Below are 41,854 nucleotides of genomic sequence, written 5' to 3'. Positions count from 1 at the left end.
CATGCCAACACATTGCGGGTGTGGTGGAACTGGCAGACACGCTAGACTTAGGATCTAGTGCCTTCGGGCGTGGGGGTTCGACTCCCTTCACCCGCATCATTTGCGGAAGTAGTTCAGTGGTAGAATACGACCTTGCCAAGGTCGGGGTCGCGGGTTCGAATCCCGTCTTCCGCTTTTCACTCTTGCCGGGGTGGCGGAACTGGCAGACGCACAGGACTTAAAATCCTGCGGTAGGTGACTACCGTACCGGTTCGATTCCGGTTCTCGGCACCATGATCAAGTACTATGCGCCCGTAGCTCAATTGGATAGAGCGTCTGACTACGGATCAGAAGGTTGTGGGTTCGACTCCTGCCGGGCGCGCCATACTTTATCATAACTTATACATAATACAGACGGGAAGTAGCTCAGCTTGGTAGAGCACTTGGTTTGGGACCAAGGGGTCGCAGGTTCGAATCCTGTCTTCCCGACCACTTTATACGGGGCCTTAGCTCAGCTGGGAGAGCGCCTGCCTTGCACGCAGGAGGTCAGCGGTTCGATCCCGCTAGGCTCCACCAATCATATAATTTCAAGACTGACTAATTGTGGCGGCGTAGCTCAGATGGCTAGAGCGTTCGGTTCATACCCGAAAGGTCGTGGGTTCGACCCCCTCCGCCGCTATCTATGGACCTTTAGCTCAGTTGGTTAGAGCAGACGGCTCATAACCGTCCGGTCGCAGGTTCGAGTCCTGCAAGGTCCACCAGTTTAATTTGAATACGGAGGAATACCCAAGCCCGGCTGAAGGGATCGGTCTTGAAAACCGACAGGGGTGTTAAAGCCCGCGGGGGTTCGAATCCCTCTTCCTCCGCCATATTTATTTAAACAAAGCTTTACTTATTGATCTTGTTATGGTAAGATAATAAAGTCGGATTTAAAAGAACAGCAAATTTAATAACATTATCGCGGGGTGGAGCAGTGGTAGCTCGTTGGGCTCATAACCCAAAGGTCGCAGGTTCAAATCCTGCCCCCGCAACCAAGGTCCCGTGGTGTAGCGGTTAACATGCCTGCCTGTCACGCAGGAGATCGCGGGTTCGATTCCCGTCGGGACCGCCATTTTTATAAGCAGTACATTGTGGCTCAGTAGCTCAGTCGGTAGAGCAAAGGACTGAAAATCCTTGTGTCGGCGGTTCGATTCCGTCCTGAGCCACCATTCATGCGGGTGTAGTTTAGTGGTAAAACCTCAGCCTTCCAAGCTGATGATGAGGGTTCGATTCCCTTCACCCGCTCCATTAGGGGCCTATAGCTCAGCTGGTTAGAGCGCACGCCTGATAAGCGTGAGGTCGGTGGTTCGAGTCCACTTAGGCCCACCATTCCGCAGTAGCTCAGTGGTAGAGCAATCGGCTGTTAACCGATCGGTCGTAAGTTCGAATCTTACCTGCGGAGCCATTTTTTACGGGGAAGTACTCAAGTGGCTCAAGAGGCGCCCCTGCTAAGGGTGTAGGTCGCGAAAGCGGCGCGAGGGTTCGAATCCCTCCTTCTCCGCCATAATTTTTGGCCCCTTGGTCAAGCGGTTAAGACACCGCCCTTTCACGGCGGTATCACGGGTTCGAATCCCGTAGGGGTCATTCTGAAAAAGAGACAGTATACATTTAAATGTATACTGTCTCTTTTTCTATTAAATTTTTATAATAATAAAAAACACTGAAGTATCGAGTGCTCTGCAGCTGCTCTGTACTCCAGTGTTTTTATATTATTTATCTTCAATATAACTGTCGCCCTTATGATAGGGGATATCTCCAAGAGGTGATTCAATATTTTCTTCGTCCAGTTCTTCCATATATTTTTCTGCATCTTCATTTCGAACAAAGCCGGCAGGCTCTCCTGTAATATCAGAGGCAGCAAACTCTTCATATTCTTCAGCTTCTTCATCATCTTCTGTAGCATACAAATCATTGTAATCCCTGTTTTCATTGCCGGCAAAGTCTGAAGGAGTTTCGGATGTTCCTGACTTCGCGATTTCCTGGAAGCTGTCTTCATAATCCCGGGCCGCCCCGGATCTGCGTTCAGCAAAGGAGTTAGGCTCTGCCATAAGTAAGATGTCATTTTCAACAGGGCGATCGTCAGGTACGGATTTTTCGGCATCTTCAATACATACGGTCGTGTATGGGATAGCTTCTAAACGCTCGAATTGGATCTCCTTGCCGCACATTTCACATGTTCCGTACGTACCTTCCTTGATCGCTTGGAGAGCGTGCTGCACTTTATTCAGTTCATCTTCAGCATGTGTATTCAAAGCCATATCTTTCTCCCGTTCATATAGCTCGGTCCCCATATCTGCTGGATGATTATCATACATCGATAACTCGCCGACTTCTTCTGGTGCTGATTCAGTTATTTTCGTTTCTTCTTCTGTTTCAGTTAAACGTTTTTCCATAGCTTGTAATTCTTTTTCCAAATCCTTTATCTGTTCTTTAGTTAACAAGTCACTCACGACCCTTTCTGTATGGCTTTCTCGATATACAGTGAAATCAAAAAAGCTCTGTTACTTCAGTCATTCCCTGTTTATCAGGAAACATAAACCTTTCCAAAGAAAAAACGCCTACCTTTTTTTAGTGTAGACGTTTCCGCGGTAATTTATTCAGATGAAATGAGCGATCAAAATGCCGATGCCTAAAAGAAGTCCAAAAAGAGTATTGGTTACTCCGGTGTCTTTCATTGCGGGCATTACCTGGATTGGCTGCTCGTACTGCCGGAATGTTTTCACCGCATGCAGCGGCTTGGGAATGCTTACAAGTACAAGCAGTGCCCAGGCAGAGACATGGCCGGTCAGGACAAGTACGATAATCCAGAGATAAGAAACGACAAAGAATGACGCAAGAATTTTTACGGCATTTGGACGGCCGGTTAAAATGGCAAGCGTTTTACGTCCGCCTTTTGTATCGCCGGCGATATCACGGATGTTGTTTGCCAACATGATTGCTGCCACTAAAAGCATGCTCGGTACAGACAGCAGAATGGCATCGCCTGTAACAGTGCCTGTCTGAATGAAGAAGGCTATAAGAATTAACAGCATGCCCATTACGAAACCTGAAACTAGTTCTCCGAATGGCGTATAGGCAATCGGATAGGGGCCTCCGGTATAAAGATAGCCGATCAGCATTGCGACTGAACCTACGGCCGCCAGAACCCATGAGGATTCCATACAGATATAGATACCAAGTATTACGGACAGACCGTACAAAAGCAACGCGAGATTCAAGACAGTATTCGGTTTGACGCCATTGCGTACGATCGTACCGCCGATCCCGATGGAATGCTCATCATCGAGCCCTCGTTTGAAGTCATAGTATTCATTGAACATATTCGTTGCCATCTGCAAGAACAGGCTTGCAGTCAGCATAGCTAAAAATAGCGGAAAATGAAGCGGACCGTATTGCAGCGCGATCATAGTTCCTAAAAAGACAGGAGCAAAGGCGGCTGTTAATGTATGCGGACGAGTCAATTGCCACCAGACCCGCCACCCGGTTGTGGATTCTATTGTTTGTTGCACGTGTAATCTCTCCTTCTATAGTCATCAAATGCTATTATACCGCAAAAACAACTGGTTGGGTAAGACGAATGTTGTTTGTCGAAGGTCGTATTCAAATGGAAGACCTTATCATATTACGTCATGTGTTCAATGTGATAGAATGAAGATACTTATTGTTCAGTGTCTGCACATCTGGACGAAATTTATCGTATAACTTAATGATTGTTGATAAGGAGAGAGAAGGATGAACCGGAAATTGACCGATCGAGTAAAAAAAACGCTGCCTATAAATGCTAACGCTCGATTTTTTACGGAAACAGTAGAAGTGGAAACACTTAGTCCACTGGCCTTTTTTGAAGCGGGTCGCTCGGATTATGGGGATCACCGCTTTTTTTGGCAAAATGCAGATAACACGGTCAAGCTTGTCGGTATTGGACGGGCTGCTGTACTGACTGCGGACACAGAGCGTTTCCAATCGATATCTGCACAATGGAAAGCGCTGTGCGGAGGGCTGATCAAAGAAGAAAAAGACATGGATCCTGTTTTATTCGGAGGTTTTTCATTCGATCCAGAGACCAGGCAGGATGAAGAGTGGCTGGCTTTCCCGGCAGCTTATTTCACGGTGCCTTTATTTCAGCTGAAAATAGAGAACGGCAAGACGTATGTTTCCATAAACTATGTAACAGAAGAAGCAGAAGCCGCTGCTGAATTTGAGGCGCTTCGCCAGGAACGTGATCGCCTAACTCATATCGCTGAAGTAGAAGATTTCACAATACAAAGCAAGCCTGCTCTTATTTCCCAGACAGAGATTGATACGGATCGATATATGGATGCTGTCGGGAAAGTGACATCGCAGATTAATAAACAAATAGCAGAAAAAGTGGTTATTGCCCGAAAAATTAAATTGACATTTGAAGAAGATTTTCAGCAAACAGCTGCACTGAATGCGATTACCAATGAACAGCAGTCGAGCTATCATTTTGGGCTGCAAATAGGTGCCGACATGTTTTTTGGCGCTACACCGGAAAGGCTGGTCGAGATCAAGAATGGACAAGCCTATTCAGCATGCGTGGCCGGATCCATTCATCGGGGGAAATCGGCGAAGGAAGATCAGCAGTTAGGCGAGCAGTTGCTGCGTGATAAGAAGAATCGTGAAGAACATCAGTATGTAGTGGATATGATCACAGAGGTCTTTACGGAATTCTGTACTTCATTGCGAGTGAATAAAACGCCTAAATTGCTGAAGGTTCGTGACATTCAGCATCTGTTTACACCGGTAGAAGGAACACTGGCGGAAGATATGGATATTTTTCGTTTAGTCGAAGCTCTTCATCCAACGCCTGCGCTCGGCGGTGTGCCGCGTAAGACTGCTCTTGAAATCATTCGGGAAGAGGAACAGATGGACAGAGGATTTTATGCAGGTCCGATTGGCTGGACGGATGCTGCGGGTAACGGCGAATTTGCAGTGGCAATACGATCAGGTCTTCTGAAGGGAAACGAAGCCTATTTGTTTGCAGGCGGCGGCATTGTGGCGGATTCGAAACCGGATGAAGAATACGCGGAAACATGGGTGAAATTCCGTCCAGTTCTGCGTGCCCTTGGAGGAAGTTTACATGAATAATCACAAAGCAGCTTTAACAAACTATGTACTTCGTTTAACAGAAACACTTATACGGCAGGGAGCTAATCGGGCAGTCATCAGTCCTGGATCCCGTTCCACGCCTTTAGCTTATGCTTTTTCTAAATCAAAGGATATGAAAACGTATGTTCATACGGATGAGCGGTCTGCAGCCTTTTATGCGCTGGGTCTGGTGAAAGCGACAGGGCGGCCTGCTGTCCTATTATGTACGTCAGGTACGGCGGCTTCGAATTATCATCCTGCGATTACCGAGGCTTATTATGCACGTCTTCCGTTGATAGTCATCACAGCAGACCGTCCGCATGAACTGCGTGAAGTAGGAGCACCCCAAGCGATCGATCAAATCCGTATGTTTGGAGAACACGTAAAAGAAAGTGTAGACTTTCCAGTGCCGGAAGATCGTCCGGAAATCTTGGATTATATGGAACAGCGTGCGGTTCGCCTGCTTTCAACAGCAAAGACTGCGCCGCAGGGTCCTGTTCATTTTAATGTGCCATTCAGAGAACCTTTGCTGATCGATTTCGACGAACAGCAGCCGGCCGGCAGATTTCAGCAGCAATTACTTGCCGAAGTTCAGTTGTCTCAGCCAATGAAAGACGTGCTCTTGAAGATGCTTAAGGATGCGAAGCGAGGAATCATCATAGTAGGAGAGCAGCCGCCTGCTTTGCCTAAGGATCAATTCTGGCAATTTGCAAAGAAAATGCAGTGGCCGGTGTTATGCGATCCGTTATCAAATCTGCGTGCAGAGATACCTGCTGACTGCACCGATTTATGTGTTGATCAATATGATGCATTGCTGAAAAGCGGGTCATTCAGCGATCGTGTACAATCTGACTGTGTGATTCGGTTCGGTCCGCAGCCTATCTCAAAACCATTAACATTGTTTTTAAAGAAAACCCGTCCAGAGACGTATATTGTTGTGGACGAATCACCGAATTTCCGTGATCCTCTGGCATTGGCTACACATCATCTGCAAACTTCTGCAGCGAGTGTCTGGAATGCATGGGATCTACAGTTCGAGAAATCCGAATATACTGCTCTCTGGATGAAAGCGAATAAAATTTCCAGTGATGTACTCAGCGAAGATGAACACTTCAAAGGTGATGAAGGACATATCGTCCGTCAATTTATAGAAAATCTGCCGAATAAATCGGATGTTGTGTGCAGCAGCAGTATGCCAATCCGGGATCTTGATACGTTTTTCCAGAAAACAGAGAAAGATATCGCGCTGTTTTGCAATCGGGGTACGAATGGTATCGACGGTGTCGTCTCGACAGCACTTGGTGTACAGCAGGGCCGCAACAGAAATACTTATTTATTGATCGGTGATTTGGCATTCTTGCATGATATGAATGGTTTGATCATTTCACGCCTGCAGCAGACAGATCTAACGATTGTTGTTATTAACAATAATGGCGGCGGGATCTTTTCCTATTTACCGCAAGCATCTGTAGAGGATCACTATGAAGAATTATTCGGCACGCCGACGAACCTGACATTTAACCATATTGCAGCTATGTACGAAGCGCAGTATGATGCAGTATCTACAGTAGAAGCATTTGAAGAGGCACTGCGGAAGGATAAGTCGGCAGATCTTCGGGTTATTGAAGTCTTTACAGAGCGCTCGGAAAATGTGGAAGCACATAGAGCGGTCTGGAATGAAATTGCGAAAAGAGTTGAAGCCATTGAAAGCTGAGCTGATGGATATTCGGGGTTTATCAACTTATGTGGAATGCCACGGCAATAAGCAGTCACAAGCAGTTGTTCTGCTGCATGGATTTACAGGCTCGGCGAATACGTGGACAGAAATAACTCAGCAGCTATCAGCGGATTACTATGTAATTGCCGTTGATTTGGTCGGTCATGGCAGGACGGCGTCTCCGGAAGATCCAAGCCGCTGCCGTATCGAAGAGCAGACAGCTGATCTGCATAATCTGCTGAGAAAATTGCAGGTCACACAGCCCGTGCTGCTTGGATATTCCATGGGGGGCCGTGTTGCTGCGGGATATGCTTATGCATATTCTGAAGAAATCTCAGGCTTGATACTTGAAAGCAGTTCGCCTGGACTGCGTACAGCAGAAGAACGGACTGCTCGCAGAGAGTCTGATGCCATCCTCGCGAATCGGATAGAGAATGAAGGTATCGAGAAATTTGTCGAATTTTGGGAAGCTATTCCGCTGTTTGATTCGCAGAAGAAACTCTCACAAGAGCAGCAGCTTGCAGTGCGAAATGAACGTCTAAACCAGGATTCCGGCGGTTTAGCCAACAGCTTAAGAGGGATGGGCACAGGCAGTCAGCCGTCTTACTGGGGAGATCTTTCTTACTTTAATTTTCCCGTACTGCTGCTGACAGGCAGTGAGGACGCGAAATTTCAAAATATTGCCCGGGAAATGAGCCGTTTATTGCCAAATGTACTGCATGAAACGATTATAGATGCGGGGCATGCACTTCACGTGGAAAAACCCCGGCAATTTGCTACAATGATAAAGAGCTTTTTAAAACAGTTTGATAATTGAGGAGGAGTTTGAATGACGCGTCAATGGGAAACACTTCGTACATATGATGATATTAAATATGAAATGTACAATGGTATTGCAAAAATCACCATCAACCGACCGGAAGTACGCAATGCGTTCCGTCCGAAAACAGTAATGGAAATGATTGATGCTTTTTCACGTGCACGTGACGATCAGCGTATTGGAGTTATCGTCTTAACTGGTGAAGGAGAAAAAGCTTTCTGTTCAGGAGGCGACCAATCGGTGCGCGGTCACGGCGGATATGTCGGGGACGATGATATTCCTCGTTTGAACGTGCTGGATCTTCAGCGCTTAATCCGTGTGATTCCAAAACCGGTTGTTGCGATGGTTGCAGGTTATGCAATTGGCGGCGGACACGTACTTCACGTAGTTTGTGATTTGACGATTGCTGCAGATAATGCACGTTTTGGTCAGACCGGACCGACTGTCGGTTCATTCGATGCAGGTTACGGTTCAGGCTATCTGGCACGGATTGTAGGACATAAAAAAGCCCGTGAAATCTGGTATTTATGCCGTCAATACGATGCACAGGAAGCATTGGACATGGGTCTCGTGAATACGGTTGTTCCTTATGATCAGCTGGAAGATGAAACCGTTCAATGGTGTGAAGAAATGCTGAGCAAGAGCCCGACAGCACTGCGTTTCCTAAAAGCTGCAATGAATGCAGACACAGACGGACTGGCGGGACTTCAGCAAATGGCCGGAGACGCAACACTTCTTTATTACACAACGGATGAAGCAAAAGAAGGCCGCGATGCATTTAAGGAAAAGCGCAAGCCGGACTTCGATCAGTTCCCGCGTTTCCCGTAAAGAATTTGAAAGCTGCCTATAATGGGCAGCTTTTTCATTTTCTACATATGAGTTGAAAGGAGTACTAATTGATGATGATTCCAAATTGGCTGATGCAGCGGGCAAAGTTGACGCCTGAACAGTCAGCGCTTCCCGGCAAATCGTTTCATGAATTGTATCAAGCATCACTCAAAATTGCACAGCAGCTTCATCATAAAGGAGTAAAAGCAGGTGACCGTATCGCATTGCTGAGTCTTTCCAATGAAGAAACGGTACTGTTTATCCATGCATCATGGCTTCTGAGCGCAGAAGTCGTCTTCCTCAACAATCGTTTAACAGAGTATGAGCTGGCATGGCAGGTGAGTGACGCAGAGCCGGGTATTATTCTAGTCGATGATCGAATCACAGAAGCTTTCCATTTTGAAGGAATCGAATGTATATCGTATTCTGCCGTTCGTAAAAAACCTGCAAAAGAATTCACTATGCTTACGCAATGGGATGAGGATCGCACACTATCCATTATGTATACGTCAGGCACGACAGGCCTGCCGAAAGGGGTTCGGCAGACAGTAGGAAATCATACATCGAGTGCGCTCGCGTCCGTATTAAATTTAGGGCTGACAGATCGGGATTCTTGGCTTTGCATGATGCCGTTATTTCATATTAGTGGACTTTCCATCGTAATACGCTCCGTTATTTACGGAATGGAAATGCGCCTTTATGAAAAATTCGATGCACAGGAAGCAGCAAAACAAATTATGGCAGGGACCGTTACTTCGATGTCGGTGGTGGCGCTGACTTTGGATCAAATTGTACGTGTCATGGAAGAAGAAAACAATAAAGCGCATCCTTCATTTCGGACTATGCTTGTGGGCGGCGGTCCGGTACCACTTGATTATCTGCAGCGGGCAGGGGCTTGCGGGCTGCCGATATTGCAGACATATGGCATGACGGAAACCTGTTCACAAACCGCGACACTCGGAAAAGCAGATGCCATGCGTAAACTTGGCTCTGCCGGAAAGCCATTGTTTTTTAATCAAATCACCATTAAAGGCACTGACCAGGCAGGAGAAGTGGGAGAAGTACTCATCAAAGGGCCGCATGTGACTCCGGGCTATATTGGTAGTCATAGCAGCCGTTCTCCGCTTACGGAAGACGGCTGGCTTGCCACGGGGGATGCCGGCTATCTGGATGAAGAAGGCTACTTATTTATCGTTGACCGCCGGGCTGATTTGATTATTTCAGGCGGGGAAAATATCTATCCCGCAGAAATCGAAAATATCCTGCTCGCGCATCCTGCTGTCCGGGAAGCAGGAGTCTGTGCAAATGAAGACGAGCGCTGGGGGCAAGTACCGGTTGCTTTTGTTATAGCGAAAGAAGTGTCGGAAGAAGAACTGCTGGCATACTGTGAACAGCACCTGGCACGCTATAAAATGCCAAAAGAAATCAGGTTCACTGAACAGCTGCCGCGGAATGCTTCCAATAAATTAATGCGGTTTGAATTGAAAAAATGGCTATAAAAAAACGGGTCTGTGCCCAAATAGATTCTTGACAACTTTTCATGTATGTATTTCGAAAGTGCTGCTGCAGTTTGGCAGTGTGTGGATTTAGTATGTGCGGATTTCGTTGCTCGACTTTGCAGGAAATCTGAATGATATGTAAGTTTGCAGTTTGAATCCGCTTAGGCGCTGGGGGATTGCCTTACGCGATAAGCCTACTGGCGAAGGGCATGCCAGCAGTCTCATCGCCACGGCCGACCCCGCAGTTGCGCCTTCGCTGGTGTAAGGAACGTATAACATACGATTGTTTGCAGGGGATAGATTTAGTTGATGTGGTTTTTGTTTCTCGACTTTGTAAACGTATTGATTACAAGAATCTTTGCATTTGCAGAATATAAGTATTGCATGAAACGCATACATATTGTAATGAACTCCAATAGCATGCTCATACTGCAACTCGCATAAAAAGTATTGAAACATAAGCTAGTGTACCGTAGTGGAACGCGTCCGCCTGGAACGCAGGGAAACGGTCGCTTTCCACTTATCCTATATTACGCAATCACAGTTAAATCTCAAACTGTGACTGAAATAAACTGTCAAGCACATGTTTTGGTGAAGAACTAAAAAAACAGCAGATTAAGTTCCGCTGTTAGTTTTGTAGAGCTTTTTCCAATACTTGAAGATTACGCTCCATCAGGGAGAAGTAGTCTTCTTTATTTTTTATATCTTCATCTGTCAGCACGCTCAAATTATGAAGTGTCAGCGTCTCGGCATTCAGCTCTTTCTGAATGACTTCAGCTAATTTAGAGCTGACATTCTGTTCGAATAAAATATAATGAATATCTTTCTCTTTCGCTTCTTTAACAAGTCCGGCCAGCTGTTTTTGAGACGGCTCGTTTTGTGAGTCCAAACCTGAAACGGCAAGCTGCTGCAGACCGTACGTATTCGCTAAGTATCCGAATGCTGCATGCGAAACGAAAAAGGTTTTGTTCGGCGATTCGTCTGCCATCGTTTTGTACTGTCTATCGAGCGCTTCCAGCTCGTCATACAGTACGCTGAAGTTTTCTTCAAACTGTGCTGCATGTTCAGGCAGTTCATCGGAAAGCTCATCCTTGATTTTCTCGGCAAGCAGCGTACTGAGAAAAGGGGAAATCCATACATGCGGGTCAACTGCAGACTCCTCTTCTTCAGAATGTGCTTCTTCCTCTTCGCTGTGTCCTTCATGCCCGTGTTCATGGGAATGACCAGCTTCCAGCTCTTCGGGATCAATGGCATCTGCTACAGGCACAAAATGTACTGGTTCATTTTGCAGTGTTTTTTCGGTTTTCTGCACGAAGCCTTCAAGGCCGAGTCCGATATAGAAGAAAAGATCTGCTTTTGACAGACTCATCATATCTTTTTGCGTCGGTTCGAATACATGCTCATCGGTTCCCGGGGGATAGATGGATTGGACATCCACCAGGTCACCGCCGATCCGCTCTGTAAAGTATTGCAGAGGGTATACGGTCGTATACACACGTAGTTTTTCTGAAGAAGCAGATTCAGTTTCATTGGTTGCTTTGTTGCTGCATCCACTTAATGCCAAAAGTATCGCAGCTGCTAAAAAAAGATAACGAATTTTCATTTATGAAAGCCTCCAGGACCGTAATCGGAATGATTACTATTTAGATAACTTCCTCATCATACAAGATTCTTTTTCTGAATGCAACAATGTTTATTAGTATTCAGCAGAAATAAGAATTATGTCTAAGTTCGAGTGTCAGTCAATCAGATGCAATCACGCCGGGGCATGACCGGAATTACTTTTCCTGCATTTTTTTAGGAGGTACCGGATCAAATCCGCCTTCATGGAAGGGATGACATTTCAATATTCTTTTAACAGCGAGCCAGCTCCCTTTAATGGCGCCGTGTGTTTCAATTGCCTCGACGCCATAATGCGAGCAGGTTGGATAAAAGCGGCAAGAAGGCGGAGTTAATGGCGATATAAATCTCTGATAAAACCGAATGATAGATACAAATATTTTTTTTAGCATAATCGCTTCACCTTCCATTGTAGATAGGTTTAGTTTACCGACTTAAGTGGTAAATTAACAGAGAGAAGCTTAAAACCATCAGAAGGAGTGTTTTTTTATGTCTAAGGAATTAATTCAGGAATTGAACAAGCAGGTATCTACCTGGTCGGTCATGTACGCTAAGCTGCATAATTATCATTGGTTCGTGAAGGGACCTCAGTTCTTTACTCTGCACGCAAAATTTGAAGAGCTTTACAACGAAGCGACAGAGCATATGGATGAGATCGCTGAACGTGTGCTGACGCTGGGCGGAGAGCCGACTGCTACATTAACGCAGCATTTAGAAGGTTCAGTTGTCAGTGAAGCAAAAGGAACGGAAAAAGCGAATGAAATGGTACAGGCATTGGTCGATGATTTTGATAAAATCATGAAATCATTGAAAAAAGGCATGGATTTGGCTGCGAAAGATAGCGATGATATGACAGAGGACATGCTGAATGCCATTTATCAAAGCATCGAGAAACACCAATGGATGCTGAATGCGTTTCTCGGCGAAACAAATGAGTGACAAACCTTCATTCAGCAGGAAAACAGCCGATACTAAGAAGTGAATAGCAGGAAGGAGTGAACGATATGGATATCAATTCAATCATGTCCAGTCAGTTGAGAAGCTTGCAATCAACCGTTCAAATGAGTGTAATGACAAAAGCTCTTTCAATGGAAACTTCTGCGGTTGCGGAAATGTTGAATAATCTGGACAGTCAGCCTGTCGCTGTACACCCTCATAAAGGCGCGTCAGTCGATATCAAGGCTTGATTGCAAAAGACACATCTCGTATGATTAGAGATGTGTCTTTTTTCGATGGGACAGCACGAGGGTCAAATAGTACATATAAGAGTAGGAGGGTATCGATTATGGCACAAGGTCAATTTTTGAGAAATATAATTATTGAAACACCATCTAAACCAGGTAATTTAGGGAAAGTGACGATGGCAATCGGTCAGTTGAATGGTGATATTGGTGACATCCAGACGATTAAAGTCGGCACGGTCTCTACAATTCGGGAAATCGCACTGCTGTGCAACGATAAAGAACATTTGAATGAAATTGTTGCTGCGGTTGAAGATTTGAAAAATGGCATTAGAGTGCATGCTGTGACAGATGATGTTCTCCAGGCGCATGAGGGCGGAAAGATTCATATGAAGGCCAGCCATCCGATTCGTTCCCTGGCTGATTTGCGCAGAGTATATACACCGGGCGTTGCGAGCGTCTGCAAAACGATCCAAGAAGATCCAGAACAGGCGAATTATTTTACAGGAATTTCGAATACTGTCGCTATCGTAACAGATGGAACAGCAATTTTAGGACTGGGCAATATTGGCCCTGTGGCTGGAATGCCTGTTATGGAGGGGAAGGCGGTACTGTTTGACCAGTTCGTCGGTATCAGTGGAATTCCGATTTTATTGGATACAAGTAATCCTGATGAAGTGGTTGAAACAATCAAGCACATCCATCAGGGATTTGGCGCGATTTTATTGGAAGATATCGGAGCACCGCATTGTTTTGAAATTGAGGAACGGCTGAAAAAGGAGTTGTCGATTCCCGTCATGCACGATGACCAGCATGGTACAGCTGTCGTTGCGCTGGCTGCCGCATTGACCGCCTGTAAGCATGTCGGTGTTGAGCTGGCGGACTCAAAAGTCGGTCAGATCGGACTGGGTGCGGCAGGTCTCGCGATCAGCAGAATGTTCATGGCTTACGGTGTTAAAGAGATGAAAGGCACAGACTTAAATCCTAAAGCGACAGCAATGATGGAAGAGTTTGGCGGCACTGTCGCAGAATCGATGGAAGAAGTTATGGCAACATGCGATTTGATCATTGCGACAACAGGTGTAGCAAATTTGATTAAGCCGGAAATGGTACGTAAAGGACAGATCATTCTGGCCTTATCGAACCCAAATGCGGAAATCATGCCGGATGTTGCGCTTGAAGCAGGTGCAGCGTACGCAGCCGACGGTCGTTTAGTAAATAATGTTCTTGGATTCCCCGGAATTTTCCGCGGTGCTTTGAACGCAAATGCTAAAGAGATTACGTACCCGATGCTTATTGCCGCAGCACTTGCGATTGTCGAAAGTACGAAGCGCGATGATCTCGTGCCGCATCCGCTTGATCCAAATGTACATGTCAATGTGGCATTGGCGGTTGAGCGAGTCGTTTATGAAGAACAAGTAAAATGAGTTGGATCCGCCTATTAATCTTTATTGGTTAGTAGGTTTTTACCTATTGATTTACCGAATATTTTCATCAGTAATGTCCATGCTACGTAAAAAAGAAAGTAGGATGGTTATGCCTGATCAAAAATATACGATGTATGTATCAATGAGTCACAAACAAGTTCTGCTGGATCCGTACTCTTCACCCTGGGAATATAAAGTAGAGGTCACAGAAGAAGCATATCCTGTTTTCGAGCGATTATTTGCACAGATGGAACGTCTGGAATTTCGAAACTTTCTGCGCGCACACTTACCCTATATTCCTTATCACTATGACAGGGATAATGACGATATCGATCTGAGAATGAAGAAAGTCTACGCACTTATTCATGAATATACAGATGAAGACTCCAAACGTTTTATCGAAAAACTGCCCTTCTTTCGTTGATTCGGCATACGTCTTTCCGCTACACTAAGGGAAAGGATGTGAGCCAGATGCTGAAGTTTGAAGACTTGCAAGGTGCCGATGTTGAACTGACATTCGGTCCGAATCAACACCAAATAGAATCGCGTCATGTGCTGGTCGTCATAAAACATGAGGGACGCTGGCTGCTGACGAAACATCGGATACGCGGAATTGAGTTTCCTGGAGGGAAAGCGGAACCCGGCGAAACAATAGAACAGGCTGCTATCCGCGAAACTTTTGAAGAAACAGGTGTTACGATTGAAAAAGTCCGGCCTTTTGCCGAATACGTGGTATTTACGGAGCCGCCTTTCAGTAAAGCAGTATTCACAGGTATTGTCACCGAAATCGATCACCATCACACATTACTTGAAACCGAAGGCCTCGTCTGGATGACAGACGATGAATTGGATATGTGTACAGATCTCAGTTTTCATATGAAAGATCGAGGGATGAATGAACTGCGGAAGTGGGTGGAAGCCGATGCGTGAGCGAACTGACGGAAGTATTGGTAAACGTAAAGAATATCCCTCACCGAATCCGAAAGTTCGCTTAGAGGAAGTAACATACTGGTCTGACCGGTTGCAGGTGAAGGGAATGCTGGCAACGCCCAAAGCGGAAGGGCATTATGATGGACTGCTTTATTTACGCGGCGGTATCCAGCATGTCGGTATGGTTCGCCCGGCGCGGATTGCACAATTTGCTTCTCACGGTTTGGTAGTGTTCGCTCCTTATTACCGCGGAAATCGTGGAGGGGAAGGGAAGGATGAATTCGCAGGTGACGACCGGAATGATGCAGTGGCTGGAGTGGAGGTGCTGAAACAGCAGCAGTTTGCCGACTCAGAGAGAATTCATCTGTTCTCTTTCTCGCGCGGCGGTATTATGGCACTGTGGACTGCGATTCTCAGGGAAGATCTGACATCGATGGTAACATGGGCAGGTGTATCTGACGTAGTATTCACGTATAAAGAACGTGAGGATATGCGCAGGATGATGAAAAGGGTAATTGGCGGGACACCGAATAATCAACCTGACGCGTACCGTGAACGGACTGCATTATTCCGTGTGGAAGAGATCACTATTCCTGCGCTGATCATTCACGGGACGATGGACATAAATGTTTCTTTTGAACAGGCATTGTTGCTGGAGAATGCTCTGCGTGATGCCAATAAAGTATATGAAACGTGGTATTTAGAAGGCTATACGCATTATATTCCGCCCGAGATGAACCGGCGGCTTGTAAAAGATGCGGTTGACTGGATGAAACGCCAGGGCTATTAACGAAAAAATCCTTGCAGAGTAATTCTGCAAGGATTTTCTCATTCTATTACAAGGCAGGTGGTCCGCCCTTGATCGCGATATCTTCTGAAAGATGATCGAACTTCTTGAAGTTCTCGCGGAAAGCGGCAGCCAGACGATTTGCTTCTTTATCATATTCTTCAGGATCTTCCCAAGCATAGCGCGGGTGAAGTACATTGCTTGGCACGCCTTCAATTTCAAGAGGCATTTCCAATCCAAAGATTTCGTTCTTTTTAGTTTCTACATTATCCAACTTGCCGGCAATGGCTGCACGAACCATTGTACGGGTATAGCCCAAGTTCATACGGGAGCCCACTCCGAAAATTCCGCCGGTCCATCCTGTGTTGACCAAGAACACCTTCGATCCGTGCTCGTCGATTTTCTTTCCGAGCATTTCTGCATATGTTGCAGCAGGAAGCGGTAAAAAAGGTGAGCCGAAACATGTAGAGAATGTCGGTTCCGGAGCTGTAATACCACGCTCAGTACCTGCAAGCTTGGAAGTGAATCCGCTCAAGAAATGGTACATTGCCTGTTCTTTTGACAAGATCGAGATTGGAGGCAGAACGCCGGAAGCATCAGCTGTCAGGAAAATGATATTTTTCGGATGACCTGCAACAGAAGGCGTTACGATATTATCAATATTTTCAATCGGGTATGCTGCACGCGTATTTTCAGTCAAAGATTTATCATCATAATCAGGAATACGTGTCACTTCATCCAATACGACATTCTCAAGTACGGAACCGAAACGGATCGCTCCGAAAATTTCAGGTTCTTTTTCTTTTGAAAGGTTGATACATTTTGCATAGCATCCGCCTTCAATATTAAATACACCGTTGTCAGACCAGCCGTGCTCATCGTCACCGATTAATTTGCGGTCTGCGTCAGCGGAAAGAGTTGTTTTACCTGTTCCTGACAAACCGAAGAATAGTGCTACATCGCCTTTTTCTCCAACGTTTGCTGAACAATGCATGGATAGAATATCATTTTCGGGAAGCAGGAAGTTCATGACAGAGAAGATGGATTTTTTCATTTCACCTGCGTATTCTGTTCCGCCAATCAAGATAATACGTTTTTCTAAAGACATAATGACGAATGCCTCAGAATTCGTGCCGTCGACTTCTGGATCTGCTTTAAAGGAAGGAGCAGCCAAAATCGTGAATTGTGATTCGTGAGCCTGTAATTCTTCTGCAGTGGGACGGATGAACAATTGGTGGACAAACAGGTTCTGCCAAGCCAGTTCATTGATGACTTGAATAGACAGTTGGGAGTCTTTGTCAGCGCCCGCAAATCCTTTAAAAACGAAGAGCTCATCTTTTTGCTGTAAATGATCGATGACTTTCGTGTATAATGAATCGAATGCTTCGGAAGAGATCGGGCGGTTTGTACTGCCCCAGTCCACTTTGTCTTTAGACACTGCATCTTCGACGATAAATTTATCTTTAGGAGAGCGTCCTGTATATTTCCCTGTACGTGCTGTTAAAGCGCCGTCTGCTGAAAGTTCAGCTTCATCTTTAGCGATTGCTTTTTCCGTTAATTCCGCCACAGACGCTTGGATCGTCACGTTGCCTCCTGATAGAAGGCTTTTTAAACTATCATCAATTTTTGCAGATATCATAATTACATACCGTCCTTTGCGTAGTCGTTTTATTTGAGTAGAACATCTTAATTCGTAAATAGTATAACACATTAAGAATAATAATCTATACTAATTAAAAACTCAAGTGATTTGGTATAAAAAATTTGACAAAATGTAAACTTTTTTATACTATGTGACATGAACGGATACTCTTATCCCGAGTTGGTGGAGGGTACAGGCCCTGTGAAACCCGGCAACCTGCAAAAGACTGATGTCTTGCGCGAAGGTGCCAAACCTGAAGCAAGGTTGAATTCCTTGGACGATAAGAGTGAAAGGTGCTGCGCGTGAAATTATGCCTTTTACTCATGGAAAGAATATGAGTAAGGGGCTTTTTATTTTATATTGTCTAGCCCTGAATCCTTATGGTATTTGATTGACGTCATTTCAGGCGTGGAACTTTACCAGGGACTTATGAGAGTACCGTATCATGTTGCTTAATAGGGGGAAATAAAATGACAAACCGTCGACTGTTTACATCAGAATCAGTTACTGAAGGCCATCCTGACAAGATGTGCGACCAAATATCAGATGCAATCCTGGACGCGATCTTAACTGAAGATCCAAACGCTCGTGTAGCATGTGAAACGAGCATTACGACAGGACTTGTATTAGTAATGGGAGAAATCACTACGACAACGTATGTGGATATCCCGAAAGTTGTGCGTGAAACCGTAAAAGATATTGGCTATACGCGTGCGAAATACGGATTTGATTACGAAACATCAGCTGTTTTAACTTCTATTGATGAACAGTCACCTGAAATTGCGGCCAGTGTAAATATAGCATTGGAAGCACGTGAAGGTTCCATGTCAGATGAAGAGCTGGATGAAATTGGAGCAGGGGACCAAGGTTTGATGTTCGGTTATGCCTGTAATGAAACAGACGAATTAATGCCGTTGCCGATCAGCCTTTCCCATAAGCTGGCACGCCGTCTGACTGAAGCGCGTAAAGAGGAGCTTATCTCTTATTTGCGTCCGGATGGAAAAACACAAGTCACTGTAGAGTATGACGAGAACAACAAACCTGTGCGTATTGATACAATTGTTATTTCTACACAGCATCACCCGGAAGCAACTCTTGAGCAGATTGAAAAAGATGTAAAAGAAGTTGTCATAAATGCAGTTGTCCCTGCGCATTTATTAGATGAAAACACGAAATACTTTATCAATCCGACAGGAAGTTTTGTGGTCGGAGGGCCGCAAGGGGATGCAGGTTTGACAGGCCGTAAAATAATCGTCGATACGTACGGCGGCTATGCACGTCACGGCGGCGGAGCATTCTCGGGCAAGGATGCTACGAAAGTGGACCGTTCTGCTTCCTACGCAGCGCGTTATGTCGCGAAAAATATTGTAGCGGCAGGATTGGCAGAACACTGTGAAGTACAGATTGCCTACGCTATCGGCGTCGCGAGCCCGGTATCTATTTCAATCAATACTTTTGATACAGGCCGTTTGTCTGAATCAAAATTGGTTGAATTTGTCCGTGAATTATTCGATTTGCGTCCGGCCGGCATTATCAAAATGCTTGATCTTCGCCGTCCAATCTATAAACAAACGGCAGCTTATGGTCATTTTGGCCGTACGGATATTGACTTGCCATGGGAAAAGACAGATAAAGTCGAAGCATTAAAAGAGCTTGCAGGCAAATCAGGCGTTAAGCAATAATTGAATTGAAGTGAGCAGAAAAAGCAGAAAGCAGGGAAATCCTTCTTTCTGCTTTTTTTCTATGCTCAAATAGTATAATCTAATATATAGAACATTCAGAAACCAAAGGGGGCATTTGGATGACGACTATACAGGAAACAAAGTCTGTGCTTGATATGGATGCAGCAGAGCTGAAAGCTGAATTGGACAGTGGACGTATTACTTCCAAGAAGATAACAGAAGCATTTATTGAACAGTGTAAAGCGACTAATACAGCGGTGAATTTTTTGGTGGAAGAACGATTTGCCCAGGCGCTGAAGGAAGCGGATTGGGCTGATGAACAAAGAAAGTCAGGAAATGCGCAAGGCAAACTGTTCGGCGTACCGATCAGTATGAAGGAATCCTTTGATGTGGCAGGCATGCAGACAACTGGTGGACTGCCGCATCGAAAAGACCGGGTATCAGAGGATGACGCGGAAATTGTGCGGCTTCTGAAAGCAGAGGGTGCCATCATTATCGGTAAGACTAACACGCCCGCTCTATGTTTTTGTCAAGAGACAGAAAACGCTCTGTATGGCCGTACGAATAACCCGCGCGATCTGGCAAAGACAGTCGGCGGGTCGAGCGGAGGGGAGGGTGCGGCAATCGCCTTAGGAGCTGCGGCAGCCGGGATTGGCTCAGATATCGGCGGGTCGATCCGCATACCCAGCCACTTCAATGGAATTATAGGTTTTAAATCCGGAAACCGCCAAGTCTCTTCCTGTGGCAGCTATCCTGCAGAAGAACATCCGCTGCAGCAACGAATGCTTGGCATCGGCCCGATGACCAAGTCTGTCCGGGATGCCAAGTTTATATACGAAATCATTGCCAATAAGCCTTTGGTAAAGAATAAACTGGAAGAGTTCACCCTTACATTCTTGGGAAAAACGAATCTCCCTCTTTCCAAGCAGACAGAAGGATTCTTGCAGACTGTTCAAGGTTTTTTATCAGACGACCAATCTGTGGCTGAGGGAATCCCGCCTTATTTCCATGAAACCGCTCTTTTATGGCAGGAAATCATGTCGATCGACGGAGCGCATGGCGCGGCGAAGGAAGCATTCGGCCATCGCTCAGTGCAGCCGGTGAGGGAGTATTTAATGGACAAAGCGGGGAAAAGGACAGAGCTGCACCGTTATTTATCTTGGGCGCTGATTGGTGCATCGCTGTTTAAACCTTCTGCTGAACGGGTGAAGGAAATAGAAGCAATGATTGCAGAAGGGGATGTGCAGCTGGCCCGCTATTTAGACAAACGAATTTTGATTTTGCCCGTTTATCATTCGGCTGCGCCTGCACATGGCATCGTATATAAGGAGTTATTCTCAATTCGTAAAACCTATGCCCGCTATATCCTCTATGTCGCCTATGCAAATGTATGGGGACTTCCCGCTTTGACTGTACCGGTTGGCGCTGACGCTGAGGGCATGCCGATTGCTGTGCAGTTGGTGAGCTCAATCGGCAATGAAGATGCATTATTTGAACTTGGGAAGAAGCTCGAGAAAGCATTTACAGGTTACTCGCGCGTGATTCCCTCATTCATTTGAAAAAACAGCGGCACGGTTTCTTCTGGCGCTTTCCGGCAGAGATTGCAGACGATTTACCGCTGTGTCTTTTTGCTGATAATCTTTTGTAAGAAACGCACGTCCAAGGAATCTGTAACTGGAAAGTCCTCAACTTGAATTGTTCCGCTGTCCGTGAATTGAACGGCGGCTTTTCTGCCCCGTAATCCGTGCGGTACACCAGGTGAGGGCATCCCGCTGCAGACAGACGCTCATTCGCTGCGAGTCTTAAAAACTGATTCATTGACCGTCTTCACTTCTTATTCATCTTCTTCGATCTGTTCTTTAACTTTCTCAATTTGTTTGATTTGCTCCTGGTACTCTTCTTCCACCTCTGTCGTGCCGGGAATAAGCGGTTCTTCATTGTAGTCGACCCGCTTCCCGTAGCGCAATAGTTCGTAAATGACCATGCCGTTATTCGGCTTGCCGTTAAACGTTTTCATTGGGATTATATCAAACAGCACGTAATAGAAAGCATAAAAGATGAACCGGTTCCAAAACGTCTTGAATTCTTCCCAGTAACCATTCGCAAGCAGTGCGTTGATGATCAGAGCGATGAAGAGATTTATCAAGATGGGACCCGCATAGATACATATATAAGCGAAGTTTCTGTCTGTTTTTATAGAATCAAAAGAAAACCAGCTGTAAACGTGATAATATTTTCGAACGTCAAAGATCAGAAAAGTAAAGAGCCGGGGACCTGTGCCAATCGTCAATCTTGGATTTTTTACGCCGAATAACCCGCTGATTAAAAAATAACCTGCTTCCCGTATGAAAATTACAACGGGTAATATGATGAAGGCAGATATTGTCAATCCAATCAGGTCCTTCATACCGAACATGTTAGCCTCTCCTTTAATTCTGAAGTTCCTCTTTCCAATAAAATACCCATTTCGAGCTGATTTGAATCGCGCTATTCCTGGATTGATGAAAGAAGCTAACATGAAATGTGTTTAGTTTATCGGTTCTGGGGAAAATACATATTAGTAAGAAATACACAACATAATCTTGAGGAGGAATTGTTAATGGCTAAAATTGCAGTAGAAAAACCATTTGATGATGTAAAACAGGCGTTGGAGGAAAAAGGACATGAAGTAAAAATGTTCGAAAGTGATGAAGAAGTGAAAGGTTATGATATGGGCGTCGTCAGAGCGTTGAGTGATGTAAATATAGATCAATTCGACTTCCCTGTGGTAAGTATCGAAGGGAATTCGGTACAGGATATCGTTGATGATGTGGAAAAGAGATTGCAACGTTAATATAGCTTAAAAACGGTTCTCCAATTGGAGAACCGTTTTTTTATTGACAGAAGTTGTCTAAAACAGTAAACTGTTCAACATTGACTTGTGAGTCAATCAATAATTAGAAATGAGTTGAAGTATCGTTTATGTCACCCCGAACAAGTGAAAAGTTTAAAGAAATCCGTGATATTCGGCAGCAACAGCTGAAGGATGCAGCAATCGAATTATTTGGGATGAAAGGTTTTGCGGCAACTAAAATTAGTGAAATTACGAACAAGGCAGAACTAAGCCACGGTTTGTTCTATCATTATTTCAAATCAAAAGAAGAATTATACGTTACCGTTCTGATAGAATTGCTGGAAACGTTAATCGAAGTAATTAATGAAGCAGAAGAACAATCCGAAAGCCCGCTGATGCAATTGGAATGGCTGACAGATGTCACACATTCCGGACCGTTGAAAGATGGAGTTTACCGTCATATTCTTATCATGCAGGCTCTATATTCAGATCATTTACCTGCAGAAACAAAAGAAAACATAGTGGAAAGATATCGTTCCATGGTTATTCGGATTGCACTGATTATTGAAAGAGGCCAGATAACCGGTGATTTCATTGAAGGGGATCCTGAAGAACTGGCGATTTACCATTTGTCTTTGGTTCATGGATTACTGTTATCCAATGCACGTAAAATGGTGCCGATCGAGGTGTCTGTAGATAAGGTGCTGCGTCAGTTGAAACCTTGTGAAGATCGGGGGGAGCACGTATGAACCGTATGCTGAAACCAACGATTATTGCGATTTCAATGGCGACCGTTATGGCGGGTGCAGCGATTTCTCCTGCACTTGGATTAATTGCTTCGAACTTCTCGGATGCTGATCCGGTCATGATCAAGCTGATTTTGACAGCACCTTCTTTGTTTATTATTCCATTTACTTTTATCTCGAGTTACTTAACGAGTAAAATTTCGAAACGCATCATTGTGCTTATTGGGTTATCGATCTATGTAATTGCAGGGGTAGGCGCACAGTTTACGAATACAATTGAGATGCTTCTTGCTTTCCGTTTTATTTTGGGTGCAGGTGTAGGTTTAGTCATGCCACTCGGGATTACGCTGATCAGTGACCACTTCAATGGTAGAGAACAAGTCAAATTGATGGGCTATAACTCCGCTTTCAGTAATTTTGGCGGGATTTTAACCATGATGCTGGCAGGTTATTTGGCATCGATCAGCTGGCGGGCACCATTTAACGTCTATTTAATGGGTGTAGTAATCTTTATCATGGTCTATGTCTTCTTACCAAAAGATCAGCCTCGTAAAAAAGAGAAAGATACACCTAAATTAAAGTTGCCACTAGCGATATATGGCTATGCGTTAGCTTCAGCGGGTATCATGCTCGTCTATTATTCAGTTGCTACGAATATGGCATTATATCTTGAACAAAGTAATATAGGCGGTTCAGAACTGGCGGGTACCGTCATTTCATTTACGACAGTTGGCGGAATGATCACGAGCCTGACGTTGATTCAGCTACAGGATGTGCTGAAGTCTTATATTATTCCAATCAGCTTACTGGTGATGGGTATTGCATTTACCGGTTTAGCTTTGAGTCACTCAGTCCCGATTATATTGGCTTGTACATGTATGGTTGGTTTTGGACAGGGGATTCTCTTTCCGATCATCAACGTCAAAGCACTGGGCTTAGTGAATCCTTTACACAGTGACAAAGTGATTGCTGCCATTTCAAGCTCTATTTATGTCGGACAGTTCAGTTCGCCACTTGTACTGGATGGTATTGCAAGACTAGCAGGTTTCCCTGCGATCCGTTTCCAATATACAGTAGTAGGTATAGGGCTGGGAGTCGCAGTCGTGTTGATGATGTTGTACCGTATAATCAGAAGAACTAAGACATCGATGGAAGAGGCGTAACAGCACGAAAAAAGACGTCACCGAATGAATCGGTGACGTCTGTCATTATTGGATTACATTTGTGTCTCTAGATTATCAACTGTTTGATATTCTTTCATTAATGATTGAAGCGGCAGCTCGTACAACTGCTTGCCGTCGATCTTAAATACCCCATTTGAGACCAATTCTTCAATAACTTCATCACGCTTTGTTTCTAAAATATTTTCAGCTGTCTTCATCGTACTTTTCCTCCTTGATACCCTTCTTAACTATAGCCATTTACTGCTCTTTCTAAACTTCTGCGGAAAAGTTTCAATAGTGCAAATTTTTCTTTGCATACGGCGATGGATGCAACCGACAGCAGTAATGTTCTCTACTTCAGATGTTTACAACTGTGTCAATGGCACGGTAATCGCAGCAGAAGGTGGATAGATGGCATATTAAGCAGAAAAACAGCCCAATATGGCTGTTTTTTTGTTTATGGCTACCAATGTGTGGAAAGAATAGCTATAATCAATTTCATGCATAAAAAAGTAAGACATTACAGGGAGGTTGCTATGTTTTTTATTGAAGCAAAACGAATTGCTGTGGTTATCTTAGGTGCATTCATTATGGCTGTATCTTTGAACTTCTTTCTAATAAACGCCAATGTCTATGCGAGCGGTTTTGCAGGTGCTGCACAGTTGGTTTCAAGTATCTTGACGGATTATATGGATATAACGGTTAGTACGGGTGTTCTGCTGCTATTATTTAATATTCCGGTTTTCATTTTGGGATGGTTCAAAGTAGGTAAGGGCTTTACAATTTACAGTATCGTCTCTGTTGCGTTCACCACTTTATTCTTGGCGATTTTGCCGCTTAGCTCTGTATCAGATGATATTATGCTGAATGCAGTATTTGGCGGTGTGCTGGCAGGTGTAGGAGTAGGAATGTCTTTGAAATTAGGGGCATCTACAGGAGGAATGGACATTGTCGCGATGATATTATCGCGTATGCAGGATAAACCGATTGGAATTTATTTTCTATTATTGAATGGGATTCTGATTGTCTTTGCCGGAATTCTATATAAACCTGAAAACGCATTGTACACGATGATTGCTCTATACGTCACCACATCAGTAATCGATATGATTCATACGCGTCACGAAAAGGTCACTGCCATGATTATCACCAGGCAGGCTGACGAGCTTCAGCAGGCAATTCACCGCCAAATGGTGAGGGGGATAACGATTCTGCCTGCAAAGGGTGCATATTCAAAAGAAGATAAAAATATGCTGTATGTCGTCATCACGCGTTACGAATTGTATGATTTGGAGCGGATTATCAACGAAACAGATCCTAAGGCATTTACAAATATCGTCCAGACCGTCGGCATCTTCGGCTTTTTTAGAAAAGAAGGGGAAAAACTAGTATAATGAATGAAAGCCAGGCATTTGCCTGGCTTTTTTGCAGCTTGGAATCTTGAGTAGATGAAAGGTCATTTACTGACGGAATTGAAGATGCTGCCAATATTTTCATGCGAAGTGCTGGTTACACGCTATGTAATAATTATATGTCATTTAATATTGGATAATGGTAAGGGAAATAATTCGATGTAAATTATCTGCTATTAACTTTAGTTGCTTGTGGGAAATGAAAAACTATGTGATCATAAAATGATAATTTGTTATTGTTAAAGAGTGTGGTCTATTGAAAACGAGTAATTACAAGGTGGTAGATGACAAATGAATCTAATGGATATCCAATCAATTGTTCAAAGTATAGCAGAAGCTACCGCAGCAGTATTAAAAATTGAAGTTGAAATTGTGAATCATGAATTTATACGTATTGCATGTACAGGAGAAATGCAAGTGAACATATTGAAAAGATTGGAAGGTGACCTTGTTTACAAAGAAGTGTTTTACAAAGAAAAACCGATCATTATTAAGAATCCCGGATTTGAGGAAATATGCTCAAGCTGTATGTTCTTTAGGAATTGTATAGAAATGGGAGAAGTTAGCGTGCCCATTATGGTTCATGGTCAAGCAATAGGTGTAATAGGATTGCTGGCATTTAATAAAGAACAGCAAGATAGGTTATTCGAAAATATTGAAGGAATACTAACTTTTCTGGATAGAATGGCATATCTTCTGGCAAGTAAATTAGACCAATTTAATATGATGGACGAACTGGAAATGCATAATAAAAAAATGATTAAAATGTTAGACCTCGTACAAGAAGGTGTCTTAATAACTGAACCAAATACAAATATTATCGAGATTAATGAACAGGCCAAGAAGATATTAGGTATCACTGAAAATAATCCACAGCCTGAATATGTAACAAGATTCATTGAAAAGGTATTAAATATTGAAATTGTAGAACATCAAACTTTTGAATTGCATCATCAATTATTTCAAAAATCACTTATTGTTACTAAAAAAGAAATATTGGGTAAAAACCAATCAAAGGAAACATTGCTGACCATAGTCGACGTGGAAAGAATTCAGGATATGGCCGAGAAAGTCAGCGAAGAACAGATGAAATCACTTCAACATATTGTAGGATCCAGTAAGCAAATTAATGAAGTGAAAGCTTATGCATTCCGAGCCTCTCAGTCAAAATCCACAATAATGATTCAGGGAGAGAGCGGGACTGGAAAAGAAGTGTTTGCTAAGGCAATTCACCAAGTCAGTAAGCGCAAAGGAAATATGTTTATAGCAGTAAACTGTGGTGCCATCCCTGAGAATTTACTTGAGAGTGAACTATTTGGATATGAAAAAGGAGCTTTTACTGGTGCAAGTAATATTGGGAAAGTAGGAAAGTTTGAACTGGCTAATGGTGGAACAATTTTTCTTGATGAAATAGGAGAAATGCCGTTACATTTACAAGTTAAGCTATTAAGAGTCCTACAAGAAAATGAAATTGAACGGGTCGGCGGAAATAAAATAATTCCAATCGATGTACGAATTATCGCAGCCACTAACCGCGAACTCAGTGAGTTGATTAATGAAGGCCTTTTTCGGGAAGATTTGTATTTCCGTTTAAATGTCATACCTATGAGCATACCTCCTTTAAGAAGTCGGCCAGAAGATATTGTATCCTTATGTGACTACTTTGTAAGTGAATATAATGAGATATTTAATGCGAATGTTCTAGGTTTCTCAAAAAATGTTATGGATAAGTTGCTTCAATACCCCTGGAAGGGAAATGTTCGCGAATTAAAGAACTTTGTAGAATACCTATTTAACTTTATACAAAATGGGTATATTACTTTAGAAAACGCTGGAAACCTAATAGATAATAAATTAATTTTGAAAAATTTAAATGAGGTCCCAAATATTTTCTCGTTAGAAATATTAGAAAGAGACCATATTAAAAAAACGGTTGAGTTTGTAAAGAAAAACAATCAAAATATCGAAGATGCGGCGATGTTATTAGGAATTAGCCGTGCGACATTGTTTAGAAAACTAAAAAAGTATCACAATGATATTTAGTATCATTGTGATACTTTTTTAGTTTAAGTTACAGCAGTAATTGATCTAGTCACATAACACGTTTTGAAAGTATCAATTAGATACTTTTCGTTTTACTATTTAATTATCATTATCTCACAAAGTCTGTTTAAATCAGTGTTTTAGAAGTTGGCATGGAAGTTGCAATAGTAATAGGCAGAGAGAAAAAATCAGAATTGTAATATTGTCTGATATAACAATCAGTCATTTTTTTCTCATATATATTTCATCTTCATATCTTTACATTGATACATAAGAAGGGAGAGAGTTGTGTGAAAGCAAAGTTATACCGTAAAGAAACAGGGGGATATCGACATGACAAAAAATGAAAAGCAATTAAAATGGGTGAAGAATAACTTCCAACATAAAAACTTTAAAGATAATGATCTTAAAAACTTTGATAAGGAGAATGTAAGAGAAATATTGAACTTTCAAAAGACCCATCCATCTTATACACACACACCATTATATAGCTTGGCTCACTTGGCAGATCATTTGCAAATTTCAATATTGATGGCCAAAGATGAGTCTCAGCGATTTGGTCTAAATGCATTTAAAGTGCTGGGTGGGATTTACGCGATGGCTAAATATATTGCCAATCAGTTGGGTGAAGAAATTGAAGATTTATCTTTTGAGAAATTAAAGGACCCTTCTGTTAAAGAAAGACTGGGGGATGTGACATTTATATCTGCAACTGATGGGAATCACGGTAGAGGGGTGGCCTGGGCAGCAAGGGAGCTCGGTTTCAAATCTGTTATCTACATGCCGAAAGGTTCCTCTGCACAACGTTTGGAAGCGATTCGCAATGAAGGAGCTTTAGCAGAAATCCAAGATGTCAATTATGATGATACTGTTAGAATATGTGCCAGACTGGCAGAGAAAAATGGCTGGGTAATGGTGCAAGATACTGCATGGGAAGGATATGAAGAGATTCCTTTATGGATTATGCAAGGATACTCCTCAATAGCTTATGAAATTGTGGAACAATGGAACGAGACAACGGATCTTCCTCCTACCCACCTGTTCTTGCAGGCAGGTGTCGGTTCATTTGCAGCGGGAATTGCAGGATATTTTTTAAAAAACTATGGGGAGCAGGCACCTAAGATTGTCATAGTTGAACCTGATCAAGCCGACTGCTTTTATCAATCTTTCATTACCGATAATGGTGAAAGAACATTTGTAAGCGGATTGATGGCTACGGAGATGGCGGGATTAGCCTGTGGAGAACCAAATACGGAAGCATTTAAGCTTCTAAGAGGCAGCGCAGCAGGAGTACTATCCTGTGATGACTCTATCGCAACGACAGGCATGAGAGTATATGGAAATCCACTAAAGAGTGATCCGCGCGTAATTTCAGGAGAGTCGGGTTCCGTAACTTTAGGTGCCGTCTATTATCTGAAGAAATTCATGAAGAATCACTCTATAACTGCCGAATTAGAGTTAAACGACGAATCTCGCGTTTTGGTAATCAACACTGAAGGTGATACGGATGAGGAAAACTATAGAAAAATCGTCTGGGATGGTTTTTTACCGGTTCAATGAAAAAATTAAAAATAAAGGAGATATGATTATGTTGGCAAAAGAACGTTCTGAAGAAGTTGTGCAATTATGTAGTTCACTTGTTAAGATTCCGAGTCTGTCTGGAGAAGAGCGAAAAGTAGCCGAATATATAAAGCAGTATGCAGAAAAAATTGGTTTTGATCAGGTACAAATAGATGAACTAGGTAACGTCGCAGCAATTATTAATGGACATTCAGATGGTCCAACGATTGTTTTGGATGGTCATATAGATACCGTGCCCGTTCAAGAAAGTAATTGGGATGAAGATCCTTTCAGTGGAAGTATTCACGACGGAAAAATATTCGGCCGCGGGACTTCCGACATGAAAGGAGCAGTCAGCGCCATGTTATTAGCTGCCTCCTATTACGCTAGAGACTGCGACAAAAATTTTCCTGGGAAAGTAGTTGTGTCCTGCAGTGTCCATGAAGAATGTTTTGAAGGGGTGGCTACCCGTAATGTAAGCGCTCAATTCAAACCCGATTATGTCGTGATTGGGGAAGCGACCAATCTGCAACTCAATAATGGACAGCGTGGCAGAGCGGAAATTCTTCTGGAAACTTTCGGAAAGCCGGCCCATTCCTCGAACCCTGAAGCCGGCATAAATGCTGTGAATAAGATGGTTACTTTGCTATCTAAAATTCAGAAATTAGAGGTAAGCGATCATCCTGTTCTTGGAAAAGGTATTTTAGAATTGACTGATATTATTTCCTCCCCATACCCTGGAGCGTCAGTAATTCCATCTCGCACAAGCGTCACTTTCGATCGCAGACTGTTAGTTAATGAAACTCGTGAGAGCGTACTTCGGCCTATTGAAGAGTTAATTGATGAGTCCATGAAAGAAGATCCCGAACTGAAAGCCAAAGTTTCCTTCTCGAGTGGAAATGAAAGCTGTTACACAGGAAGTGTAATTGAAGCGGAAAGATTTTTCCCAGCCTGGTTATTTGATAAAGATGAACCGTTTATCCATGATACATTTGAAAATCTCAAGAAAGTGCTTCCTGAAACAGCTATATCGCATTATTCTTTCTGTACAAACGGCAGTCACTTTGCAGGCGAAGCGAATATTCCAACACTAGGGTTTGGACCATCTTTAGAAAAACTGGCACATATCGATAATGAATACATTGAAATTGGGCAACTGGAGAAAGCGGTTACTGGATATATGTCGATAATTGGAACTTTAATTAACTTAAAAGATAAGGGGAATGCACATGTTTGATTTACTTATTAAAAACGGACGAATTGTTGATGGAACCGGATCACCTTGGTACTATGCGGATCTAGCAGTGACAAATGGAAAGATAGAAGCAATTGGACTGTTGAACGACCAAAAGGCGAAAAGAGTAATTGATGCTAAGAACCATGTTGTTTCTCCGGGTTTTATCGATATGCATACACACTCTGATCTTGTCATTCTGGATGAACCCTTGATTGAAGCAAAAGTTCGACAAGGAATTACTACAGATTTATTGGGTCAAGATGGCATTGCAGCAGCACCGCTGCCTCCTGATTTTATATCTACTTGGCAGAAAAACTTAGCAGGTCTTAACGGCACTCCTCCAATAGAATGGGATTGGGAGACACTTGGCGACTATATAGAAAAGATTAAAAAGAATAAACCAAGTTATAACTTAGCCGTTTTAGCACCGCACGGGAATATCCGGATGGAAGTAATGGGGTTAGCAAATCGAGCGGCAACAGATGAGGAGATTAAGCAAATGGTTACAGTTCTGCGACGTTCTTTGAATGAAGGAGCGGTGGGAATGTCAACAGGCTTAATATATCTGCCTTGCTGCTTTGCTGAAATGAATGAACTGGAAGCTTTGTGTGAAGTGTTGGGAGAATATGGCGCACCTTTAGTTATTCACCAGCGCAGTGAAGGTGACGAGATATTAGAGTCAATGGATGAACTGATCAGCATGATGAAAAGATGTGGTGCTCATTTGCATATTTCCCACCTAAAAAACTGTGGCAGAGATAACTGGCATAAGACAGAAAAAGTACTTGAAAAAATCGATAAGGCCCGTGAAAGTGGATTAGAAGTAACATTTGACCAATACCCTTATATTGCAGGAAGTACCATGTTCAGCGCAATCCTACCTCCGTGGGCACATGACGGTGGAACAGAAGAGATGCTGAAACGACTAGAGGATGAAGAATTGCGTGGGAAAATTATTACTGAAATGAAGTCAGCCCTAAAAGGTTGGGACAGCATGTCTAAGTGGGCTGGCTGGGATGGAATTATCATTACTTCAGTAGAATCGGAAGAAAAGGCTTATTGTGTCGGTAAAACCGTTACGGAAATCGCCGGAATTGATGGTAAGAGCGAAGGAGAGACCGCTTTAGATTTAATTCACCATGAAAAGAACGGTGTCGGTATGATCGACTTTGTAATGAATGAAGAATCGGTCAAGCGTATTGTGGCCCATCCAGCAGGAACAGTAGGATCTGACGGACTGCTGGGTGGTGAACCGCATCCTCGAGCATATGGTTCCTTCCCTCGTATTCTTGGAAAATATGTTCGTGAAGAAAAGGTAACCACACTCGAAGATATGATTCGCCGAATGACGTCTCAGCCTGCGCGAATTATTGGATTGCAAGACCGCGGCATTTTAAGAGAGGGTATGGCTGCTGACATAGTAGTTTTTGATCCAGAGACAATCATAGACCAGGCTACTTTTGAAAATCCTCGTCAATTTAATATCGGTATAGATTATGTAATCGTAAACGGTGATGTCGTTATTGAAGGGGAAGATGCGTATCGTACTCCTTCAGGTAAGGTCTTTACTCGGGAATATATAAACAATCACTAACTCATACATGAGGCATCTAAATACCAAAAGCATAAGACAGGGGGATAGATATGACAATTATTTGGAGTATTATAATAGTCTACATGCTGGCAATGGTTGGAATCGGTTTTTATGCAAAAACAAAAATTAAAGATAGTGCAGACTATCATTTAGCAGGTAGAAGATTAGGACCAATCATGCTTGCTGGAACATTAGCAGCCACTGAAATTGGTGGCGGAAGTTCTGTAGGAGTGGCCTCCAAAGCCTACGGCGAATGGGGTCTTTCTGCGGGATGGTATGTAGTATCTGCAGGTATAGCGATAATTTTAGTTTCCTTTGTAGCACCATTTATGAGAAGGGCTATGGCTACAACAGTTCCAGAAGTAATCGGTCGAAGATATGGAAAGTCAAGCCAATTAATAGCAAGCATATTGTCAATAGTTGCTTCCTCAGCACTGACTGCAGTACAGATTACTGCAACCGCTTCCATAGTCCATGTGTTGACTGGTTTTGATTTAAAGCTGGCTATTATAATTTCAGGAGCTATTGTTGTTTTCTATACGTTTTTGGGTGGCATGTGGAGTGTCACATTAACCGATTTTGTACAGTTCTTCATAATTGTAATTGGATTTGCTATAGCGGTACCTTTTGCTTTATCTAATGCAGGGGGAATGGAGCATGTTATTAGTCAAATTCCAAAAGAACAATTAGGTTTCACAAAAATCGGTTGGGGTACGATACTTGGATTCATCGTTTTATACTTTATGACCTTTTCCACGGGTCAAGAAGCCGTTCAACGTTACTATGCTGCTAAAGATGAAAAAACTGCAATATGGGGTTCCATAATGTGTGGTGGATTGATGACGTTATATGCATTTATTCCAGCGGTACTTGGATTAATTGCATTAGCTGCATTCCCAAACATCGAAGAAAATAGTGCATTGGCAACAGTATCAGTTGAATTATTACCCCCTGTTATTGCTGGAATACTTCTCTCGGGTGTCATATCGGCTACACTTTCTAGTGCTTCAGGGAATTTGCTTGCAGTGGCTTCAGTCTATATTAAAGATGTGCACACCAATATTTTCAAAAAGGAATTAGAAGATCAAGCTGAATTGAAAGCATCTCGTTTAATAGTCGTTATAACAGGTGTCGGCGCAATTGGTATATCTCTCTTTAGCCAACAAATAATTCCGCTTCTTGTATTTGCATTTACAATTCGTTCAACAGGTCCATTTGCTGCATACTTACTAGGATTGCTCGTTGAAAGAGTTACAAAAAATGCAGGCCTGGCGTCTATAATTGTAGGTACTGTTGTAGGAATTACTTGGGAAATACTAGAGAATCCATTTGGTATTATGGCTGTAATCATGGGAAGTTCAGCTAGTTTAATTACTTTCTTAGTAGTTAACCAAATCGAATTACGGCGTGGCGTAGACATTGCTCCAACAGCTTATCCAAAAGAATAAAATACATTTATCCATACTAACTTTTTAAAAGATACTCAGTTTATGGGATTGAGAAGCAAAGCCTCCATATAGCATCCATCCGAAATGTCGAAGTAAAGCAATTGAACAAACAACCAAAAATAAGCACCCCTTCCAAAAAGGAGCGGGTGCATTCTTCATTATTCATCTTGCAATGCCTTATACAACTGGCCTTTACGTGCATACTCGTTCACAATACGAGTCATGTCGACTCTGTCCTCATCTGTCAATTCGCGGACGACCCGCGCAGGTGAACCAAGTGCGAGCGTGTTGGGCGGAATTTTTTTACCTGGTGTCACCAGGCTGCCAGCGCCAATAAAAGCTCCTTCGCCGACTTCCGCACCGTCGAGCACGGTCGCGCCCATGCCGACGAGTGCTCCTTTTTTGATCGTACAACTGTGCAGCATCACTTTGTGACCAATCGTCACTTCGTCTTCCAAGATCAATGGGAACCGCGGGCTTTGATGAAGGCAGCAAAAATCCTGCACATTCACTTTTCGTCCGATAATTGTGGGAGATACATCCCCGCGTATAACCGTATTGAACCAAATAGTCGACTCGGGTCCGATCGTGACATCTCCTGTAATCGTGACATAATCCGCGATATATACGGACGGGTCAATCTCCGGCATTTTTCCTTCATAAGGATATATCAATTCAAATCTCCTCTTTCCCTAAAAAATCATGTATAATTTATCCTATCAAACATTTGGTTTTTCCGAAAGAAAAGAAGGGCATTCCATATAATAAGAAAGCTAAGGGAGTGATGTCCATGTGGAAATGGGAAGCTGAAGGACAGCCGAAAGCAACAGTGGTCATTGTCCATAATGCCTATGAGCATCATCGCCGGTACGCTTGGCTCATTCAGCAATTGAGAAGCGACGGCTTTCATGTGGTAACAGGAGATTTACCCGGCCATGGCAAAGAAGGAGTGAAAGTTCACTCAGAAACATTTAAAGACTATCGCCGGTTCATCAAACAATTGATTCAGACGGGCTTGGATGACAGCTTGCCGGTATTTTTATACGGACATGGTTTAGGTGCAACATTTTTGCTTAGACTTTTGCAGATCGAACAAGTGGAATGTGCAGGTGTCATCTGTTCCTCACCTTGGCTTCATTTGGAGCACCATCCTCCGTTGCTTGCGAAAATGTGGACGAAGCTGGCTCATTCAATGAAGCTGAATCACGAAATTACGCCTGATCTGCTGTCACGAAATGAAGATTTTTTGGAACAGTATGAGGAGGATTCCCTGTATGTGCCGCTTATTACAGCGGGCTGGTACCGAGAATTGGAATTACTGATGAAAAACGTGGTTCAAAGGGATGCCGTTGTGCAAGACCTGCCATTTCTGCTGCATACAGGAGAAGCGGATGTCATTACAGATCCTGTTTATTCACGCAAATGGGTTCAAGCGCAAAATCTTTCCGAACTTCAATATAAAAATTGGAAAGAACTGTATCATGATGTGATGCAAGAGACGGAACGAGAAGAAGTCTATGCGTATACACGTTCCTTTATGTTCAATGTGCTGCGTTCATTAGGCTATGTGATTGACTGAAAAGAAGATCGTCAGCAGGGGTGTGAACAGATGAGAGAAAGACTGTTTATAGGAACAGCGGGTGCGGCCGGAGCAGTTGTCCGTTTGCTTGTGGGTCAGTTGATTTCGAATGGCAGTGGTTTCCCTTTGGCAACCTTTGCTGTCAATATGGCCGGCACACTGATGCTCTGTTTTCTGGCAGAGCAGGCCAGGCTTGGCGGACGTCTATCTCCCATTATGATGACCGCCGTGACAGTCGGATTTCTCGGTGCATTTACCACATTTTCCGCAGTCAGCTTGGAAACTGTTACGATGCTGAACGAGGGCTTTTTCCTTATCGCAGGAGTTTATATATCAGCAAGCTTGCTTGGTGGACTAATGATGGCTGCGCTTGGTTTTACATTGGCCAGAAAGGTGGCGGCTAAATGATCTGGCAGATCCTTGCAGTGAGCTGCGGCGGGTTTCTTGGCGTACTGCTTCGGTTTGAAGTATCAAGACTATTGAATAAAAAAGTCCTTCCATTCGGCACGTTGCTCGTCAACAGTGTTGGAAGTTTTTTTATTGGCTGGATTGTAGGCATGGAGCTGTCGCTGCCATGGACGCTGTTTTGGGCGACGGGTGTGGCGGGAGCTTTGACGACATACTCTACACTGATGAAAGAGATTTGGACATATTGGACAGAAGAACAAAAGGGACGTGCAGTCGGCTATACACTGCTGACGTTTGGACTTGGCCTCAGCCTTGCGTTCATTGGCTGGAGTCTGTAGAAAAGAGGGTTTGAAGTGATGAGTAATAGAAAGAAAGATATGAAACCGAAAAAGTGGATTAGTTCATTTCTAATTGCGCTGGCTATTGCCGTTCTTGCATTTTATTACCCAGAATTAATGGGTGAAGAGGATAAGGGACCGAGTCGCGACGGGTTAATTCCTGTTGAGTTGGTCAAGACGATTGACGGCGATACAATTAAGATCATATATGAAGGAAAAGAACAAAATGTCCGGTATTTATTGATCGACACTCCGGAAACAAATCATCCGCGTCTCGGCAAACAACCATTTGGGCAGGAAGCGAAAGTGCGCAACCAAGAGCTTTTGCAGAAAGGCCAACTGGAAATTGAATTCGATATCGGTGAGAAGTATGATAAATACGGCAGACTGCTCGCCTATATTTACATAGATGGAAAAAGTGTGCAGGAACAGCTATTGAAAGAAGGTTTGGCACGGGTTGCTTATGTCTATCCGCCGAACACCCGCTATTTAGATGAGTTTGAGAAGGCTGAAAAACAGGCGGAAAAATCTGGCATCGGGATTTGGACATTGGAAGACTATGCAACGGACCGAGGATTTGACAGCGAAAAGCATACAGTCGATGAAACGAAACAGCAGCCTGTCTCCGGCAAGGCAGAGAATTTCAAAAATTGTACCGAGCTGAAAAAGAAATACCCGGATGGTGTGAAAAAAGGGCATCCCGCTTATGCGAATCATCTCGATCGCAATCAGGATGAGTGGGCATGTGAATGACTGAGTCAGTTTAATCTCAAAAGATGTGGTAGGGCTTACCAGTAAAGATGCAGTTTTGTATCTTTGTTGGTAAGCCCTATTTAATTAAGTGTCGGAAAAGTCATTTCATAAAGACCGAGAAAAGCTTGGACTTTAAAACTGACCCTATGATATTAAGCGCTAATAATTGAATTGCAAGGTTTTTATATACCACATACCGTCGACTTATCACTTATCATATTATACTAAATGACTGCAAAAAAATTTGGAGTCATAAAGCTGTCAAATGTTTATTTCGTTCATCTCTATCTGCATATTTACTTCATATTTATTCTTTATAATAAAATTAGCGAAAGAGAGGGAAGGTTTAATTGAACAAGATCTCTACAAAATTAACCTTATATTTTTTTATATCTGTTCTTATAATGGAAACTTCCCTGATGCTCTATCTCCATCAAAGTATCATTCATTCTAGGATTGACGAAGAGTTTTCCCAATTGATGGCCAGCGGGTCCAATCATCGGGACGTGTTAAGCGAGTATTACTCCGATATCACAATAAAACATATTGTACTAATGGAGAAAAACAGGGATCGAGAGGTTATTATTACAGATAGTCAAGGTAGTATTATCCAAAGCTCTAAAAAAGGTGTTGCTAAATATCTTACAGAAATAAAAAGGTTGGATTCAAGGAAAGACCAAGTTATAGTTTCCGATTGGGAAAAGTCACCTTATATAATTAGTGCCCATCCATATCAAGTGAATGGTCAACATTCGGGTTTTGTCATTATGTTTCAAGGAACCGAACCTCTGGAGCAATTAGTTTCGAAACTGAATCTGCATTTTGGCTTGGCAGGAGTGACAAGTGTAATTGCATTGTTCATCATATATGCGTTCCTTTCCAAATTTCTCACCCGTCCATTAATACGAATGAAAGAAGCGACTGAGAAATTGAGTAAAGGCGATTTTAATGTTAGCCTGCCGTTTATAAGCAAAGACGAGCTTGGTGAATTATCAGTATCCATCCAAAAGTTAGCGAATGATTTAGAGCGGTTAAAAGGTGAACGTAATGAATTCCTTGCTTCAGTAGCCCATGAATTAAGTACACCTTTGACTTATTTGATTGGTTATTCAAAGGTGGCAATGAGACCGGAAGTTGATGAAAAAGAGCGCAAATATTACCTTGAGATCATCAAAGAAGAATCAAACAGGATGAAAGATTTGGTTAAAAATCTATTGGACCTCGCTAAAATGGATGAAAATACTTTCACCGTTACGAAAAGTTCCTTTTTTGTGCGTCCGTTCTTTGATGAAGTCTGTACACTCGTTCAACCTTCATTTGAATTAAAAAATGTCACACTAGACTTTATATGCAACGAGAACTTTGAATTATACGCCGATCCTTTACGGTTAGAACAAATTGTATTAAATTTACTGGATAATGCATTGAAATATTCATATGAAAATTCAAAGATTACCTTAAAGGTGTGTAAAGTCGGCGACAAAACTAGCATCACGGTAACAGACGCAGGATTAGGAATACCGGCTGAAGAGTTGGAATTTATTTTTGAGAAATTGTATCGAATAGAAAAGTCAAGATCACGAACATTTGGCGGTTCGGGGATAGGACTTGCAATTGTTAAGGAACTTGTTGAGGCCCACGGTGGAACAGTGGAAGTCCAAAGCATCATAGGACTTGGCAGCAGCTTTACAATTAATATTTAATAGAAAGGAACAAAAGCGATATGCGGAAAATCTTACTAGTTGATGATGAACAAAGGATGTTGAATCTAATTGAGTTATTCATGGTTCCGCACGGCTTTAAATGTATAAAAGAAACCAGTGGTGAGAGGGCCTTACAAATAATCAGCAAAGAAGAAATCGATCTTGTGCTTTTAGATGTAATGATGCCGGAAATGGATGGTTGGGAAGTTTGCAAGAAAATTCGTGAATTCTCCGATATTCCGATTATTATGCTTACAGCCAGAACAGGTAAGCCCGATTTAGTAAAGGGTTTAGATACAGGGGCAGACGATTATATCACTAAACCTTTCGACGAAAGAGAGTTAACTGCGAGAGTGAATGCGCTCTTGCGCCGTGTTCCTAAATCTGAAGAAACTGTGATGATCACAAATGGCGACTTTACACTTGATCGAGAAACCTATTCGTTACAATATGAAAGTCTGAAGGTTCATTTAACCCTTAAGGAATATTATATTATCGAGTCTTTAATTACACGTCCCAATAAGACCTTTACTAGGGACGAGTTACTACAAGCAGCATGGGAATACGACACATACACAGATATAAGAACGATAGACTCACATGTAAGGAATTTGAGAGATAAACTAAAAACCACAGGATTTCCGATTGAAGACTTTCTGAAGACAGTATGGGGCATCGGGTATAAATGGAGTTAGGAGAATTATAATGTTAAAACAAGTTAAGCTCTTCTTAGGATTATTTTCAATAATTATGATTGTTTCAGCGTGTAATAAAGCAAGTGAGTCATATTCTTTTAAAGAAGTGGAAAATGATAGATTTGAACACTTACACGGGCTGGGATATATAAATGGGGGACCAGAGTTTGTCATTTCAACGCATGATGGTCTCTATGAATATGGCAATAGTGAATGGAAAGAAGCGAGCAGCGAAAAACATGATTATATGGGATTTCAAGCAATTCGTGAAGGTTTCTTCTCAAGTGGTCACCCAGAACCAGAATCCGATTATAAAAATCCACTTGGCTTAATAAAGAGTATTGATCGAGGTGCCAGTTTTGAGAAATTAGCTTTCTATGGGGAAATTGATTTTCATTACCTTGGCGCAGGTTACGATTCAAACGCTGTCTATGTATTGAATGAGATGCCAAATGACGAGATTTCAGGTGGACTTTATTATACCTTGGATGAAGGTACATCGTGGACTGATGCTTCTATGAATGGATATAGCTCCGACTCTATTTCTAACCTGGCAGTACACCCAAAACAAGAAGAAATTATAGCAATCGGAAGTAAAAATGGGATCTATCTATCGAAAGATTATGGCGAAAACTTTACACTTATTAACGATAAAGGAATGGTGATTTATGTAACTTTGACTGAAGATGGAGGATACTACACTAGTTATGACAATGAAACAGTAGAACTTAAATCTTTTTCAATAGAAACTGATCAAGAAGTCGATATACCATTGCCGGATGAGAAAATGGACCCAATTGCTTTCATAGCCTTTAACCCGGAAAACAAAAAAGAAATTGTAATTGCGACGAATGATAACACGATTTACTTAACAAAAGACGAAGGCCTCAATTGGAACAGGATCGCGCATAACGGAAAACTAGCAAAATAACTAACTGGCGGTGTCTAGAATGTATGAATTGATGTCTAAAATCAGTGTAATAATCACTGAGCCAGTTACAGTTCTGCTCAACTCCTATGAGAACTATCCATTGATAGCAGCATTTCTTTTGGGACTGGTAGGTGCTGTAGCGCCCTGCCAGCTTACCGGCAATATGAGTGCTATCACATTATACGGGAATCGCACAATTCAAATGAAAAGTAATATGGGTGAAGTCAGCTTCTTCATTGCAGGGAAAGTGGTGGTATTTGGCATAATTGGACTATTAACGTGGTTTTTTGGAGAATCCTTTGAGTCATCACTTACTGGATATTTCCCCTTAATTCGAAAAGTTATAGGTCCGGTAATTATTATAACAGGGCTTGTATTATTGGGCATACTTAAGCTAAGTCTCTTGCAACGTATAACAAAACGTATTCCTATCCGGATGAAGGATGGAAAGCTCGGTTCTTTTTTATTAGGAGCAAGTTTTTCCTTAGCCTTTTGCCCAACTATGTTCGTGCTATTTTTCTTATGGTTAATGCCTATGGTCATCACAACATCATATGGTTTTGTTTTACCTATAGTTTTTGGCATAGCCACTTCGTTGCCGCTTATTCTTTTATTTTTTTTAATCTGGTTCTTTGATGCCAAGCGGCTAGTGATGAAAAAAAGTATGCGGGCAGGCAGAATGGTGCAAATTTTAGCAGGTGTTTTACTTGTTATAATAGGGATTATTGATACGTTTACGTATTGGAGTATATAGTCACAAATATATCAAGGGATCTTAGAGTGGGTTTTATATTACTTAAAGCATACAAAAAGGAGCAAAATAGTTGGCAACTGATTTAAATCTATTTATTGCGTTTGGCGCAGGATTTCTCAATTTCATATCACCTTGTGCATTACCTTTGTATCCTGCGTTCATCTCCTACATAACGGGAATGTCGCTTGATGAGCTTACATCAGATAAAAAGCGGTTTAGCAGAAGCGGAATTCTTCATACGATCTTTTTTCTGATGGGGTTTTCAGTTATCTTTATTTTTTTAGGATATAGTTCATCGCTTGTTGGTACATTTTTTTATCAATATCAAGATTTACTTCGACAAGTTGGTGCCATTTTCATTGTCATTTTCGGTCTTATGATTCTAGGATTCTTTACACCCAAATTTCTCATGCAAGAGAAGAAAATGCAATTCAAGAATCGTCCGACAGGCTATTTGGGTACATTTCTGATAGGTCTGGCCTTTGCGGCTGGATGGACGCCGTGTACCGGACCGATTACAGGTGCAGTGTTTATGATGGCTTCACAAAATCCAGGATCAGGAATTGGTTATATGGGAGCTTATGTCCTTGGATTTGCAATCCCGTTTTTCATCTTGTCGTTATTCATTACTCGTATTACTTGGATTCAAAAACATAATCATATCATTACGAAAATCGGCGGATACTTCATGATTGCCCTAGGCATGCTGCTCTTCTTCGATGGCATGACATACATCATCATTTGGTTAAGCCCATTTTTTGGTGGTTTTATGGGGTTCTGAGTTGCTAATTAAATAGACTTTTCTATTTTGCCCGCCATAACTGGTGGGTGTTTTTTTTTAACATCAGAAATCGCTAAAGAAAATTTAAAAGTACAATATCAGTAAGAACTATCATCCCCGTAAAAATATCAACAATTAATATGCATATATTTTTCATAATTTCTTGATAAACTTAAAAAGGAGAAATGAAGCAGAGAGGGGACATTATAGATGGAAGCAAAGATAAAAATTGCTGCAATTGCGATTAGTATAGTAATTATTAGCGGATGCAGCAATGATAATTCAAAAACAAGTGAGGAAATTGATCAGTCAACAATGAATCAAGCCATGGGGGAAATGAATCATTCGAACATGATGCCTGACATGATGGAGGGGCATATGAGTCATGATCAGGTTATTAGATTAAATGATTCAACGGGAGAAAATGAATTGAAGATCCCCGCGGTACTAGAGAAGGATAAGGGAGAGGGAATTGTATACACCGTTCGAGCACAAAAAGGGAAAACTGAAATATTCGATGGAACAGAATCTGTAACGTATGGATACAATGGTCCGTTTTTAGGTCCTATGCTTCGTTTTGAAAAAGGAGATACCGTTAAGATCAAAACGATTAATG

The 41,854-nt window shown here is 42.6% G+C and carries 40 protein-coding genes, 17 tRNA genes and 1 riboswitch; of the genes, 49 read left to right on the top strand and 8 right to left on the bottom strand.

Annotation, left to right across the window (positions count from 1 at the left end; translation table 11 throughout):
* Positions 1-14 precede the first annotated feature (14 nt).
* From NCCP2331_RS15380 to NCCP2331_RS15300, 17 genes are all read left to right on the top strand, one after another.
* Positions 15-96 (top strand) — tRNA-Leu (locus NCCP2331_RS15380).
* A gap of 6 nt (positions 97-102) precedes the next feature.
* Positions 103-174 (top strand) — tRNA-Gly (locus tag NCCP2331_RS15375).
* Positions 175-184: 10 nt separating this feature from the next.
* Positions 185-273, top strand: a tRNA-Leu gene (locus tag NCCP2331_RS15370).
* A gap of 14 nt (positions 274-287) precedes the next feature.
* Positions 288-364 (top strand) — tRNA-Arg (locus tag NCCP2331_RS15365).
* 30 nt (positions 365-394) lie between these two features.
* Positions 395-471, top strand: a tRNA-Pro gene (locus NCCP2331_RS15360).
* Between the two features lie 8 nt (positions 472-479).
* Positions 480-555, top strand: a tRNA-Ala gene (locus NCCP2331_RS15355).
* Positions 556-584: 29 nt separating this feature from the next.
* Positions 585-658, top strand: a tRNA-Met gene (locus NCCP2331_RS15350).
* A 5-nt stretch (positions 659-663) separates the two neighbouring features.
* A tRNA-Ile gene (locus tag NCCP2331_RS15345) sits at positions 664-740 on the top strand.
* Positions 741-755: 15 nt separating this feature from the next.
* Positions 756-848, top strand: a tRNA-Ser gene (locus NCCP2331_RS15340).
* A gap of 90 nt (positions 849-938) precedes the next feature.
* Positions 939-1,013: transfer RNA gene (locus NCCP2331_RS15335), tRNA-Met, on the top strand.
* 1 nt (position 1,014) lies between these two features.
* A tRNA-Asp gene (locus tag NCCP2331_RS15330) sits at positions 1,015-1,090 on the top strand.
* A gap of 21 nt (positions 1,091-1,111) precedes the next feature.
* Positions 1,112-1,187 (top strand) — tRNA-Phe (locus NCCP2331_RS15325).
* Positions 1,188-1,192: 5 nt separating this feature from the next.
* Positions 1,193-1,266, top strand: a tRNA-Gly gene (locus NCCP2331_RS15320).
* Positions 1,267-1,270: 4 nt separating this feature from the next.
* Positions 1,271-1,347, top strand: a tRNA-Ile gene (locus NCCP2331_RS15315).
* 1 nt (position 1,348) lies between these two features.
* A tRNA-Asn gene (locus NCCP2331_RS15310) sits at positions 1,349-1,423 on the top strand.
* Positions 1,424-1,431: 8 nt separating this feature from the next.
* Positions 1,432-1,522 (top strand) — tRNA-Ser (locus tag NCCP2331_RS15305).
* 8 nt (positions 1,523-1,530) lie between these two features.
* Positions 1,531-1,602: transfer RNA gene (locus tag NCCP2331_RS15300), tRNA-Glu, on the top strand.
* Positions 1,603-1,727: 125 nt separating this feature from the next.
* On the opposite strand, the gene NCCP2331_RS15295 is transcribed toward NCCP2331_RS15300, so the two are convergent.
* Positions 1,728-2,468 (bottom strand): TraR/DksA C4-type zinc finger protein, encoded by a 741-nt coding sequence (locus tag NCCP2331_RS15295; RefSeq protein WP_251671726.1) that lies wholly within the window; start codon positions 2,466-2,468, stop codon positions 1,728-1,730.
* 147 nt (positions 2,469-2,615) lie between these two features.
* The gene (locus NCCP2331_RS15290; RefSeq protein ID WP_153721736.1) at positions 2,616-3,527 is read right to left on the bottom strand and encodes a 1,4-dihydroxy-2-naphthoate polyprenyltransferase; all 912 of its coding nucleotides are present in this window, start codon (positions 3,525-3,527) and stop codon (positions 2,616-2,618) included.
* Positions 3,528-3,750: 223 nt separating this feature from the next.
* Between NCCP2331_RS15290 and NCCP2331_RS15285 the strand changes: the two genes are divergently transcribed.
* From NCCP2331_RS15285 to NCCP2331_RS15265, 5 genes are all read left to right on the top strand, one after another.
* The gene (locus NCCP2331_RS15285; protein ID WP_251671725.1) at positions 3,751-5,127 is read left to right on the top strand and encodes an isochorismate synthase; all 1,377 of its coding nucleotides are present in this window, start codon (positions 3,751-3,753) and stop codon (positions 5,125-5,127) included.
* Positions 5,120-6,841: a 2-succinyl-5-enolpyruvyl-6-hydroxy-3-cyclohexene-1-carboxylic-acid synthase gene (gene menD, locus NCCP2331_RS15280; RefSeq protein ID WP_251671724.1), complete on the top strand. Its 1,722-nt coding sequence runs from the start codon at positions 5,120-5,122 to the stop codon at positions 6,839-6,841. Before NCCP2331_RS15285 ends, menD begins: the two co-directional genes overlap by 8 nt.
* Positions 6,804-7,661 carry a 2-succinyl-6-hydroxy-2,4-cyclohexadiene-1-carboxylate synthase gene (gene menH, locus NCCP2331_RS15275; RefSeq protein ID WP_251671723.1) on the top strand — a complete coding sequence of 286 codons (858 nt, stop codon included), beginning with the start codon at positions 6,804-6,806 and terminating at the stop codon, positions 7,659-7,661. The genes menD and menH overlap by 38 nt, the downstream gene beginning before the upstream one ends.
* A gap of 12 nt (positions 7,662-7,673) precedes the next feature.
* On the top strand, positions 7,674-8,492 hold the full coding sequence (gene menB, locus NCCP2331_RS15270) for a 1,4-dihydroxy-2-naphthoyl-CoA synthase (RefSeq protein WP_153721739.1): 819 nt from the start codon (positions 7,674-7,676) through the stop codon (positions 8,490-8,492).
* A 71-nt stretch (positions 8,493-8,563) separates the two neighbouring features.
* On the top strand, positions 8,564-9,991 hold the full coding sequence (locus tag NCCP2331_RS15265) for an o-succinylbenzoate--CoA ligase (RefSeq protein ID WP_251671722.1): 1,428 nt from the start codon (positions 8,564-8,566) through the stop codon (positions 9,989-9,991).
* 628 nt (positions 9,992-10,619) lie between these two features.
* On the opposite strand, the gene NCCP2331_RS15260 is transcribed toward NCCP2331_RS15265, so the two are convergent.
* Together NCCP2331_RS15260 and yidD are read right to left on the bottom strand one after the other, a co-directional pair.
* Entirely contained in the window at positions 10,620-11,594 is a 975-nt protein-coding gene (locus NCCP2331_RS15260) for a metal ABC transporter solute-binding protein, Zn/Mn family (RefSeq protein WP_251671721.1), read from the bottom strand.
* 175 nt (positions 11,595-11,769) lie between these two features.
* Positions 11,770-12,003 (bottom strand): membrane protein insertion efficiency factor YidD, encoded by a 234-nt coding sequence (gene yidD / locus NCCP2331_RS15255; protein WP_153721741.1) that lies wholly within the window; start codon positions 12,001-12,003, stop codon positions 11,770-11,772.
* Positions 12,004-12,100: 97 nt separating this feature from the next.
* Here yidD and NCCP2331_RS15250 point away from each other — a divergent pair, with 97 nt between their 5' ends.
* The 6 genes from NCCP2331_RS15250 (at position 12,101) to NCCP2331_RS15225 (ending at position 15,939) form a co-directional block, all read left to right on the top strand.
* The gene (locus tag NCCP2331_RS15250; protein WP_153721742.1) at positions 12,101-12,550 is read left to right on the top strand and encodes a Dps family protein; all 450 of its coding nucleotides are present in this window, start codon (positions 12,101-12,103) and stop codon (positions 12,548-12,550) included.
* 65 nt (positions 12,551-12,615) lie between these two features.
* A complete protein-coding gene (locus tag NCCP2331_RS15245; protein ID WP_153721743.1) occupies positions 12,616-12,798 on the top strand; it encodes a putative motility protein in 183 nt (60 codons plus the stop codon).
* A 98-nt stretch (positions 12,799-12,896) separates the two neighbouring features.
* Positions 12,897-14,219 carry an NAD-dependent malic enzyme gene (locus tag NCCP2331_RS15240; RefSeq protein ID WP_251671720.1) on the top strand — a complete coding sequence of 441 codons (1,323 nt, stop codon included), beginning with the start codon at positions 12,897-12,899 and terminating at the stop codon, positions 14,217-14,219.
* Between the two features lie 109 nt (positions 14,220-14,328).
* Entirely contained in the window at positions 14,329-14,643 is a 315-nt protein-coding gene (locus NCCP2331_RS15235; RefSeq protein WP_228551046.1) for a transposase, read from the top strand.
* Positions 14,644-14,690: 47 nt separating this feature from the next.
* Positions 14,691-15,149 carry an NUDIX hydrolase gene (locus tag NCCP2331_RS15230; protein ID WP_251671719.1) on the top strand — a complete coding sequence of 153 codons (459 nt, stop codon included), beginning with the start codon at positions 14,691-14,693 and terminating at the stop codon, positions 15,147-15,149.
* Entirely contained in the window at positions 15,142-15,939 is a 798-nt protein-coding gene (locus NCCP2331_RS15225) for an alpha/beta hydrolase family protein (RefSeq protein WP_251671718.1), read from the top strand. The genes NCCP2331_RS15230 and NCCP2331_RS15225 overlap by 8 nt, the downstream gene beginning before the upstream one ends.
* A gap of 46 nt (positions 15,940-15,985) precedes the next feature.
* Here NCCP2331_RS15225 and pckA read toward each other — a convergent pair whose 3' ends face one another.
* On the bottom strand, positions 15,986-17,575 hold the full coding sequence (gene pckA, locus NCCP2331_RS15220) for a phosphoenolpyruvate carboxykinase (ATP) (RefSeq protein WP_153721747.1): 1,590 nt from the start codon (positions 17,573-17,575) through the stop codon (positions 15,986-15,988).
* 170 nt (positions 17,576-17,745) lie between these two features.
* Positions 17,746-17,865: riboswitch (SAM riboswitch) on the top strand.
* Positions 17,866-18,048: 183 nt separating this feature from the next.
* Between pckA and metK the strand changes: the two genes are divergently transcribed.
* The gene (gene metK, locus NCCP2331_RS15215) at positions 18,049-19,260 is read left to right on the top strand and encodes a methionine adenosyltransferase (protein ID WP_251671717.1); all 1,212 of its coding nucleotides are present in this window, start codon (positions 18,049-18,051) and stop codon (positions 19,258-19,260) included.
* A gap of 119 nt (positions 19,261-19,379) precedes the next feature.
* Positions 19,380-20,819: an amidase gene (locus NCCP2331_RS15210; protein ID WP_251671716.1), complete on the top strand. Its 1,440-nt coding sequence runs from the start codon at positions 19,380-19,382 to the stop codon at positions 20,817-20,819.
* Between the two features lie 275 nt (positions 20,820-21,094).
* Here the strand turns inward: NCCP2331_RS15210 and NCCP2331_RS15205 are convergent, their stop codons facing one another.
* Positions 21,095-21,676, bottom strand: coding sequence for a hypothetical protein (locus NCCP2331_RS15205; protein WP_251671715.1), 582 nt, complete (start codon positions 21,674-21,676; stop codon positions 21,095-21,097).
* A 183-nt stretch (positions 21,677-21,859) separates the two neighbouring features.
* Between NCCP2331_RS15205 and NCCP2331_RS15200 the strand changes: the two genes are divergently transcribed.
* The 3 genes from NCCP2331_RS15200 (at position 21,860) to NCCP2331_RS15190 (ending at position 24,002) form a co-directional block, all read left to right on the top strand.
* Positions 21,860-22,093, top strand: coding sequence for a YkuS family protein (locus NCCP2331_RS15200; RefSeq protein WP_153721750.1), 234 nt, complete (start codon positions 21,860-21,862; stop codon positions 22,091-22,093).
* Between the two features lie 128 nt (positions 22,094-22,221).
* On the top strand, positions 22,222-22,842 hold the full coding sequence (locus NCCP2331_RS15195) for a TetR/AcrR family transcriptional regulator (protein ID WP_251671714.1): 621 nt from the start codon (positions 22,222-22,224) through the stop codon (positions 22,840-22,842).
* Entirely contained in the window at positions 22,839-24,002 is a 1,164-nt protein-coding gene (locus NCCP2331_RS15190) for an MFS transporter (RefSeq protein ID WP_228551048.1), read from the top strand. Before NCCP2331_RS15195 ends, NCCP2331_RS15190 begins: the two co-directional genes overlap by 4 nt.
* A 53-nt stretch (positions 24,003-24,055) precedes the next feature.
* Here NCCP2331_RS15190 and NCCP2331_RS15185 read toward each other — a convergent pair whose 3' ends face one another.
* Complete coding sequence (locus NCCP2331_RS15185; protein WP_153721752.1) at positions 24,056-24,220, bottom strand: Fur-regulated basic protein FbpA; 165 nt, start codon at positions 24,218-24,220, stop codon at positions 24,056-24,058.
* Positions 24,221-24,538: 318 nt separating this feature from the next.
* Here NCCP2331_RS15185 and NCCP2331_RS15180 point away from each other — a divergent pair, with 318 nt between their 5' ends.
* The 6 genes from NCCP2331_RS15180 (at position 24,539) to NCCP2331_RS15155 (ending at position 33,296) form a co-directional block, all read left to right on the top strand.
* The gene (locus NCCP2331_RS15180; RefSeq protein WP_153721753.1) at positions 24,539-25,396 is read left to right on the top strand and encodes a YitT family protein; all 858 of its coding nucleotides are present in this window, start codon (positions 24,539-24,541) and stop codon (positions 25,394-25,396) included.
* Positions 25,397-25,705: 309 nt separating this feature from the next.
* A complete protein-coding gene (locus NCCP2331_RS15175) occupies positions 25,706-27,457 on the top strand; it encodes a sigma-54-dependent Fis family transcriptional regulator (protein WP_251671713.1) in 1,752 nt (583 codons plus the stop codon).
* A gap of 333 nt (positions 27,458-27,790) precedes the next feature.
* Positions 27,791-29,017, top strand: coding sequence for a diaminopropionate ammonia-lyase (gene dpaL, locus NCCP2331_RS15170; protein WP_251671712.1), 1,227 nt, complete (start codon positions 27,791-27,793; stop codon positions 29,015-29,017).
* Entirely contained in the window at positions 28,965-30,254 is a 1,290-nt protein-coding gene (locus NCCP2331_RS15165; protein WP_251671711.1) for a YgeY family selenium metabolism-linked hydrolase, read from the top strand. The genes dpaL and NCCP2331_RS15165 overlap by 53 nt, the downstream gene beginning before the upstream one ends.
* On the top strand, positions 30,247-31,848 hold the full coding sequence (locus NCCP2331_RS15160; protein WP_251671710.1) for an N-acyl-D-amino-acid deacylase family protein: 1,602 nt from the start codon (positions 30,247-30,249) through the stop codon (positions 31,846-31,848). The genes NCCP2331_RS15165 and NCCP2331_RS15160 overlap by 8 nt, the downstream gene beginning before the upstream one ends.
* A 50-nt stretch (positions 31,849-31,898) precedes the next feature.
* The gene (locus NCCP2331_RS15155) at positions 31,899-33,296 is read left to right on the top strand and encodes a sodium:solute symporter family transporter (protein WP_153721757.1); all 1,398 of its coding nucleotides are present in this window, start codon (positions 31,899-31,901) and stop codon (positions 33,294-33,296) included.
* A gap of 158 nt (positions 33,297-33,454) precedes the next feature.
* Here the strand turns inward: NCCP2331_RS15155 and NCCP2331_RS15150 are convergent, their stop codons facing one another.
* Positions 33,455-33,970 carry a gamma carbonic anhydrase gene (locus NCCP2331_RS15150; protein WP_251671709.1) on the bottom strand — a complete coding sequence of 172 codons (516 nt, stop codon included), beginning with the start codon at positions 33,968-33,970 and terminating at the stop codon, positions 33,455-33,457.
* 116 nt (positions 33,971-34,086) lie between these two features.
* On the opposite strand from NCCP2331_RS15150, the gene NCCP2331_RS15145 reads away from it, so the two are divergent.
* The 10 genes from NCCP2331_RS15145 to NCCP2331_RS15100 all read left to right on the top strand — a co-directional run.
* Positions 34,087-34,875: an alpha/beta fold hydrolase gene (locus NCCP2331_RS15145; protein WP_251671708.1), complete on the top strand. Its 789-nt coding sequence runs from the start codon at positions 34,087-34,089 to the stop codon at positions 34,873-34,875.
* A 30-nt stretch (positions 34,876-34,905) separates the two neighbouring features.
* Complete coding sequence (locus tag NCCP2331_RS15140) at positions 34,906-35,283, top strand: fluoride efflux transporter FluC (protein WP_251671707.1); 378 nt, start codon at positions 34,906-34,908, stop codon at positions 35,281-35,283.
* Positions 35,280-35,621 carry a fluoride efflux transporter FluC gene (locus tag NCCP2331_RS15135; RefSeq protein ID WP_251671706.1) on the top strand — a complete coding sequence of 114 codons (342 nt, stop codon included), beginning with the start codon at positions 35,280-35,282 and terminating at the stop codon, positions 35,619-35,621. Before NCCP2331_RS15140 ends, NCCP2331_RS15135 begins: the two co-directional genes overlap by 4 nt.
* Positions 35,622-35,639: 18 nt before the next feature.
* On the top strand, positions 35,640-36,374 hold the full coding sequence (locus NCCP2331_RS15130) for a thermonuclease family protein (RefSeq protein WP_251671705.1): 735 nt from the start codon (positions 35,640-35,642) through the stop codon (positions 36,372-36,374).
* Between the two features lie 350 nt (positions 36,375-36,724).
* Complete coding sequence (locus NCCP2331_RS15125; RefSeq protein ID WP_251671704.1) at positions 36,725-38,077, top strand: sensor histidine kinase; 1,353 nt, start codon at positions 36,725-36,727, stop codon at positions 38,075-38,077.
* A gap of 20 nt (positions 38,078-38,097) precedes the next feature.
* On the top strand, positions 38,098-38,772 hold the full coding sequence (locus NCCP2331_RS15120; RefSeq protein ID WP_251671703.1) for a response regulator transcription factor: 675 nt from the start codon (positions 38,098-38,100) through the stop codon (positions 38,770-38,772).
* A 10-nt stretch (positions 38,773-38,782) separates the two neighbouring features.
* Positions 38,783-39,703 (top strand): F510_1955 family glycosylhydrolase, encoded by a 921-nt coding sequence (locus tag NCCP2331_RS15115; RefSeq protein ID WP_251671702.1) that lies wholly within the window; start codon positions 38,783-38,785, stop codon positions 39,701-39,703.
* Positions 39,704-39,722: 19 nt separating this feature from the next.
* Positions 39,723-40,457: an urease accessory protein UreH domain-containing protein gene (locus NCCP2331_RS15110; RefSeq protein WP_251671701.1), complete on the top strand. Its 735-nt coding sequence runs from the start codon at positions 39,723-39,725 to the stop codon at positions 40,455-40,457.
* 70 nt (positions 40,458-40,527) lie between these two features.
* Positions 40,528-41,238 (top strand): cytochrome c biogenesis CcdA family protein, encoded by a 711-nt coding sequence (locus NCCP2331_RS15105; protein ID WP_251671700.1) that lies wholly within the window; start codon positions 40,528-40,530, stop codon positions 41,236-41,238.
* A 210-nt stretch (positions 41,239-41,448) separates the two neighbouring features.
* Positions 41,449-41,854 (top strand): multicopper oxidase domain-containing protein (locus tag NCCP2331_RS15100; RefSeq protein WP_251671699.1); only part of this gene is annotated, 406 nt, incomplete at its 3' end.

The sequence above is a fragment of the Sporosarcina sp. NCCP-2331 genome (assembly GCF_023707945.1).
Taxonomy (GTDB): domain Bacteria; phylum Bacillota; class Bacilli; order Bacillales_A; family Planococcaceae; genus Sporosarcina; species Sporosarcina cascadiensis.
This window is presented reverse-complemented; position numbering and strand designations above follow the sequence as displayed.

Excerpts from the sequence above, each read along its gene's own strand:
- NCCP2331_RS15285 (WP_251671725.1), top strand. The coding sequence starts at position 3,751 with ATGAACCGGAAATTGACCGATCGAGTAAAAAAAACGCTGCCTATAAAT.
- menD (WP_251671724.1), top strand. The coding sequence starts at position 5,120 with ATGAATAATCACAAAGCAGCTTTAACAAACTATGTACTTCGTTTAACA.
- menH (WP_251671723.1), top strand. The coding sequence starts at position 6,804 with ATGAAATTGCGAAAAGAGTTGAAGCCATTGAAAGCTGAGCTGATGGAT.
- menB (WP_153721739.1), top strand. The coding sequence starts at position 7,674 with ATGACGCGTCAATGGGAAACACTTCGTACATATGATGATATTAAATAT.
- NCCP2331_RS15265 (WP_251671722.1), top strand. The coding sequence starts at position 8,564 with ATGATGATTCCAAATTGGCTGATGCAGCGGGCAAAGTTGACGCCTGAA.
- NCCP2331_RS15260 (WP_251671721.1), bottom strand. The coding sequence starts at position 11,594 with ATGAAAATTCGTTATCTTTTTTTAGCAGCTGCGATACTTTTGGCATTA.
- yidD (WP_153721741.1), bottom strand. The coding sequence starts at position 12,003 with ATGCTAAAAAAAATATTTGTATCTATCATTCGGTTTTATCAGAGATTT.
- NCCP2331_RS15250 (WP_153721742.1), top strand. The coding sequence starts at position 12,101 with ATGTCTAAGGAATTAATTCAGGAATTGAACAAGCAGGTATCTACCTGG.
- NCCP2331_RS15245 (WP_153721743.1), top strand. The coding sequence starts at position 12,616 with ATGGATATCAATTCAATCATGTCCAGTCAGTTGAGAAGCTTGCAATCA.
- NCCP2331_RS15240 (WP_251671720.1), top strand. The coding sequence starts at position 12,897 with ATGGCACAAGGTCAATTTTTGAGAAATATAATTATTGAAACACCATCT.
- NCCP2331_RS15235 (WP_228551046.1), top strand. The coding sequence starts at position 14,329 with ATGCCTGATCAAAAATATACGATGTATGTATCAATGAGTCACAAACAA.
- NCCP2331_RS15230 (WP_251671719.1), top strand. The coding sequence starts at position 14,691 with ATGCTGAAGTTTGAAGACTTGCAAGGTGCCGATGTTGAACTGACATTC.
- NCCP2331_RS15225 (WP_251671718.1), top strand. The coding sequence starts at position 15,142 with ATGCGTGAGCGAACTGACGGAAGTATTGGTAAACGTAAAGAATATCCC.
- pckA (WP_153721747.1), bottom strand. The coding sequence starts at position 17,575 with ATGATATCTGCAAAAATTGATGATAGTTTAAAAAGCCTTCTATCAGGA.
- metK (WP_251671717.1), top strand. The coding sequence starts at position 18,049 with ATGACAAACCGTCGACTGTTTACATCAGAATCAGTTACTGAAGGCCAT.
- NCCP2331_RS15210 (WP_251671716.1), top strand. The coding sequence starts at position 19,380 with ATGACGACTATACAGGAAACAAAGTCTGTGCTTGATATGGATGCAGCA.
- NCCP2331_RS15205 (WP_251671715.1), bottom strand. The coding sequence starts at position 21,676 with ATGTTCGGTATGAAGGACCTGATTGGATTGACAATATCTGCCTTCATC.
- NCCP2331_RS15200 (WP_153721750.1), top strand. The coding sequence starts at position 21,860 with ATGGCTAAAATTGCAGTAGAAAAACCATTTGATGATGTAAAACAGGCG.
- NCCP2331_RS15195 (WP_251671714.1), top strand. The coding sequence starts at position 22,222 with ATGTCACCCCGAACAAGTGAAAAGTTTAAAGAAATCCGTGATATTCGG.
- NCCP2331_RS15190 (WP_228551048.1), top strand. The coding sequence starts at position 22,839 with ATGAACCGTATGCTGAAACCAACGATTATTGCGATTTCAATGGCGACC.
- NCCP2331_RS15185 (WP_153721752.1), bottom strand. The coding sequence starts at position 24,220 with ATGAAGACAGCTGAAAATATTTTAGAAACAAAGCGTGATGAAGTTATT.
- NCCP2331_RS15180 (WP_153721753.1), top strand. The coding sequence starts at position 24,539 with ATGTTTTTTATTGAAGCAAAACGAATTGCTGTGGTTATCTTAGGTGCA.
- NCCP2331_RS15175 (WP_251671713.1), top strand. The coding sequence starts at position 25,706 with ATGAATCTAATGGATATCCAATCAATTGTTCAAAGTATAGCAGAAGCT.
- dpaL (WP_251671712.1), top strand. The coding sequence starts at position 27,791 with ATGACAAAAAATGAAAAGCAATTAAAATGGGTGAAGAATAACTTCCAA.
- NCCP2331_RS15165 (WP_251671711.1), top strand. The coding sequence starts at position 28,965 with ATGAGGAAAACTATAGAAAAATCGTCTGGGATGGTTTTTTACCGGTTC.
- NCCP2331_RS15160 (WP_251671710.1), top strand. The coding sequence starts at position 30,247 with ATGTTTGATTTACTTATTAAAAACGGACGAATTGTTGATGGAACCGGA.
- NCCP2331_RS15155 (WP_153721757.1), top strand. The coding sequence starts at position 31,899 with ATGACAATTATTTGGAGTATTATAATAGTCTACATGCTGGCAATGGTT.
- NCCP2331_RS15145 (WP_251671708.1), top strand. The coding sequence starts at position 34,087 with ATGTGGAAATGGGAAGCTGAAGGACAGCCGAAAGCAACAGTGGTCATT.
- NCCP2331_RS15140 (WP_251671707.1), top strand. The coding sequence starts at position 34,906 with ATGAGAGAAAGACTGTTTATAGGAACAGCGGGTGCGGCCGGAGCAGTT.
- NCCP2331_RS15135 (WP_251671706.1), top strand. The coding sequence starts at position 35,280 with ATGATCTGGCAGATCCTTGCAGTGAGCTGCGGCGGGTTTCTTGGCGTA.
- NCCP2331_RS15130 (WP_251671705.1), top strand. The coding sequence starts at position 35,640 with ATGAGTAATAGAAAGAAAGATATGAAACCGAAAAAGTGGATTAGTTCA.
- NCCP2331_RS15120 (WP_251671703.1), top strand. The coding sequence starts at position 38,098 with ATGCGGAAAATCTTACTAGTTGATGATGAACAAAGGATGTTGAATCTA.
- NCCP2331_RS15115 (WP_251671702.1), top strand. The coding sequence starts at position 38,783 with ATGTTAAAACAAGTTAAGCTCTTCTTAGGATTATTTTCAATAATTATG.
- NCCP2331_RS15110 (WP_251671701.1), top strand. The coding sequence starts at position 39,723 with ATGTATGAATTGATGTCTAAAATCAGTGTAATAATCACTGAGCCAGTT.